The organism is Erythrobacter cryptus DSM 12079 (assembly GCF_000422985.1).
In the GTDB taxonomy this organism is placed as follows: Bacteria; Pseudomonadota; Alphaproteobacteria; order Sphingomonadales; family Sphingomonadaceae; genus Erythrobacter; species Erythrobacter cryptus.
In genome coordinates this window covers 1-54,127 of the sequence record NZ_AUHC01000010.1, presented here as the reverse complement: position 1 = coordinate 54,127, position 54,127 = coordinate 1, and the positions used below count along the sequence as shown (strand labels likewise).

At 67.8% G+C, this 54,127-nt stretch carries 56 protein-coding genes and 1 tRNA gene (1 of these 57 cut by a window edge); 34 read left to right on the top strand and 23 right to left on the bottom strand.

What is annotated here, in order from left to right:
* From G524_RS0107855 to G524_RS0107845, 3 genes are all read left to right on the top strand, one after another.
* Nucleotides 1–289 carry the 3' portion of a glycosyltransferase family 4 protein gene (locus tag G524_RS0107855; RefSeq protein WP_425387210.1) on the top strand. 794 nt of this gene lie to the left of the window's left edge, so only the last 289 of its 1,083 coding nucleotides appear in the window; its start codon lies beyond the left edge, outside the window; the stop codon is at nucleotides 287–289.
* A 136-nt stretch (nucleotides 290–425) separates the two neighbouring features.
* Complete coding sequence (locus G524_RS0107850; protein WP_027443226.1) at nucleotides 426–1,160, top strand: DUF1013 domain-containing protein; 735 nt, start codon at nucleotides 426–428, stop codon at nucleotides 1,158–1,160.
* 124 nt (nucleotides 1,161–1,284) lie between these two features.
* Nucleotides 1,285–2,988, top strand: a complete 1,704-nt coding sequence (locus G524_RS0107845) for a long-chain-fatty-acid--CoA ligase (RefSeq protein WP_027443225.1) — start codon at nucleotides 1,285–1,287, stop codon at nucleotides 2,986–2,988.
* A gap of 4 nt (nucleotides 2,989–2,992) precedes the next feature.
* On the opposite strand, the gene G524_RS15285 is transcribed toward G524_RS0107845, so the two are convergent.
* Both G524_RS15285 and G524_RS0107835 read right to left on the bottom strand, forming a co-directional pair.
* The gene (locus G524_RS15285; RefSeq protein WP_051220986.1) at nucleotides 2,993–3,367 is read right to left on the bottom strand and encodes a bactofilin family protein; all 375 of its coding nucleotides are present in this window, start codon (nucleotides 3,365–3,367) and stop codon (nucleotides 2,993–2,995) included.
* Nucleotides 3,368–3,380: 13 nt separating this feature from the next.
* Nucleotides 3,381–4,487, bottom strand: coding sequence for a M23 family metallopeptidase (locus G524_RS0107835; RefSeq protein WP_036857635.1), 1,107 nt, complete (start codon nucleotides 4,485–4,487; stop codon nucleotides 3,381–3,383).
* Between the two features lie 301 nt (nucleotides 4,488–4,788).
* Between G524_RS0107835 and G524_RS0107830 the strand changes: the two genes are divergently transcribed.
* The 9 genes from G524_RS0107830 (at nucleotide 4,789) to G524_RS0107790 (ending at nucleotide 12,309) form a co-directional block, all read left to right on the top strand.
* Complete coding sequence (locus tag G524_RS0107830) at nucleotides 4,789–6,084, top strand: glutamate-5-semialdehyde dehydrogenase (protein WP_027443223.1); 1,296 nt, start codon at nucleotides 4,789–4,791, stop codon at nucleotides 6,082–6,084.
* Nucleotides 6,085–6,097: 13 nt separating this feature from the next.
* Nucleotides 6,098–6,763: a nicotinate-nucleotide adenylyltransferase gene (locus G524_RS0107825; RefSeq protein ID WP_027443222.1), complete on the top strand. Its 666-nt coding sequence runs from the start codon at nucleotides 6,098–6,100 to the stop codon at nucleotides 6,761–6,763.
* Between the two features lie 97 nt (nucleotides 6,764–6,860).
* Nucleotides 6,861–7,295 (top strand): ribosome silencing factor, encoded by a 435-nt coding sequence (gene rsfS, locus G524_RS0107820; protein WP_084625099.1) that lies wholly within the window; start codon nucleotides 6,861–6,863, stop codon nucleotides 7,293–7,295.
* 114 nt (nucleotides 7,296–7,409) lie between these two features.
* Nucleotides 7,410–7,832: a 23S rRNA (pseudouridine(1915)-N(3))-methyltransferase RlmH gene (locus G524_RS0107815; RefSeq protein ID WP_027443220.1), complete on the top strand. Its 423-nt coding sequence runs from the start codon at nucleotides 7,410–7,412 to the stop codon at nucleotides 7,830–7,832.
* Nucleotides 7,833–7,839: 7 nt separating this feature from the next.
* On the top strand, nucleotides 7,840–9,084 hold the full coding sequence (locus G524_RS0107810; RefSeq protein ID WP_027443219.1) for a murein hydrolase activator EnvC family protein: 1,245 nt from the start codon (nucleotides 7,840–7,842) through the stop codon (nucleotides 9,082–9,084).
* A gap of 132 nt (nucleotides 9,085–9,216) precedes the next feature.
* Nucleotides 9,217–10,578, top strand: coding sequence for a S41 family peptidase (locus tag G524_RS0107805; RefSeq protein ID WP_027443218.1), 1,362 nt, complete (start codon nucleotides 9,217–9,219; stop codon nucleotides 10,576–10,578).
* A gap of 10 nt (nucleotides 10,579–10,588) precedes the next feature.
* The gene (locus G524_RS0107800; RefSeq protein WP_027443217.1) at nucleotides 10,589–11,041 is read left to right on the top strand and encodes a disulfide bond formation protein B; all 453 of its coding nucleotides are present in this window, start codon (nucleotides 10,589–10,591) and stop codon (nucleotides 11,039–11,041) included.
* Nucleotides 11,042–11,067: 26 nt separating this feature from the next.
* Nucleotides 11,068–11,589, top strand: a complete 522-nt coding sequence (locus G524_RS0107795) for a demethoxyubiquinone hydroxylase family protein (protein WP_027443216.1) — start codon at nucleotides 11,068–11,070, stop codon at nucleotides 11,587–11,589.
* Nucleotides 11,590–11,715: 126 nt separating this feature from the next.
* Complete coding sequence (locus G524_RS0107790; protein ID WP_027443215.1) at nucleotides 11,716–12,309, top strand: hypothetical protein; 594 nt, start codon at nucleotides 11,716–11,718, stop codon at nucleotides 12,307–12,309.
* A 21-nt stretch (nucleotides 12,310–12,330) separates the two neighbouring features.
* Here G524_RS0107790 and G524_RS0107785 read toward each other — a convergent pair whose 3' ends face one another.
* From G524_RS0107785 to G524_RS0107770, 4 genes are read right to left on the bottom strand one after another with little or no spacing between them, the layout of a single operon-like run.
* Nucleotides 12,331–13,344, bottom strand: a complete 1,014-nt coding sequence (locus G524_RS0107785) for an SDR family NAD(P)-dependent oxidoreductase (RefSeq protein ID WP_027443214.1) — start codon at nucleotides 13,342–13,344, stop codon at nucleotides 12,331–12,333.
* Between the two features lie 26 nt (nucleotides 13,345–13,370).
* Entirely contained in the window at nucleotides 13,371–14,177 is an 807-nt protein-coding gene (fabI, locus tag G524_RS0107780; protein ID WP_027443213.1) for an enoyl-ACP reductase FabI, read from the bottom strand.
* Nucleotides 14,174–15,049 carry a YihY/virulence factor BrkB family protein gene (locus tag G524_RS15280; protein ID WP_051220984.1) on the bottom strand — a complete coding sequence of 292 codons (876 nt, stop codon included), beginning with the start codon at nucleotides 15,047–15,049 and terminating at the stop codon, nucleotides 14,174–14,176. The genes fabI and G524_RS15280 overlap by 4 nt, the downstream gene beginning before the upstream one ends.
* A gap of 28 nt (nucleotides 15,050–15,077) precedes the next feature.
* Complete coding sequence (locus G524_RS0107770; protein ID WP_027443212.1) at nucleotides 15,078–16,070, bottom strand: DnaJ C-terminal domain-containing protein; 993 nt, start codon at nucleotides 16,068–16,070, stop codon at nucleotides 15,078–15,080.
* Between the two features lie 185 nt (nucleotides 16,071–16,255).
* On the opposite strand from G524_RS0107770, the gene pdxH reads away from it, so the two are divergent.
* Both pdxH and G524_RS0107760 read left to right on the top strand, forming a co-directional pair.
* Nucleotides 16,256–16,912: a pyridoxamine 5'-phosphate oxidase gene (pdxH, locus tag G524_RS0107765; RefSeq protein WP_027443211.1), complete on the top strand. Its 657-nt coding sequence runs from the start codon at nucleotides 16,256–16,258 to the stop codon at nucleotides 16,910–16,912.
* A gap of 8 nt (nucleotides 16,913–16,920) precedes the next feature.
* Nucleotides 16,921–17,715 carry a PhzF family phenazine biosynthesis protein gene (locus G524_RS0107760; RefSeq protein WP_027443210.1) on the top strand — a complete coding sequence of 265 codons (795 nt, stop codon included), beginning with the start codon at nucleotides 16,921–16,923 and terminating at the stop codon, nucleotides 17,713–17,715.
* A 98-nt stretch (nucleotides 17,716–17,813) separates the two neighbouring features.
* Here G524_RS0107760 and G524_RS0107755 read toward each other — a convergent pair whose 3' ends face one another.
* Nucleotides 17,814–18,956, bottom strand: a complete 1,143-nt coding sequence (locus G524_RS0107755) for a serine hydrolase domain-containing protein (protein ID WP_027443209.1) — start codon at nucleotides 18,954–18,956, stop codon at nucleotides 17,814–17,816.
* Nucleotides 18,957–18,992: 36 nt separating this feature from the next.
* Between G524_RS0107755 and G524_RS0107750 the strand changes: the two genes are divergently transcribed.
* A complete protein-coding gene (locus G524_RS0107750) occupies nucleotides 18,993–19,343 on the top strand; it encodes a hypothetical protein (protein WP_027443208.1) in 351 nt (116 codons plus the stop codon).
* A gap of 21 nt (nucleotides 19,344–19,364) precedes the next feature.
* Here the strand turns inward: G524_RS0107750 and mnmA are convergent, their stop codons facing one another.
* Complete coding sequence (mnmA, locus tag G524_RS0107745; protein ID WP_051220982.1) at nucleotides 19,365–20,534, bottom strand: tRNA 2-thiouridine(34) synthase MnmA; 1,170 nt, start codon at nucleotides 20,532–20,534, stop codon at nucleotides 19,365–19,367.
* Between the two features lie 132 nt (nucleotides 20,535–20,666).
* On the opposite strand from mnmA, the gene G524_RS15275 reads away from it, so the two are divergent.
* From G524_RS15275 to G524_RS0107715, 6 genes are all read left to right on the top strand, one after another.
* Nucleotides 20,667–21,044 carry a hypothetical protein gene (locus tag G524_RS15275; protein WP_036857633.1) on the top strand — a complete coding sequence of 126 codons (378 nt, stop codon included), beginning with the start codon at nucleotides 20,667–20,669 and terminating at the stop codon, nucleotides 21,042–21,044.
* On the top strand, nucleotides 21,041–21,340 hold the full coding sequence (gene sciP, locus G524_RS0107735) for a CtrA inhibitor SciP (RefSeq protein WP_027443206.1): 300 nt from the start codon (nucleotides 21,041–21,043) through the stop codon (nucleotides 21,338–21,340). The genes G524_RS15275 and sciP overlap by 4 nt, the downstream gene beginning before the upstream one ends.
* A gap of 153 nt (nucleotides 21,341–21,493) precedes the next feature.
* On the top strand, nucleotides 21,494–21,766 hold the full coding sequence (locus G524_RS0107730; RefSeq protein WP_036857632.1) for a GlsB/YeaQ/YmgE family stress response membrane protein: 273 nt from the start codon (nucleotides 21,494–21,496) through the stop codon (nucleotides 21,764–21,766).
* Nucleotides 21,767–21,966: 200 nt separating this feature from the next.
* The gene (locus tag G524_RS0107725; protein ID WP_027443204.1) at nucleotides 21,967–23,157 is read left to right on the top strand and encodes an efflux RND transporter periplasmic adaptor subunit; all 1,191 of its coding nucleotides are present in this window, start codon (nucleotides 21,967–21,969) and stop codon (nucleotides 23,155–23,157) included.
* Nucleotides 23,158–23,203: 46 nt separating this feature from the next.
* Nucleotides 23,204–26,692 (top strand): efflux RND transporter permease subunit, encoded by a 3,489-nt coding sequence (locus G524_RS0107720; RefSeq protein ID WP_027443203.1) that lies wholly within the window; start codon nucleotides 23,204–23,206, stop codon nucleotides 26,690–26,692.
* 63 nt (nucleotides 26,693–26,755) lie between these two features.
* A complete protein-coding gene (locus G524_RS0107715) occupies nucleotides 26,756–28,048 on the top strand; it encodes a DUF445 domain-containing protein (RefSeq protein WP_027443202.1) in 1,293 nt (430 codons plus the stop codon).
* An 18-nt stretch (nucleotides 28,049–28,066) separates the two neighbouring features.
* Here the strand turns inward: G524_RS0107715 and G524_RS0107710 are convergent, their stop codons facing one another.
* The 4 genes from G524_RS0107710 to sucC form a co-directional block, all read right to left on the bottom strand.
* The gene (locus tag G524_RS0107710; protein WP_027443201.1) at nucleotides 28,067–28,852 is read right to left on the bottom strand and encodes an energy transducer TonB; all 786 of its coding nucleotides are present in this window, start codon (nucleotides 28,850–28,852) and stop codon (nucleotides 28,067–28,069) included.
* Nucleotides 28,853–28,998: 146 nt separating this feature from the next.
* Entirely contained in the window at nucleotides 28,999–29,928 is a 930-nt protein-coding gene (locus G524_RS0107705) for an electron transfer flavoprotein subunit alpha/FixB family protein (protein WP_027443200.1), read from the bottom strand.
* Between the two features lie 32 nt (nucleotides 29,929–29,960).
* Nucleotides 29,961–30,719 (bottom strand): electron transfer flavoprotein subunit beta/FixA family protein, encoded by a 759-nt coding sequence (locus G524_RS0107700; protein WP_027443199.1) that lies wholly within the window; start codon nucleotides 30,717–30,719, stop codon nucleotides 29,961–29,963.
* 174 nt (nucleotides 30,720–30,893) lie between these two features.
* Entirely contained in the window at nucleotides 30,894–32,096 is a 1,203-nt protein-coding gene (gene sucC, locus G524_RS0107695) for an ADP-forming succinate--CoA ligase subunit beta (protein WP_027443198.1), read from the bottom strand.
* A gap of 129 nt (nucleotides 32,097–32,225) precedes the next feature.
* Here sucC and G524_RS0107690 point away from each other — a divergent pair, with 129 nt between their 5' ends.
* A complete protein-coding gene (locus G524_RS0107690) occupies nucleotides 32,226–33,008 on the top strand; it encodes a 3'(2'),5'-bisphosphate nucleotidase CysQ (protein ID WP_027443197.1) in 783 nt (260 codons plus the stop codon).
* Between the two features lie 59 nt (nucleotides 33,009–33,067).
* Here G524_RS0107690 and G524_RS0107685 read toward each other — a convergent pair whose 3' ends face one another.
* Complete coding sequence (locus G524_RS0107685; protein ID WP_027443196.1) at nucleotides 33,068–33,766, bottom strand: YiaD family glycine zipper/OmpA-like lipoprotein; 699 nt, start codon at nucleotides 33,764–33,766, stop codon at nucleotides 33,068–33,070.
* A gap of 191 nt (nucleotides 33,767–33,957) precedes the next feature.
* Between G524_RS0107685 and G524_RS0107680 the strand changes: the two genes are divergently transcribed.
* Nucleotides 33,958–35,259 (top strand): hemolysin family protein, encoded by a 1,302-nt coding sequence (locus tag G524_RS0107680; RefSeq protein ID WP_027443195.1) that lies wholly within the window; start codon nucleotides 33,958–33,960, stop codon nucleotides 35,257–35,259.
* Between the two features lie 10 nt (nucleotides 35,260–35,269).
* Here G524_RS0107680 and G524_RS0107675 read toward each other — a convergent pair whose 3' ends face one another.
* Genes G524_RS0107675 through G524_RS15270 form a run of 9 tightly spaced genes read right to left on the bottom strand, consistent with a single transcriptional unit; the run spans nucleotide 35,270 to nucleotide 43,028 of the window.
* A complete protein-coding gene (locus G524_RS0107675) occupies nucleotides 35,270–35,683 on the bottom strand; it encodes a DUF3035 domain-containing protein (RefSeq protein WP_027443194.1) in 414 nt (137 codons plus the stop codon).
* Complete coding sequence (gene lspA / locus G524_RS0107670) at nucleotides 35,676–36,212, bottom strand: signal peptidase II (protein WP_027443193.1); 537 nt, start codon at nucleotides 36,210–36,212, stop codon at nucleotides 35,676–35,678. The genes G524_RS0107675 and lspA overlap by 8 nt, the downstream gene beginning before the upstream one ends.
* Complete coding sequence (gene ileS, locus G524_RS0107665) at nucleotides 36,209–39,082, bottom strand: isoleucine--tRNA ligase (RefSeq protein WP_027443192.1); 2,874 nt, start codon at nucleotides 39,080–39,082, stop codon at nucleotides 36,209–36,211. The genes lspA and ileS overlap by 4 nt, the downstream gene beginning before the upstream one ends.
* A complete protein-coding gene (locus tag G524_RS0107660; RefSeq protein WP_027443191.1) occupies nucleotides 39,079–40,017 on the bottom strand; it encodes a bifunctional riboflavin kinase/FAD synthetase in 939 nt (312 codons plus the stop codon). Before G524_RS0107660 ends, ileS begins: the two co-directional genes overlap by 4 nt.
* Nucleotides 40,017–40,520: a dihydrofolate reductase gene (locus tag G524_RS0107655; RefSeq protein WP_027443190.1), complete on the bottom strand. Its 504-nt coding sequence runs from the start codon at nucleotides 40,518–40,520 to the stop codon at nucleotides 40,017–40,019. Before G524_RS0107655 ends, G524_RS0107660 begins: the two co-directional genes overlap by 1 nt.
* A complete protein-coding gene (locus G524_RS0107650) occupies nucleotides 40,517–41,584 on the bottom strand; it encodes a 5-(carboxyamino)imidazole ribonucleotide synthase (protein WP_027443189.1) in 1,068 nt (355 codons plus the stop codon). The genes G524_RS0107655 and G524_RS0107650 overlap by 4 nt, the downstream gene beginning before the upstream one ends.
* Nucleotides 41,584–42,087 carry a 5-(carboxyamino)imidazole ribonucleotide mutase gene (gene purE / locus G524_RS0107645; protein ID WP_027443188.1) on the bottom strand — a complete coding sequence of 168 codons (504 nt, stop codon included), beginning with the start codon at nucleotides 42,085–42,087 and terminating at the stop codon, nucleotides 41,584–41,586. Before purE ends, G524_RS0107650 begins: the two co-directional genes overlap by 1 nt.
* Nucleotides 42,087–42,773, bottom strand: a complete 687-nt coding sequence (gene gpmA / locus G524_RS0107640; RefSeq protein ID WP_027443187.1) for a 2,3-diphosphoglycerate-dependent phosphoglycerate mutase — start codon at nucleotides 42,771–42,773, stop codon at nucleotides 42,087–42,089. The genes purE and gpmA overlap by 1 nt, the downstream gene beginning before the upstream one ends.
* A gap of 57 nt (nucleotides 42,774–42,830) precedes the next feature.
* Nucleotides 42,831–43,028: a hypothetical protein gene (locus G524_RS15270; RefSeq protein WP_036857629.1), complete on the bottom strand. Its 198-nt coding sequence runs from the start codon at nucleotides 43,026–43,028 to the stop codon at nucleotides 42,831–42,833.
* Nucleotides 43,029–43,117: 89 nt separating this feature from the next.
* Here G524_RS15270 and G524_RS0107625 point away from each other — a divergent pair.
* Both G524_RS0107625 and G524_RS0107620 read left to right on the top strand, forming a co-directional pair.
* A tRNA-Thr gene (locus tag G524_RS0107625) sits at nucleotides 43,118–43,192 on the top strand.
* 88 nt (nucleotides 43,193–43,280) lie between these two features.
* Nucleotides 43,281–43,775, top strand: a complete 495-nt coding sequence (locus G524_RS0107620) for a hypothetical protein (RefSeq protein WP_027443186.1) — start codon at nucleotides 43,281–43,283, stop codon at nucleotides 43,773–43,775.
* On the opposite strand, the gene G524_RS0107615 is transcribed toward G524_RS0107620, so the two are convergent.
* A complete protein-coding gene (locus tag G524_RS0107615; protein ID WP_051220980.1) occupies nucleotides 43,762–44,976 on the bottom strand; it encodes a DNA methyltransferase in 1,215 nt (404 codons plus the stop codon). The genes G524_RS0107620 and G524_RS0107615 overlap by 14 nt on opposite strands.
* A 338-nt stretch (nucleotides 44,977–45,314) precedes the next feature.
* Here G524_RS0107615 and G524_RS0107610 point away from each other — a divergent pair, with 338 nt between their 5' ends.
* The 9 genes from G524_RS0107610 (at nucleotide 45,315) to G524_RS0107570 (ending at nucleotide 53,958) form a co-directional block, all read left to right on the top strand.
* Nucleotides 45,315–46,553: a hypothetical protein gene (locus G524_RS0107610; RefSeq protein WP_156894043.1), complete on the top strand. Its 1,239-nt coding sequence runs from the start codon at nucleotides 45,315–45,317 to the stop codon at nucleotides 46,551–46,553.
* Nucleotides 46,554–46,681: 128 nt separating this feature from the next.
* On the top strand, nucleotides 46,682–47,446 hold the full coding sequence (locus G524_RS0107605; protein ID WP_027443183.1) for an SDR family NAD(P)-dependent oxidoreductase: 765 nt from the start codon (nucleotides 46,682–46,684) through the stop codon (nucleotides 47,444–47,446).
* Between the two features lie 31 nt (nucleotides 47,447–47,477).
* A complete protein-coding gene (locus tag G524_RS0107600; RefSeq protein WP_027443182.1) occupies nucleotides 47,478–48,446 on the top strand; it encodes a thiamine pyrophosphate-dependent dehydrogenase E1 component subunit alpha in 969 nt (322 codons plus the stop codon).
* On the top strand, nucleotides 48,446–49,432 hold the full coding sequence (locus G524_RS0107595; RefSeq protein WP_027443181.1) for an alpha-ketoacid dehydrogenase subunit beta: 987 nt from the start codon (nucleotides 48,446–48,448) through the stop codon (nucleotides 49,430–49,432). The genes G524_RS0107600 and G524_RS0107595 overlap by 1 nt, the downstream gene beginning before the upstream one ends.
* Nucleotides 49,433–49,672 (top strand): biotin/lipoyl-containing protein, encoded by a 240-nt coding sequence (locus G524_RS0107590; RefSeq protein ID WP_027443180.1) that lies wholly within the window; start codon nucleotides 49,433–49,435, stop codon nucleotides 49,670–49,672. It abuts the gene before it with no gap.
* Complete coding sequence (locus tag G524_RS0107585; RefSeq protein WP_027443179.1) at nucleotides 49,669–50,058, top strand: nuclear transport factor 2 family protein; 390 nt, start codon at nucleotides 49,669–49,671, stop codon at nucleotides 50,056–50,058. Before G524_RS0107590 ends, G524_RS0107585 begins: the two co-directional genes overlap by 4 nt.
* Nucleotides 50,059–50,570: 512 nt before the next feature.
* Nucleotides 50,571–52,598, top strand: coding sequence for a ribonucleoside-diphosphate reductase subunit alpha (locus tag G524_RS0107580; RefSeq protein WP_027443178.1), 2,028 nt, complete (start codon nucleotides 50,571–50,573; stop codon nucleotides 52,596–52,598).
* 53 nt (nucleotides 52,599–52,651) lie between these two features.
* Nucleotides 52,652–52,837 (top strand): hypothetical protein, encoded by a 186-nt coding sequence (locus tag G524_RS0107575; RefSeq protein ID WP_027443177.1) that lies wholly within the window; start codon nucleotides 52,652–52,654, stop codon nucleotides 52,835–52,837.
* Nucleotides 52,838–52,908: 71 nt separating this feature from the next.
* Nucleotides 52,909–53,958: a ribonucleotide-diphosphate reductase subunit beta gene (locus G524_RS0107570; RefSeq protein ID WP_027443176.1), complete on the top strand. Its 1,050-nt coding sequence runs from the start codon at nucleotides 52,909–52,911 to the stop codon at nucleotides 53,956–53,958.
* Nucleotides 53,959–54,127 lie beyond the last annotated feature (169 nt).

The following is a 54,127-nucleotide window of genomic DNA, read 5'->3' as shown; positions in this document are numbered from 1 at the left end:
GAGCCGCACCGACACCTTCGGCCTCGTCATGATCGAGGCGCTGGCCTGCGGCACCCCGGTCGCGGCCTTCCCGGTGCCGGGGCCGCTCGACATCGTCACCGGCGAGGTCGGCGCGCTGTCGGAGGAGCTCACCCGCGCGATCGATGCGGCGCGCTATTGCGACCGGGCCGCCTGCGCGCGCTATGGCGCGAGCTTCAGCTGGGAGGCGGCAACGCGCCAGTTCCTCGCCGGGCTGGTGGCGCTCGAGGAGGAGCAGGCGGTCTCGCTCCAGACTGCCCCGGCCTTCTGATCGCGCGGGCGTGATCGGGCGCCGCGCCCCGGCGCGCAAGGGCGCGCTTGCCGATCGGCGCCCTTCACCCTATAAGAGGCGCCAAGGCGGCCGCTCCGGTAAGGGGCGGCCCTTATCATTTGCACGGAGATTTCCCATGGCCGTCAAGGATCAGCCCAAGCCGCTGATGCCCCATGCCACCGCCACCTGGCTGGTGGACAACACGTCGCTCTCCTTCGAGCAGATCGCCACCTTCTGCGGGCTGCACATTCTCGAGGTGCAGGCCATGGCCGATGACCTTGCGGGCAGCAAATACACCGGGCGCGATCCGGTGCACGCGGGCGAGCTTACCCAGGCCGAGATCGAGCGCGGCCAGGCCGATCCCAATTATGTGCTCAAGATGCACAAGCCCCCGCTCGAGGTGACGCGCACCAAGGGCCCGCGCTACACTCCCGTCTCGAAGCGCCAGGACAAGCCCGATGGCATTGCCTGGCTGCTGCGCAACCATCCCGAACTTTCCGACGCGCAGATCTCCAAGCTGATCGGCACCACCCGCAACACCATCACCGCGATCCGCGAGCGCACCCACTGGAACATCCAGAACATCACCCCCAAGGATCCGGTGACGCTCGGCCTGTGCTCGCAGCGCGAGCTTGACGCGATGGTGGCCAAGGCCGCCAAGCGCGCCGGGATCGCGGAGGGTGAAGGCGAGGCCGCCTCGCGCCGCGATGATCGCGAGAAGCTGATCGAGGAGCTGCGCGCCGAGCGCGAGGCCCAGGCCAAGGCCGCCGCCCAGGCCGCGCAGGAGGCCGAGGCCGAGGCCTGGCTCGCCCGCAAGCGCGAGGCCGAGGCCGCCGGCGAAGGCAGCGAGCCGGAAGGCGGGTTCCTCTGATCGGCTGAACCGCACCTGCCCCCCACCACCCAGAGGGGGCGCCGGGCGTGGGGCCGCCCAAGGCCCCAAGAAAAATCCGCCATTTGGCTTGCGGGCCGGGGCGGCTTGCGCCACAATTACTGACATGACTGTCAGTAGCCTTGCGCCCGCCCCGGCGGCCTATCACCATCCGGTTCCCGCCGACACGCGCTTTGCCCCGGCGAGCTTGCCGGCGCTGCTCGCCGAAACGGTTGCCCGCCGCGGCGATGCGCCCTTCCTGCATTTTCTCGGGCGCAGCTACAGCTACCGGCAGATCTTTGCCGCGGCCAATGCCTTTGCCCACGGCCTCATCAACATGGGCATTGCCAAGGGCGATAGGGTGGGCCTGTTCCTCCCCAATGTCCCGATCTATGCCGCCGCCTATTACGGCGCGATGATGGCAGGCGCGGTGGTGGTCAATTTCTCGCCGCTCTACTCGGTCGAGGAACTGGCCTGGCAGGTGGGCGACAGCGGCACCCGCCTGCTGGTGACGCTCGATGTGCCCGAACTCTATGCCACCGCGCACAAGGTGCTCGATGGCTCGGCGCTCGAGACGCTGGTGGTCGCGAGCCTCGCCGAGCAATTGCCGTGGTACAAGGGCCTTGCGCTCAAGCTCTTGAAGCGCAGCCAGATCGCCGAGGTTGCCCATGGGCCCTCGGTCAAGGCCTGGGCCGAGGTGCAGGCGCCGTGGAGCTGGGCGGAATGGCAGGCAGGCAAGGTGCCGCCGCTGCCCGAGGTGACCGCGGCCGACCTTGCCCTCCTCCAATATACCGGCGGCACCACCGGGCGGCCCAAGGGGGCGATGCTGGGGCATGACCAGCTTTCGGTGAACGCCCAGCAGGTCGCCGCATTGAACCCGTTTGGCGATCCGGCGGGCGAGGTGTTCATGGGGGCGCTGCCCTTCTTCCATGTCTTTGCCAACACCGCGCTGCTCAACCACGCGATGGTGACGGGGGCTTCGATCGCGATGGTGCCGCGCTTCGCGGCGGGGCAGGTGCTCGAGACCATCGCGCGCTATCGCTGCACCGGCTTTCCCGGGGTGCCGACGATGTTCCAGGCGCTGCTCGATCACCCCGATCTTGCGAGGACCGACCTGTCGAGCCTCAAGGTCTGCATCTCCGGCGGGGCGCCAATGCCCGCGCCGGTGCATGTGCGCTTCGAGGAGGTGACGGGGGTGCGCGTGTGCGAGGGCTATGGCCTCACCGAAAGCTCAGGCGTGGTTGCGGCCAATCCCTATGAAGGCCTGCGCAAGCGCGGCACCATCGGCCAGCTGGTGCCGGGAACCGAGGCGATCCTGCTCGACAAGGAAGACCCCTCGCGCCTTGCTCCGGAAGGCGAGCCGGGCGAGCTTGCCATCCACGGCCCGCAGGTGATGCGCGGCTACTGGAACCGGCCCGAGGCCGATGCCGAGACCTTCGTGGTGCGCGAGGGCAAGCGCTACCTGCGCACCGGCGATGTGGCGCGGATCGATGCCGACGGCTTCCTCGAGATCGTTGACCGCATCAAGGACATGATCGCGGTGGGCGGCTTCAAGGTCTTCCCCAGCGTGGTCGAGGACGTGCTGCTCGAACACCCGGCGGTCAAGGAAGCGCTGGTGATCGGCGTTCCCGATGCCTATCGCGGCGAGGCGCCGCGCGCCTATGTCACGCTCAACGAAGGCGCGTCAGCCACCGGCGAGGAATTGGCAAGCTGGCTCAACGCCCGGGTGGGCAAGCACGAGCGGGTCGATCAGGTGGTGGTGCGCGCCAGCCTGCCCAAGACCATGATCGGCAAGCTCGATCGCAAGGCCCTGCGCGCCGAGGTGCTCTAGCCTGTCAGGCCGCTTCCCCGGCACTGAGCGCGCGCACCGGCTCGGCCGGGGCGGCGCTGCGGGCGTTGGGGGCAAAGCGCCCTTCGACCGCGGCGCCCTGCTCGATCGTCAGCGCATCATAATGCACATCGCCCTCGATCTGCGCGGTCTTGAGGATCACCAGCTCGCGCGCGGTGATCGAGCCGGTGACCTTGCCAGCCAGCCGCGCGCTCTGCGCCGTGATCGCGCCGTGGATGGTGCTGGTCTCGCCCTGCACCAGCGCAGCACAGGCAATATCGCCCTCGATCGTGCCATCGACATGCAGATCGGCCGAGGCGGCGATGTTGCCGGTGATGGTCACATCGGCGCCGATCACCGAGAAGGTCGAACCCGAAGCCATGCCCATGCTCCGGCTAGGGACGCTGCGCGCCGCGCGCGCGGGGGCGGGCTGATCCGGTGTCGCGGACTTCCTTGAGAACATCGGGGGCGGCCTCCAGAAACGGGCGGGGGTTGATCGCGCGGTCGTTGACGCGCACTTCGAAATGCAGGTGCGGGCCGGTGGAACGGCCGGTGTTGCCCAGCCCGCCAATGGTCGCCCCGGCGGCGACCGGCTGGCCCGGCTTCACATAGATGCGCGAGAGGTGGGCATAGCGGGTGACGATGCCATTGCCGTGCGAAATCTCGACCGCCTGGCCATAGCCCGCCTTCCACCCGGCAAAGCTGACCCGGCCAGCCGCCGCGGCAAAGATCGGTGAGCCGAGGGGGCCCTTGAAGTCGATCCCCGAATGCATCGCCGCACGCCCGTTGATGGGATCGCGGCGATAGCCGAAGCCCGAGGTGATTGCCTCGGCGCTCGCCGGCACCACCTGGGGGATACCCTGAAGGGCGCGCTCGAGCACCGCCATGCGCGCAAGGCTGAGGCCGAGCCGCTCGAAGCGCGGGTCGATCTCCCCGCGGGCGCCGAGCACCGCCTCGAACGGACCACCCATGGCCTCCTGCGTCTCGCGGCTGATGAGGCGCGGATCGAGATTGAGCTTGCGCATCGCCGCCTCGGCGCGGCGGGCGCGAGCATCGGCAAAGCGGGTGAGCCTTTCGGCAAAGGCGAGCTGGCGCGCCTCGATCTCGGCAAGGCCGCGCGCCTCGGGGATGAGCGCGCCCACCTTCTTCACCGTCTCGCTTGCCGCGGCGCGCGAATCGCTCACCGTGTCGGCCTTGCCCTCAGGAACCACGTCCTCGGGGATCATCCGTGCCATTTCCTCAAGGAAATCCTGGCGTTCGCTGAGCTCATCGACGACCTTGTCGAGATTGCCGCCATAGGCCTTGAGCCGCTCGCTCGCGCTCGCCACCCGGGCCTTCTCGGCGGCAAAGGCGGCAAGATCGGCCTCGGCGCGCCATTGCCCCCAGGCCATCACCCCGAGCGCCACCAGCCAGATGAGCACCAGCGCCAGCGCGCCCGCGGCACAGCGCATCTGCAATTGCGCGGAAATGCGGATGAAGCGCACCTGCCCATCGGCGCGCATGAAGAACTCGCGATCGGGAAACCAACGGCGCAGCCGTTCGCCCCACGTGCGTGCGGAAGATTGGTCAGACAAGCGCGGCCCCGATTATGGTTATGATCGCCCCGGAAGCGCGCGCTACCAAGGCGCGCCCGCCGGGTCGAATCCCGCGTGCATCCGAGCCGATGAAGCGAAGCGGAATCGCGGCGAAATGCGCCCCCGCGCCGCGGGGGCGTCATAAGGGCTTTGTCGGAGGGCCGCAGACACCACCAGAGCACGATTCGCAGCGCCTGACAGCGCCGCACCGCGCTGCTAGGAAGGGGGCATGAATCAGCTTGCCGATGCCCCCAGCGCCCCTGAGACGCGCGCCGCCGATCCTGCCGCGCTCGTGACCGATCTTGCCCGCGCCGCGCGCCGCGCCCAGCGCCAGCTTGCCGCCATGGCAAGCGACAAGCGCGCCGCCGCGCTCCACCGCGCCGCAGAGGCGCTGCGCGCCGCCGCCCCGGCGATCCTTGCCGCCAATGCCGCGGATCTCGCCGCGGGAAAGGCCAATGGCCTTGCCCCCGCCATGCTCGACCGGCTGGCGCTCGACGACAAGCGCCTTGGCGCCATTGCCGATGCCGTGGCGGCGGTGGCTGATCTGCCCGATCCGGTGGGCAGCGTGATCGACACCACGACGCGCCCCAATGGCCTGAAGCTCAGCCGCATCCGCGTGCCGATCGGGGTGATCGGGATCATCTATGAAAGCCGCCCCAATGTGACCGCCGATGCCGCGGCGCTGTGCGTGCGCGCCGGCAATGCCGCGCTGCTGCGCGGGGGGAGCGAGGCGGTCCATTCCAACCGCGCGATCCACGCCGCGCTCATCGAGGGCCTCGTCGCGGGCGGAGTGCCGGCCGAGGCGGTGCAGCTCATCCCCTCGCAGGATCGCGCCTGTGTGGGCGCGATGCTGGCGGCGGCAGGCCTCATCGACATGATCGTGCCGCGCGGGGGCAAGAGCCTCGTTGCCCGGGTGCAGGCCGATGCCCGGGTGCCGGTGCTCGCGCACCTTGATGGCATCTGCCACACCTATGTCCACGCCGCCGCCGATCCCGAGATGGCAAGGTCCATCGCGCTCAACGCCAAGCTGCGCCGCACCGGCATCTGCGGGGCGATGGAGACCCTGCTGATCGACAGCGCCTTTCCCGCGCCCGCGGCGCTGGTGGCGGCGCTCATCGACCAGGGCTGCGAGGTGCGCGGTGATGAGCGCATCATGGCGCTCGATCCGCGGGTGATCCCCGCGTGCGCGCAGGATTGGGACACCGAATATCTCGATGCCATCCTCTCGGTGGCGATGGTCGATGGGCTCGAGGCGGCGCTGGCGCATATCGCGCGGCACTCCTCGGCCCATACCGATGCGATCGTCACGCAAGACGAAGCCGCGGCCGAGCGCTTCCTTGCCGAGGTCGACAGCGCGATCGTGATGCACAATGCCTCGAGCCAATTCGCCGATGGCGGCGAGTTCGGGCTGGGGGCGGAGATCGGCATTGCCACCGGGCGGCTGCACGCGCGTGGGCCGGTCGCGCTCGAGGGGCTTACCACCTACAAGTGGCAGGTGCGCGGGGCCGGCCAGACCCGGCCCTGAGCCTCCAGCGCGCATGAGCCGTCCCTGTCGCACCGGGCTGCTCGGCGGCAGCTTCAACCCCGCGCATGGCGGGCACCGGCGCATCACCCTGTTTGCCGCCGCGGCGCTGGGGCTGGACGAGACCTGGTGGCTGGTTTCCCCCGGCAATCCGCTCAAGCCTAAGGACGATATGGCCCCCCTCAAGGCGCGGCTGCGCGCGGCCATGCGCATGAGCCGGCGCGCCCCGATCGTGCCGAGCGCGATCGAGCTTGATCTGGGCACGCGCTACACCGTCGATACGCTGCGGCGCCTCACCCGGCGCTATCCGCGGCGGCGCTTTGTCTGGCTGATGGGGGCCGACAATCTCGCCCAGTTCCACCGCTGGAAGGGCTGGCGCCAGATCGCCCGGACAATGCCGATTGCGGTGATCGCGCGTCCGGGCTATGATGCCGCTGCCATGACGAGCCCCGCCATGGCCTGGCTCAGGCGCTACCGCGTGTCTGCCGCCAGCTTTCGCCAACGGGGGCAATGGACCGCACCGGCCCTGGTGTTATTGCGTTTCGATCCCGATCACCGCTCGGCCACGGCGATCCGCCGTGCCCATGCCGGGTGGGCCGAGGAGCTTATCGGCAAGGATCGCACCGGCCCGCTGCGCGATCGGCTGACATTCCGCAGCATCCGCGAATGGGAGGAGGCATGAGGCGCCGCTGCGCCGGCAAGGCCCCGCTCCTTGCCGCTGCCGCGCGCTGTGCCTGCCGCCCGCCCTTGCCCCTTACTGTGGAGACCAGACTTTGCCAATGAGTGAGGCAACCATCGCGTCCATCCCGCTCGGCCCGGTGCAGGCCGCCGCCGGGATCGCGCAATCGCTGACTGAGACCGGGGCGGGCGCCGAGGCGCTCCACCGCCTGGTGCTGGCCCAGCTCGACGAGGATCAGGCGCAGGAGATCGTCTCGATCCCGCTGGCGGGCAAGAGCTCGGTGGCCGATTACATGGTGATCGCCAGCGGCCGCTCGACCCGCCAGGTCGCGTCGATCGCGCAGAAGCTTGCCGAGAAGATCAAAGCGGCCGGCTTCGGCCCGGTGCGGATCGAAGGGCTGCCGGCGGCCGATTGGGTGCTGCTCGACGCCGGGGACGTGGTCATCCACCTGTTCCGCCCCGAGGTGCGCAGCTTCTACAACCTTGAACGCATGTGGTCGTTCGACGGCGCCGAGGCCGCCGGCGGGCGCGCCTGATCGCCGCTGCGGCCTGCCGGGCGTTGCCGCAGGCAGGTTGCGCGTGTCGATGCGGGCCTGCGGCGCCTGCGGGCGGCCCGAGAACCTTGTGCTTGGCTTGCGGGGTTTGACGCCATTCTCCTTCATATCATAGCACGCGGAAAGATCGGCCGCTCGCCCGAGGGCGAGCTGGTGGCGCGCTACCTGCAGCGCATCACCTGGCCGACAAGGCTCAGCGAATGGCCCGAGCGCGGGCCGGGCAAGGCGGCCGAACCGCTCAGCCCCTGCCGCCTGGTGCTGCTCGATGAACGCGGCACGGCGCTGTCTTCCGAAGACTTCGCCGCGCTTCTGGCCCGCTGGCGCGATGCCGGGGTGCGCGAGGCGCGCTTCATGATCGGCGCTGCGGATGGCCACAGCGATGCCGAGCGCGCCGGGGCCGACCTGCTGCTCGCCTTCGGCCCGGCAACCTGGCCGCACCTCCTCGCCCGGGCGATGCTGCTGGAACAGCTCTACCGCGCCACCACCATCCTTGCCGGCCATCCCTATCATCGGGCATGACGCCAGCATGTCCTGGCGTCATCTGCTTGCTGCGCTTGCCACGCTCGGCGCCCTTGCGGCGCTGGGGCTGGCGGGGCCGGCCCTGCCCAGCCCCACTGCCACCCCGGCAGCGCTGCTGATGGCGCCCGAGGAGGCGCGCGCCGCGCTCGCCCGGGCGAGCCGCGAGGGGCGCATGGCTGCGGCACGGGCGGCGCGCCTCACCCGCGAGGCCGAGGCCGCGGGCGAGGCGGCAGAGCGCACCGCGCGCGAGGCCGCGGCGCTTGCCGCGCGCATCCAGCAGGCCGAGGCCGAGACCGAGGCTGCCCGCGCCCGCCTCGCGCTCGCCCGCGCGGCGCGTGCGGCGCTCGCCGCCCGCCTCGCCGCGCAGCAGGCCCCGACCGCGCGGCTCGCCGCCGCGCTCCAGACCGCGGCGCGCCGCCCGCTCGCGCTGTCCGCGCTGCAACCCGGCTCGCTCGGTGACGTGGTGCATGTGCGCGCGGTGCTGGCGAGTGTGGTGCCGCAGATCCGCGCGCGCACCGCGGCGCTGCGCGCCGAGCTTGCCAAGGGCCGCGCGCTCGAGTCCCGCGCCGCACGCGCGCTCGCGGAAATCCGCGCCAGCGAGGCGACCTTGCGCCAGCGCCGCAGCGAGCTTGCCGCGCTCGAAAACCGCCAGCGGCTCGCCTCGCGCGCGGCGCGCGGGGCGGCGCTGCGCGAGGCCGAGCGCGCGCTTGCCCTCGCTGAGGAGGCCCGCGATCTTGATAGCCTCGTCGATCGGCTCGGGCAGATGGCGGCGCTCAGGGCGGAACTGGCGGCGCTGCCTGGCCCGATCCTGCGCCCGGCCGATCTTGCCGCGCCGCTGCCGCCCGAGGCCGCCGCGCCGCCCGCGCCCCCCAGCCCCGCCGCCGCCCCGCCGCGCGATTACCAACTGCCGGTGCAGGGCCGCACCCTCATCGGCTTTGGCGCCCGCCGCGCGAGCGGCCTTGTCAGCACCGGGCTCACCCTCGCGCCCGCGCCAGGCGCGCAGGTGGTCGCCCCCGCGCGCGGACGGGTGGCCTTTGCCGGGCCCTATCGCGGCTTCGGGCGAATCGTCATCATCGAGCATGCGGGCGGCTGGACCAGCCTTGTCACCGGGCTGGCCCGGGTCGATGTGACGGTGGGCGCGCAGGTGATCGGCGGCAGCCCGCTGGGGGTGGCGGGCGGGGGTTCTGCCCCGCTCACGGTCGAGCTGCGGCGCCAGGGCACGCCGGTCAACCCACTGCAATTCCTCGGATAATTCCATCGGAATTCGCGGCGGCGCGAGACCGCCTGTGCCATTGGAGCAAGCCTGCCGGGCCGCCCGCGCCTGTCATCTGGCGTTCATCGACTGCAGGCGATACATTCGCGCGCAAAGGAGCCACAATCGCCCATGAACCTTGCCGCTCTCCTGCGCAGCGCCGCGCTGGTCACCGCCGTCGCGCTGATCCCCGCCACCACCGCCACCATGGCTCAGGTCGATGGCCGCGCCGGGCCGGAATTTGCCAAGTTCTTCGCGGTGTTCCAGCGGGTCAAGGCAAGCTATGTCGAGCCGGTCGAGGACGAGGTGCTGATCCGCGGCGCGATCGACGGGATGCTGGCCGCGCTCGATCCCCATTCGGCCTATCTCGATGGCGGCGACCTCCAGCGGCTCGAGACCATGATCAACGGCAAATATTCCGGCCTTGGCCTGTCGGTGGTGATGGAGCAGGGCGCGGTCAAGGTGGTCTCGCCCTTCCGCGGCAGCCCGGCCGAGCAGGCCGGGGTCAAGGCCGGGGACTATATCACCCATCTCGACGGGCGGCTGATCGTCGATACCAAGCTCGATGATGCGGTGGCGCAGATGCGCGGGCCGGCGGGCACCAAGATCCGGCTGACGATCTATCGCCCCGGGCGCGATGACCGCATCGAGGTGGATGTCACCCGCGGGGTGATCAAGCTCGAGCCGGTGACCTGGAAGCTCGAGCCGGGCAATATCGGGGTGATTTCGGTCAACGAGTTCTCCGCCGATGTCGGCGCCGATGTCTTTGCCGCCTGGCAGGCGATCCGCAAGGCCGCGGCCGGCGGGCGGGTCAATGGCCTGGTGCTCGATCTGCGCAACAACCCGGGCGGCAGCCTCGATGAATCGGTGGCCCTGGCGGACCTGTTCCTCAGCGAAGGCCAGATCGTCAGCCAGCGCGGCCGCGCCCGGGGCGAGACCATGCTCTATGATGCCGAGACGGTCTATCGCGGCGATATGGCCGAAGGCGTGCCGATCATTGTGCTGATCAATGCCGGTTCGGCCTCGGCCTCGGAAATCGTCGCCGGGGCGTTGCAGGATCACCGCCGGGCGCTGATCATGGGTGAGCGCAGCTTCGGCAAGGGTTCGGTGCAATCGCTGCTGCCGCTGGGCAAGGATGCCGCGCTCAAGCTCACCACTGCGCGCTATTACACACCTTCGGGCAGATCGGTGCAGGAGGGCGGGATCAAGCCTGATATCGCGGTGCCGCAGATCTCCGATCCCGATTATGCCCTGCGGATGAAATACCAGATGCGCGAGAGCGACCTGCGCGGCCACCTCATCAACGAGGCGGCGCTGAAGGACGAGGAGATGGAGCAGGACAAGCGCGCCGATCCGCGCTTCCAGCTCACCGCCGCTGAGCTTGAGGCGGAAGGCATCAAGGATTTCCAGCTGCACTATGCGCTTGAAACCCTGCGCCGCACCACCCGCAGCAGCATCGCGCTGCGCCCCGATCCGCGGCCGGCCAAGCAATAGGAGCTTGCCGATGGATGCTCTGGGCAAGGCCCGCGCGCTTGCCGTGCTGGTGCCGGCGGCGCTGCTCGGCGGGGCCTATGTCGCGCAATATGGCTTTGGGCTTTACCCCTGCGAGATGTGCTGGTGGCAGCGCTATCCCCATTTCGCCGCGCTCGGGCTGGGGCTTGCCGCGTTCAGGCTTCAGCCGGCGCGGGTGTGGGCGGCGCTCGCCGGCCTTGCCATCCTCACCTCGGGCGTGATCGGCGGCTTTCATGCCGGGGTCGAATATGGCTGGTGGCAGGGGATCACCGCCTGCACCACCCTGCCTGGGCAGATCGATGTGATGAACCCTTCCGCCGCCCCGCTGGTGCGCTGCGATGTCGCGCCCTGGAGCCTGTGGGGCATTTCGCTCGCCGGGTTCAATTTCCTGATCTCGACCGCCGCCGGTGCGGCCGTTCTGGCGCTCGCCGCGTATAAGAGATAGGCGCACAAGGCGCAAAGGAGCACGGCATGGACACCAAGACCCTGCACCGCATGATCCGGGTCGATCAGGCCGGGGAGTTCGGCGCCACCCGCATCTATGAGGGCCAGCTCGCGGTGATGGGCGATCGCGGGCCCCATTCGGCGGAAATCCGCCACATGGCCGCGCAGGAGGCCGAGCACCGCAAAAAGTTCGATGCCCTGCTCGCCCAGCGCGGGGTGCGCCCCACCGCGCTTCAGCCCTTCTGGTCGGCCGCCGGCTATGCGCTTGGCGCGGGCACGGCGCTGATCGGGCCCGAGGCGGCGATGGCCTGCACCGCGGCGATCGAGACCGAGATCGACCGCCACTATTCCGAGCAGCTCGAGGCGCTCGAGGCGAGCGGGGCCGATCCCGAACTCGCTGAGATGATCGCCGCCTTCCGCGAGGATGAGCGCGAACACCGCGATGCCGCGCTTGCCCACGGGGCCGAGCGCGCGCCCGCCTATCCGCTGCTTTCGGCGGCGATCAGGCTTGGCTGCCGCCTTGCCATTCGCCTGAGCGAGCGGGTCTGAGCAAGGCTTGCTGCGCGCCTTGCGCCACTTCACCCGCCATTCAGCCCGGCAAGGCTAGACAAGCCCCCCGGATGAGGGGCATGGGGCGCTGGTGCTGCCTGCTCCTTCGACAAGGAACCCCAAGCGATGACGCGCATCTTCGCCCCCGCCCTGCTTGCCGCCAGCGCTGCTGCGGCGCTGCCAATGGCCACCCCCGCTGCGGCCCAGAGCGCCGATGAAAAGATCAACATGGTGATTGCCTTCAGCGCCGAGGAATGCCCGGTGGCCCAGCCGGGTGAGCTGGTGGTGTGCGAGATCCTCGTCGAGGAGGAGCGTTACCGCATCCCTTCGGCGCTGCGCTACAGCACCGATCCGGCCAACAAGGCCTGGGCGCGCCAGGTGGAAGAGATCAAATATGTGGGCGATTTCGGGGCGATGAGCTGCTCGCCCGCCGGGCTTGGCGGCTTTACCGGCTGCACCCAGAAGTTCATCGAGGCCGCCTACAAGGACCGCGCCGAGGCCGATAAGGTGCGCTTCGGCCAGTTGATCGAGAAGGCGCGGGCCGAGCGCCTCGCCACCATCGATGCCGAAGCCGCCGCCGAGCAGGAGCGGGTGGAGATGATCGAGCGCGAATATATGCAGCGGCTCGAGCGCGAGCGCGATGCCGAACTGCCGGGCGAAACCGCGCCGCCAGCCGATTCCGTGCCGCAGGAAGAACCGGCGCCGCCGCAAGGTGACTGAGCCAGCCGCGCCAATCCCTTATCAGACCCCGTAATAATCCCGATACCAGGCGACGAAGCGCGCCACCCCTTCGCGCAAGGGGGTTTGCGGCGCATAGCCGGTGAGCGCCTTGAGCAGGCGATTATCGGCCCAGGTTGCCGGCACATCGCCCGGCTGCATCGGCAGCAGGCGCCGATCGGCCTTGCGCCCGCATTCGGCCTCGATCGCATCGACGAAATCGGCAAGGCGCACCTTCTGGCCATTGCCGATATTGACCACCCGGTAGGGCGCAACCGGCGAGAGCGTGTCGCCCGGAACGCCCGGCCCGGCGTTGGAGGGGTGGGGCGGCACCGCATCGATCAGCAGGCGAATGGCGCGCACCAGATCGCCGACATAGGTGAAATCGCGGTACATCTCGCCGCCGTTGTAGATCTCGATCGGGGTGCCCTCGAGAATCCCGCGGGTGAACTTGAACAGCGCCATGTCGGGCCGGCCCCAGGGGCCATAGACGGTGAAGAAGCGAAAGCAGGTGGTGGGAAGGCCGTGGAGATGGGCATAGGCATGGGCCATCACCTCGCCCGCCTTCTTGGTCGCGGCGTAGAGCGTGAGCGGGGTATCGGCCTTGTCGCCCTCGGCAAAGGGCATGGCGGTGTTGGCGCCATAGACCGAGCTGGTCGAGGCGATCAGCAGGTGGCGCGCGCCTACCTCGCGCGCGCATTCGATGAGGTTGAAGGTGCCGACCAGATTGGCATCGACATAGGCGCGCGGGTTTTCGAGGCTGTAACGCACCCCGGCCTGGGCGGCGAGGTGGACGATGATCTCGGGCCGTGCGGCCAGCACCACCTCGCGCAGGCGGGCAAAATCCTCGAGCAGCGCCTCGGTGGCGGTGAACTGCGGATGGGCGCTGAGGAGGGCGTGGCGCTGCTGCTTGAGCGCGACGTCGTAATAGTCGGTCATCCCGTCATAGCCGACCACGGAAAAGCCTTGCCTGAGCAGGCATTCGCTGAGGTGATAGCCGATGAACCCGGCCGATCCGGTGACAAGAACGGTTTGCATTACCGCGCCCCTTAGCCGCCCGGGCGTTAAGAAAGCGCGATGTCGGGCGCGTCTTCCTGCTTCATGCCGATGATGTGATAGCCCGCATCGACATGGTGCACCTCGCCGGTGACGCCGGAGGCGAGATCGGAGAGCAGATAGAGCCCGGCCCCGCCGACATCCTCGATCGTGACATTGCGCCGCAGCGGCGCATTGAGCTCGTTCCACTTGAGGATATAGCGGAAATCGCCGATCCCGCTGGCGGCCAGGGTCTTGATCGGCCCGGCGCTGATGGCGTTGACGCGGATGCCGCGCGGGCCAAGGTCATTGGCCAGATAGCGCACGCTGGTCTCGAGCGCGGCCTTGGCCACGCCCATCACGTTGTAATGCGGCACCACCTTTTCCGCGCCGTAATAGGACAGGGTGAGGATCGCCCCGCCGCTTTCGGGCATCATCGCCGCGGCGCGCTGGGCCACCGCCACCAGCGAATAGGCCGAGACGTTCATGGTGAGGAGGAAATTGTCGAGGCTGGTGTCGATGAACTTGCCGCGCAGCTCGTTCTTGTCGGAAAAGCCGATCGCATGGACGACGAAATCGATCGTCTCCCAGCGCGCCTTGAGCGCGGCGAAGGCGGCATCGAGCGATTCCATCCGCGCAACATCACATTCAAAGGTGAAATCGCTGCCCAGCTGCGCGGCCAGCGGGATCACCCGCTTGGCCAGCGCCTCGCCCTGGTAGGAAAAGGCAAGCTCGGCCCCCTGTTCCTTAAGCTTGCGGGCAATCCCCCAGGCCAGCGACTTGTCATTGGCCAGCCCCATGATGAGGCCGCGCTTTCCTGCCATCAATCCGCTCATTCCTGCGTCTCCTCGCCCGCCCCGGCGGGCTTGCCAAGCGGCGGTGCGAGCGCCGCGTTCAACTCCGCGCCGATAACCAGACCGAGCCCGACAAGCCAGAAAAACAGCAGCGTCACCATGCTCCCGGCAAGGCTGCCATAGGTGAGATCATAGGTGAAGAAGGTGCCGAGCACGATTGGCAGGGCCGCGGCGACCGCCAGCCACCAGACCATGGTGAACAGCGCGCCCGGCCAGCGCGGCACCTCGCGCCGGCGGTAGGGCGCGGGGGTGAGCACCAGGAACAGGGTGTAGAGCGAGCCTGCCAGCCCCAGCGCCGGGACGATGCGCGAGAGGCTCAGGGTGGCGATCGCCTCGGCGAGTTCGGGAAAGGCCCTGGCGATCACCACCTGCGCCGCGCCGATCGCCACCTGGGCAAAGAGCGAGAGCATCAGCACCACCACCGCGCCGAGGATCAGCCCGAAAGCGCCGAGCCGGGTCTTCCAGAAGGCCTGGCCGGTCGGCGGGGCACCATAGGCGCGGCGCAGGATATCCCGGATGGTCTCGATCAGGCTCGAGACCGTCCACAGCCCCACCGCCGCGCCCAGCCACAAGAGCCAGCCCGATCGGGCATAGATCACGTCCTCGGCCACCGGCACGATCACCGCGGCCACCGATTGCGGCAGCGCCGCGCCCACGGCTTCGACCATCGCCCGGGCATTGGCGCGCCCGCCGATGAGATCGAACAGCGCCGCGCCGATGATGAAGAAGGGAAAGATCGCCAGCATCGCCAGATAGGCGAGGTTGCCGGCGTGGATGAAACCATCGTTGAAGGTGCCCACCGCCACCCGGCGGACGATCCCGAGCGCGCGGGTGGGGGTGTTGGCACCGGCCACGGCTGCAAGGCCCCGCGCGCCCGGCCCCTTAAAGGCCGAACTTCTCCCGCGGGCGGGCCGGATCGATCCAGCCTTCAAGCCGCCGCTCGAGCTCGGCGAGGTCTGAAGGAAGCTGGATCTCGAGCGTCACCAGCTGATCGCCGCGTTCCATCTTGCCATCAATGAGCTTGCCGTTCTTCTTGGTCCAGCCCTTGCCGGCCAGGCGCAGCACCGTGCCGCTCGAGCTGCCGGGCTTGATCGTCAGCATCACCGCGCCATCGACCGTGGGGCACTTGACCTTGGCCCCGCGCACCGCCTCGTCGAGCGTGATCGGCAGGTCCATGCGGATATTGTCGCCATCGCGCTTGAAGAACGGGTGCGGGCCGATCTCGACCATCACCAGCCCATCGCCATTGCCGCCCGGGCCGGGCTGGCCCTTGCCCTTGAGCCGCATCACCGTGCCGTCCTCCACCCCGGCGGGCAGTTTCAGGCTGATCGCCTTGCCATCAGCCAGGGTGATGCGCTGGTCACGCCCGGCGGCGGCCTCGACGAAGGGCACGGCGAGGCGGTAGTGGATATCGGCGCCGCGCTTCGGCGGCGGCGGCGGGGGCTGGCGGCCAAAGCCGCGGCGGGTGCCATTGCTCCCCGGCTGGGCGCGCGCGCGAGTGCCGAACAGGCCCTCGAAAAGCTCGCTCAGATCAATCTCCTCCCCGCCAAAACCGCCGAACTCGGGGCCGCCCGCGCCGCCGGGCCCGGCGCCATAGGTGCCGCCGCGGCCATAGGCGCCGCGCGCGCCCATGCCGGCGAAGGGATTGGCGGGGTTGCCCTCGGCATCGATCTCGCCGCGGTCATACTGAGCGCGCTTGTTCTTGTCCGAAAGCAGATCATAGGCGCGGGTGGCCTCGGCAAACTTTTCGGCCGCCTGGGGATTGTCCTTGTTGCGATCGGGGTGCAGCTCCTTGGCGAGCTTGCGATAGGCGCTCTTGATGTCCGCCTCGGAGGCGGTGCGGGGAACGCCGAGGATGGTATAGGGATCGCGCATGGCGTGTTAGCTAGGTGATACAGCGCCCGGGTGCAAGCGGGCCCTGAATGGTGATCGGGCACGTCGGGTCGTTCGCCCCAATCGACGAGCCGCCGATCGGCTCCGCCAAAGGCGCGCGCTTGCGGCTTTCCCCTGCCTGGCGGCGTCGCTATGGCCGCAGCCGGCCACCAGGGAGACTTGCGCCGATGACTGATCCCGTCCCGCTTGACGATGCCGCGCTTGCCGACAGCGTGATCCCGGAAGGGGCCGATCCCTTCGCGCTGTTCGAGGAATGGTTCGCCGCAGCCCACGTGGGCGAACCCAACGATCCCAACGCCATGGCGCTCGCCACCGCCACGCCCACGGGCGCGCCCTCGGTGCGCATGGTGCTTCTCAAAGGCCACGGGGCGGGCGAGATCGCCGGGGGCGGCTTCACCTTCTTCACCAATGCCCAAAGCCGCAAGGGCGCGGAAATCCGCGCCAACATGCAGGCCGCCTTGCTGTTCCACTGGAAGAGCCTGCGCCGCCAGATCCGCATCGAAGGCCCCTTGAGCGAGGTCTCGCCGCAGCGCGCCGATGCCTATTTCCACTCGCGCCCCTACAAGAGCCAGGTCGGCAGCGCCGCGTCCGACCAGTCGCGCCCGCTCGCCGATCGGGGCACCTATCTTGCCCGGGTGCAGGAGATCTGGGCCGCGCACGAGGCCGAAGGCAAGGTGCCGCGCCCGCCGCACTGGACCGGCTTTACCCTCTCGCCGCGGCGGATCGAGTTCTGGATCGACCGGCCCAACCGCCTGCATGATCGCCGGCTCTTCACCCGCGAGGGCCCCGATGCGCCCTGGCACGACACCCTGCTCTATCCGTGAGGCCCATCATGGCGCAGACCATCCCCTATTGGCACGTCGATGCCTTCGCCGCGCGGCCCTTTGGCGGCAATCAGGCGGCGGTGATGGTGCTCGAGGCATGGCTCCCCGATGCCGAGCTGATCGCCATCGCCGCAGAAAACCTCTTTGCCGAAACCGCCTTCGTGGTGCGCGATTGCAGCGGCGCGGCGGATTGGGAGCTGCGCTGGTGCACCCCGGCCTGCGAGGTGGCGCTGTGCGGCCATGCGACGCTGGCCGCGGGGCATGTCCTGCTCACGCAAGGCGGGGGCGCGCGCGTCACCTTCCGCACCCGCCAGGCGGGCATTCTCGAGGTGGTGCGCGCCGGCGCTGCTTATGAACTGGCGCTCCCGGCGATCCCGACCGCGCCGGGCGAATACCCCGAGGCAATCGCGCTCCTCGGTGCAGCGCCGCTGGAGGTGTGGCGCAATACCGATCGCTACAACATCTTCCTGTTCGAAAGCGAAGCGGCGGTGCGCGCCCTCGCGCCCGATCTGCGCGCGCTCGGTGCCCTGGGGCCAGACCAGTTCATCTGCACCGCGCCTGGGGAGAAGACCGATATCGTCAGCCGGGTGTTCGTGCCCGGCGCGGGGGTGGACGAGGATGCGGTCACCGGCTCGGCCCATGCCGTGCTCGCGCCCTTCTGGGGCAAGCGGCTGGGGCGTGATCGGATGAGCGCGCACCAGGCCTCGGCGCGCGGCGGCGATCTCACGCTCAGGCGCGATGGCGCGCGGGTGTGGCTTGGCGGGCCCTGCGTCACCGTGGTCGCGGGCAGCTTCTATCTCTGATCGGTCGCGCAGCGACCGCAAGGGCAACCGCCCGCCCGCAGCGGGCGCAGCTTGCTGCGCGCCTAGCGAGGACCGGGCGCCGGATGGCGCCCGGAACCTCAGGAATCCGGATAGAGCGCGAGCACGTCGGCGGCCTGCTGGAGCATCGGTGGGCGCTCTTTGTCATCCGAATGGCCGAGCCGCACCAGCGTGACGCGCTGCTGGGGCGAGACCAGCACATATTGGCCCATGTGGCCGATCATCGCAAACAGGCTGCGGGGCGCGCGGTCGGGGAACAGCGGCTGCTCCTCGCCTTCGGGCAGCGGGCGGTTGAGCCAGATCTGAAACCCATAATTGGCGCGCACCGGGCTGGGGGTGACCATCGCCTCGATCCAGCGCTGTGGCACCAGCTGCTCGCCGCTCGGGGCGCGGCCCTTGCGCCGCAGGAACTCCCCGAACTTCGCCCAATCGCGCGCGCTGGCGTGCATCAGGCTGCCGCCGATCAGCGTGCCTGAAGCATCGAACTCGGGCACCATGCTGGTCATGCCCAAGGGGCCGAACAGGCGCAGCTGGAGATAGTCGGCCACGGCCTTGCGCCGCGCCTCGGGGCTGGTGCTGGGGGTGAGCGCACGCGCGGCGATATCGGCAAGGATCACGCTGGTGTTCGAGGAATATTCGAACTTGGCACCCGGCTCGGCCTCGAGCGGCTGTTCTTCGGCCCATTTGGCCATGTTATCGCGCCCGTCGAGGAACAGCATCCTCACCTCGCTCGATTCATAGGGCGGATCGCCGCTTTCGGTGTGGCGCAGCCCGCTGCGCATCTGCAGCAGGTGGCGCAGGGTGATCTCGGCGCGCGGATCGCCGGGGCGCTGCCACAGCGGCACCGGGGCGGGGGCATCGAGGCTGAGCTTGCCATCGGCCACGAGCAGGCCGATGAGCACCGCGGTCACCGTCTTTGCCATCGACCAGCTGACAAAGCGCGTCTGCGGACCATAGCCGGGGGCATAGCGTTCGGCGGCAAGCTTGCCATCGGCGATCACCACCACCGCGCGGGTTTCGCCAAGGCCAGGCAGGGTGAAAAGATCGTCGATCTCGCGTGCCAATTGCTCGCGCGGGGCCCCGGCATTGGCGCTCACCGCGGCGCGGGCGGCCTCGGTGAGCGGGGGCCTTTCCGCCGGGGTTCCAGCGCTGCACCCCGCCATCACGAGCAGGGCTGGCGCGAGCGCGGCGGCGCGGTTAAGGACGGGGCTTGGGCGGGGCATCGCCCCCCCCCATTCCCCAACCGGAAAGGCTTGGCAATGGCGAATTTTCCTGCGGCAACGGCGCGCCCCTCGCGGCGCTGGGGCCTGTGGCTGGCGGCTGCCGGGCTGATCGCGCTCGCGCTTGCCGCCTTCGTCTATCGCGCCCCGATCACCGGCTATGGCACGATTGCCGCGGCCTATTCCGCCCGGGTCGCCTGCTCGTGCCGCTTCGTTGCCGGGCGCAGCCTTGAAGACTGCGCCAAGGACAAGCTCGCCGGCATGGAACTGGTGACGCTGCGCGAGGATGCGGCGGACAAAAGCGTCACCGCGCGCTTCCCGCTGGTGGCCGAGGAAACCGCGCGCCTCAAGCCGGGCTATGGCTGCGTGCTCGATCCCTGGGAGGATTGAGGCGCGCGCGGCAGCGGCGGCTCAGCCTTCCGCCGGATCGGTTCCGGCGATCCAGCCGCCGCCCACCACCCGCTCGCCGGCATAGAGCACCGCCGCCTGCCCTGGGGCGACGCCATATTCGGGCGCGGCAAAGCGGATGGTGGTGGCCCTGCCCTCACCCAGCGGGCCATCGAGCGTGACCGGCACGGGCTTGGCCAGGCTCCTCACCTTGGCGGTGAGCGGCGCATCGGGCAGCGCCCCGATGCGGTTGGTCTCGACCAGATGGGCGGCGCTCACCCCCAGCATCCGCCGCGGCCCCACCCGCACCTCGCGCGTCTCGGCATCGATCCCGATGACATAGAGCGGCTCGGCCTGCCCACCGATGGCCAGGCCCTTCCTCTGGCCCACGGTGAAATGGATGATCCCCTGATGCGTGCCCAGCGTCTCGCCGGTGGCGGCGTGGACGATCCGCCCCGGCGCGGCGGCCTCGGGGCGCAGGCGTGTCACCACCCGGGCATAATCGCCATCGGGCACGAAGCAGATATCCTGCGAATCGGGCTTGGCGGCGTTCCTGAGGCCCGCCGCCTCGGCCAGCGCGCGCACCGCGCGCTTGTCCATCCCGCCCAGCGGAAAGCGCAGGAAGGACAGCTGCGCTTCGGTGGTGGCATAGAGGAAATAGGACTGGTCGCGCGCCGGATCGCAGGCGCGGTGCAGCTCGGGGCCGTGCCCGCCCATCACCCGGCGCACATAGTGCCCGGTGGCCAGGCAATCGGCCCTGAGCTCGCGCGCCATGGCGAAAAGATCGGTGAACTTGGGCCCCATGTTGCAGCGGATGCAGGGGACAGGGGTGCGCCCGGCGAGATATTCGTCGGCGAAGGCCTCGACCACCTCCTCGCGAAAGGCGCTTTCGTGATCGAAGACATAATGCGCGATCCCCAGCCGATCGGCCACGGCGCGGGCATCGCGGATGTCATCGCCGGCGCAGCAGGCGCCCTTGCGCCCGGTGGCGGCGCCATAATCGTAAAGCTGGAGCGTGATCCCGATCACCTCGGCGCCGCTCGCCTGGGCAAGGGCTGCGACCACCGAGGAATCGACCCCGCCGCTCATCGCCACCACGATCCGGCAATCGGCGGCGGGGCGCGGCAGATCGAACAGCGCGGCGGCCTCGGCGCGGGGCATCAGGTCAGGCTCAAGGCGAAGGGGGGCGCTCATGCGCGAGCGCCATAGCTTTTGGCCGCGCCGCGCGCCAGTGCCGCCGCACGCCGGCGCGGGCGGCGGATTGCTAAGCCCGGGTAAACGGCGCCTTTACCCGATCTTGACTCTGGCGCTCTAGGCAGGGGGGTGATGTTCGAGAAAGCGAGTCCCCTTGCAGCTGCCCGCAGCCCAGGCCACCGCCCGCCTCCGGCGCGGCGCGCGGGCGAGGCGCTGCGCGCGCTCGCCTGGAGCGAACTCACCGCCCGGCTCAACGCCGCGCGCGATCTGCGCCTGCTGCTGCGCAGCGAGCGCCAGGCCCCGATCGAGCCGGTCGCCGCCAGCTTCGCCGATGCCGCGGCGCGCTATTTCGCCCTCATCGCGGATGGTGAAAGGGCAATTAACCCTGATGCTTTAGGACAATCTAAAATCTTGGACGCCATGATCGCGGCCAGTGATGCAAACCGCCCCGGCCCGGAGGCAGGCGCCATGCCCGACGCCGCCGGCGGCGATGCGAGAGACGTGCAATGATTGAGAACCAGGACATCCGCCCTGCCCAGGTGATCGGCCCGCTCGGTGAGCCGCTGACCCTGGCCGACCTGCCGCCGCCCGACACCAAGCGCTGGGTGGTGCGGCGCAAGGCCGAGGTCGTGGCCGCGGTCAATGGCGGGCTTTTGAGCCTCGATGAGGCCTTGGCGCGCTATCGCCTGACGCTCGAGGAATTCGCCTCGTGGCAGCGCGCGGTCGATCGTTCGGGCATGCACGGCCTGCGCGTGACCAAGCTTCAGCACTACCGCGAACTCTACCAGCGCCAGCAGAAATATTGAGGCGCCCGCCGCCGCGGCGCGCCCGCCCCGCCTCGCAATCCCCGCAAACCCCGCTCCGGAAAGGGCCAAGCCATTGCCCTTGCTGGCTTTGCCGGGCATACCCCCCCTGGCCCCGGCCACCCCGGTCGCGGGCCGAGGAGGGAGATTGTCACAATGCTGGGATTCATCTGGTTCATCATCATGGGCGGGGTGATCGGCTGGCTTGCCAGCCTGATCATGAAGCGTGACGAATCGATGGGCATGGTGCTCAACGTGATCGTGGGGATCGTCGGCTCGTTCATCGGCAACAGCCTGCTCTCGTTCCTGCTGGGAGGGGGCACCATCGGCGCCTGGCCGCCGGACTGGTCGGGCGTGCTCGGCGCGCTGGTGGGCGCGGTGGTGCTGCTCGGCATCCTCAACCTGATGCAGCGCGGCAAGCTGCGCTGAGCGCGGCGCCGCCCCGGTTGCGCGCGCTTGCGGGAACCGGGGCGGCTTGCCCTTCGTCTAGATGGGAAGTCGCCGGTCGATGCGCGCATTGCCGCAGGCGCCGGCGGCGCCTATCAGTTGCGCATAGTGACTTACAGGGGTAATACACTTGGGAAGCTGCGTCCTGCCAGTGGGCGGGCGGCCCGGGTGAGGGAATGGCGATGAATTACGAGACCAGCATCACGGCCGATCTTGCCGAGGGGGTGAGCAGCGAGCTTGCCGGGGCGCGCCTGCGCGAAGGCCCGGCCTTTCCGCGCTGGCTGATCTATGCCGGGCTCGGCCTCATCGGCCTGTTGCTGGCGATCGCGGCGTGGTTCGCGCTCGCCGGGGGCGAGCCCGTGCCCGCCGGGGATGACCGTTCGCAGGCCCCTTCGGTCACCGTCATCATTCCCGGCACCACCACCGTCACCGGCGAGATCGAGGCGCCCGGCACGCTCGCCGCGCGCCGCCCGATGCCGGTGGGCGTCGTGGGCGAGGGCGGGCAAGTGGTGCGCGTCACCGTCGATGCAGGCGAGTGGGTCGAAGCCGGCGAGGTGCTCGCGGTGATCGACCGTTCGGTGCAGACCCAGCAGGCCGAGGCCCAGGCCGCGCAGATCGAGGTGGCCCGCGCCGATGCCAATCTGGCCCAGGCCAATCTTGACCGCGCCCTGCAGCTGGTGGCGCGCGGCTTTGTTTCCAAGGCCGATGTCGATCGCCTGACCGCGACCCGCGATGCCGCGGTGGCCCGGGTCAAGGTGGCCGAGGCGCAGCTGCGCGAGCTGCGCGCCCGCAACCAGCGGCTCAACATCTATGCCCCGGCAGCGGGCTATGTGCTGACCCGCAATGTCGAGCCGGGCCAGACCGTGGGGCCGGGCTCGGGGGCGCTGTTCACCATTGCCCGCGGCGGCGAGATGGAGCTGCTCGCGCGCCTCAGCGAAGATCAGCTCGCGCGCCTGCCCAAGGGTGCCAGCGTCACCGTGATCCCGACCGGATCGGACAAGCAGTTCACCGGGCAGATCTGGCAGCTTTCTCCGGTGATCGATCAGACCACGCGCCAGGGCACCGCGCGCATCGCGCTTGCCTGGGCGCCCGAGCTGCGCCCCGGCGGCTTTGCCACGGCGCGCATCAGCAGCGGCACTCTGACCGCCACGATCCTGCCCGAAAGCGCGGTGCTGGCCGATGCCCAGGGCAGCTTCGTCTATGTGGTGGACAAGGACAACAAGGCCGAGCGCCGGCCGGTCAAGACCGGGATGGTCACCCCGCGCGGGGTGGTGGTGACCGAGGGCCTGACCGGGCGCGAGCGCGTGGTGCTGCGCGCCGGCGGCTTCCTCACCCCGGGAGAAAGCGTCAATCCGCAGCCGGCCAAGTCATGATCCTGCCGGGTCACCCTGTCACCCGCGTCAACCGGGGCGTTCAGCCATGAGCCTTCGCAACATCTCCGCCTGGTCGATTCGCAACCCGGTGATCCCGCTGGTGTTCTTCACCGCGCTCCTGCTCGCCGGGGTGGTCAGCTTCCTGCGCATGGACGTGACCAACAACCCGGATGTCGAGTTCCCGGCGGTGATCGTCAACATCTCGCAGCCCGGCGCCTCGCCGACCGAGATCGAGAACCAGATCACCCAGCGGGTGGAAAGCGCGGTGCGCTCGATCAACGGGGTGGTCTCGATCCAGTCGACCGCGCGCGAAGGCAATTCGATCACCTTCGTCGAATTCGAGATCGGCACCGATGTCACCGATGCGCTGAGCGAGGTGACCACCGCGATCGGCTCGGTGCGCGGCAGCCTGCCCGAGGGCATCCTCGAGCCGCGGATCAACAAGGTAAACGCGGTGGGCGAGCCGATCGGCTATGTCGCGGTCGAAGCGAAGGACATGACGATCGAGCAATTGAGCTGGTTCATCGACGACACCGTCGCCAAGCGCCTGCTCAAGATCCCGGGGCTCGCCGAGGTCGGCCGCTTCGGCGGGGTCGATCGCGAGATCGAGGTGATCCTCGATCCGGCGCGGATGCAGGCGCTCGGGGTGACCGCGGCGCAGATCAACAATGTCCTGCGGCAGGTCAATCTCGATGCCGCCGGCGGCCTTGCCGAAGTCGGCGGCACGCGCCAGTCGCTGCGCGTGCTCGGCAACAGCAAGAGCGCCTACGAGCTGTCGCAATTGCAGATCCAGCTCGGCGGCGGACGCGCGGTGCGCCTCGGCGATGTCGCCGAGGTGCGCGATGGCTATTCCGAGCGCACCTCGATCAGCGAGGTGAATGGCCAGGAAGTGGTCAATTTCTACATGAACCGCGCTCGCGGCGCGTCTGACCTTGCCGTCTATGATGCGGCGGTGGCGGAGATGGACAAGATCGAGGCCGAGACCCCGGGGGTCAAGTTCATCAAGCTGTCCACCTCCACCAACTACACCCGCGGGCAGTACAAGTCCTCGATCTGGGCGCTGGTCGAAGGCGCGGTGCTGGCGGTGGTGGTGGTGTTCCTGTTCCTGCGCGACTGGCGGGCGACCTTCATCAGCGCGGTGGCGATCCCGCTCTCGGCGATCCCGACCTTCTGGTTCATGGATCTGCTCGGCTTCAACCTCAACTTCCTCTCGCTGCTCGCGCTCGCGCTGGTCGCGGGCGTGCTGGTCGACGATGCGATCGTCGAGATCGAGAACATCGTGCGCCACATGCGCATGGGCAAGACCGCCTATCAGGCCGCGATCGATGCGGCTGACGAGATCGGCCTGCCGGTGGTGGCCACCAGCTTCTGCATCGTTGCGGTGTTCCTGCCGGTGGGCCTGATGCCGGGGATTTCCGGGCAGTTCTTCCAGAACTTCGGGCTTACCGTGGTGGTCGCGGTGCTGATGAGCCTTGCGGTGGCGCGCATGGTGACCCCGCTGATGGCGGCCTATTTCCTCGCCGCGCACGGCCCTGCTGAACATGGCGGCGGCAAGTGGATGGACCGCTACCTGAAGGTGCTGGCCTGGACGCTCGATACCGGCAAGATGCGCGCGATGCGCGCCGGGATCGCCCCGCCGCGGCGGCGCGCGGCCTATGTCATCGGGCTGCTCCTTGCCGTGCTGGCGCTGCTCGGCGCCACCGCGGCGGCGTTCTTCATCGGCTTTGATCTGGTCTGGTCGCTCAATCTGCCCAAGCAGATCGCCGCGGCGGTCTCGCACGATTCCTATGGCCTTGCCCACAAGGTGGTGCTCAAGCTGTTCGAGGTGGTGCAGCTGCTGGTGGTCTCGGTGCTCGCCTTTGGCGCGGGGCTTGCCACCTTCAAGCTGATCGAATGGCCGGCGCGCGGGGCCGGGCGGCTGGCCGGGGCGATGCGCTATCTGGCCGCGCGCTTCTATGATCACCGGGTGTGGATGCTCGCCGTTGGCTGGTTCTCGCTGCTGCTGGCGATCAAGCTGTTCGGCCAGCTGCCGCCGCAGTTCCAGCCCACCATCGATGACGAGAACAGCCGGGTGGAGATCGAGATGGTGCCCGGGACCACGCTGGCTGAGGCCAAGCGGCTGGTCAACGGGGTGGCCGCGCGCCTGCGCCAGGACCCGGATGTCGAGCGCCTGCTCGAGCGCATCCGCCTGGGCGAAAGCTCGACCATCTTCATCAAGCTGCGCGATGACCGCAGCCGCACATCCTATGATTTCGAGCGCGAACTCGCGCCGGAACTCGCGCGTATCCCCGATGCCCGGGTGCGCTTCCAGTCGCAGAGCGCCGGCTTCGGCTCGGGCCGTGACATCACGGTGATGCTGGCCGGCTCCGATCCGGTGCTGCTCGAGAAGACCGCGGCCGAACTGGTCGAGCAGATGAAAGGGCTCGACACCATCATCGCCCCGCGCATCAGCGCCGATCTCAACCGGCCCGAGATCGTCATCATCCCGCGCAAGGAGATCGCCGCCGAACTCGGCGTCACCACCGCGGCGCTCTCGCAGGCGATCCGCATCGCCACCCTGGGCGAGATCGAGCAGAACGCCGCGCGCTTCTCGCTCTCCGATCGGCAGATTCCGATCAAGGTGCGCCTCTCGACCGAGGCGCGCAGCGACTTCAGCACGATCGAGAACCTGCCGGTGCCGACCATCAACGGCGGCTCGGTGCCCTTGAGCCGGGTGGCGGAGATCCGCTTCGGCTCCGGCCCCACCGCGATCCAGCGCTACAACCAGAACCGCCGGGTGCTGGTGGGCGCCGACCTTGCCGCGGGCGTGCTCAAGGGCGAGGCCCAGGCCCAGATCGATGCCCTGCCGATCCTCAAGAACCTGCCCGTGGGCGTGATCCGCGACGTGGTGGGCGAGGACAAGTGGCAGCAGGAACTGATCGTCAGCCTCCTCATCGCCATCATCTCGGGCGTGCTGCTGGTGTTTGCGGTGCTGGTGCTGCTCTACAAGCGGTTGATGAGCCCGCTCGTCAACATGACCTCGCTGGCGCTGGCGCCGCTGGGCGGGGTGCTGCTGATCTGGCTGCTCGGCCAGCCGCAATCGATGCCCGTCTATATCGGCATCCTGCTGCTGCTCGGGATCGTCTCGAAGAACTCGATCCTGCTGATCGACTTTGCCATCGAGGAGATGAACAAGGGCATTCCCAAGCTCGAGGCGATCATGGATGCCGGGCACAAGCGCGCCCAGCCGATCGTGATGACCACCGTGGCGATGACCGCAGGCATGGTGCCGGTGGCGCTGTCGCTTTCGGGCGACGGAGCCTGGCGCCAGCCCATGGGGATCGTGGTGATCGGCGGGCTGACGCTTTCGACCCTGCTGACGCTGCTGATCGTGCCGGCGGGCTTCAGCCTTGCTGATGGCTTTGAGAAGCGCGTCGGCCCGTGGCTGCGCACGCGCTTTCTCACCTACCGGCCGGGTGACGAGGCGCGCGCCCCGACCGCCGGCACTGCCGGGGTGGGCGCTGCGGGCGAAGCCGGGGCCGAGCCGGCCGAATAGGCGCGGCTGGCGCGGGCGAGCGGGTGATTCCCCCCGCCGGCAAAAGTCTCTAAGGCAAGGCCCATGGCACGCCGATCCCTGCCGCCGCTGACCTTGCGCGGCCAGCCGATTTCCCAAGACCGCGCGCGGCGGATGCGCTGGACCGCGACCGCAATGCTCGCCGCCATGGCCGCCCTGTTCATCGCCACCCATGGGTTGGCGACCAGCGGGCATCCGGCCTGGGGCTATGTCAACGCCTTTGCCGAGGCGGCGATGGTGGGCGGGCTCGCCGACTGGTTCGCCGTGACCGCGCTGTTCCGCCATCCGCTGGGCCTGCCGATCCCGCACACCGCGATCATCCCGGAGAACAAGAACCGCATCGCCGACACCATGGCCGCCTTCCTGCGCGAGAACTTCCTCACCCCGGCGGTGGTGGCGCGGCGCATGGCGGGGATGAACATTGCCCGGGCGGCGGGGGAGTTTCTCGCCGCCTCACCCGCACGCGGCGGCGCGGACGCGCGTTCGCGCATCACCAGCGGCGCGGCGGAACTGCTCGCCGAGGTGCTCGAGAGCCTCGATCCCGACCGGCTCGGCCAGCAGGTGCGCGCCGGGCTGGCGGGGCAGCTTGCCCGGCTCGACATCGCCCCGCTCGCCGGGCGGATGATCGAGATGGCGATGGCCGATCGCCGCCACCAGCCGCTGATCGACGGCTTCGTGCGCTGGGCGGGCCTCACGATCGAGGACAATGAGGAGACGCTGCGCGAGATCATCCACCAGCGCGTCGCGGGGGTGCTGCGCTGGGCGGGGCTGGACAAGACCATCTCCGCAAGCGTGCTCGACGGGCTCTACAAGCTGCTCGCTGAGGTGCTGGTGCACCCTGACCATCCCTTGCGCGCCAAGATCGAGGAGGGGCTGGCCAAGCTCGGCCACGACCTCCAGCACGATCCCGAGACCCGCGCCCGGGTGGAGGCGATGAAGCGCGATCTCATCGCCAACCCGGCGGTGGCCGAATGGTGGACGGGGGTGTGGGAACGCATCCGCCAGTCGCTGATCCGCCGCGCGCGCGATCCGGAAAGCCAGATGGGGGCGGAGATGCGCCAGATGCTCGCCGAACTGGGCGAGGCGCTGGCCACCGATGCGCGGCTGCAGGAGCAGATCAACCGCTTTGCCCGGCGCACCGTGGTGGGCGTGGCCACCCGCTATGGCGACCAGATCGTGCGGCTGGTGTCAGAGACGGTCAAGCGCTGGGACACCACCACCATCACCGCGCGGGTGGAAGGCGCGGTGGGCCGCGACCTGCAATTCATCCGCATCAACGGCACGCTGGTGGGCGGCCTCGTCGGGATGCTGCTCCACGCGCTGACGGGGGTGTTGTAGCCGCCTGTCGCCGCGGCCCTATCCCGAGAAGGCCACCCGCAGACGCGTGCGCAGCCGCCAAAAGGAAGCCGTCGCCTGACCGTCGGCGCCGAGCGCCGGAGTGAAGCCTTCGTTCATCGCCGCGGCGCACATCGCCTTGTCGAGCGCTTCATAGCCGGTCGCGACCAGCAACCGGCAATCGCGGGCCTTGCCAAGCGCATCGGTGAACACCACCAAGTCGATGGTGCCCTGCTGCAAGGCGCGCAGCGCCGGGCGCGCATAGGCCTTGCGCAGCCGCTTCATCATCCGATCGGCGTCGACAGGGGCGGCAGAGCGTTGCAGGCGGTATTGCACCTCGGGATCGAGGCCCCAGCCCCGCATGATCTGCGCGGTGCAGGCATTGAGGGCCCTGGCGGCATCGCCCAGCGCGCCGGTGGCGAAGCCTACCTCGCCGCTCCCCTGCGCCACCGCGATCCGATCAACGTGCTCTGCCAGCGCCACATCAATGTGGCTGCGGTTGCCGTCGCGCTGCGGCAGGGTGTTGCCGAGCCATACGCCCTCGATCACAACGACCTGGCCGAACTGGCTGTTGGGTTCGATCCGCGCCCTTGTCTCGAACCCGGCGCGATCCGCGGCAAAGCGCACCCGCAGCGGCGTCTCGGGGCGAAAGCTCGCCAGCGATGGCCCGGCGAGCGCGATTCCAACCGCCCGGTCCGGCGCGTTCTGCTCGAGGATCAGGAGGTGCGCTCGCCCATCCGCCGCGAAGGCGCGCTGCACCCGGCACAGCCCGCCTTCGGAGGAACTTACCCAACCGCCGGTGGGCATCGCGACAGTGGCGGGTGCGGCGCACAGAGGCGTCGCACAGGCAAGAGCGGCAAAGGCAGCAAGGAAATGGCGCACAAAAAACCTCCGACAGTCAGGCCAGACTGCCGGAGGTTTCTTGCATTTCAAAGTCTTTTGCGTTCAAGCGCTTACAGCGCCGCCGTCAGCTCGGGCACGGCCTGGTAGAGATCGGCCACAAGGCCGATGTCCGCCACCTGGAAGATCGGTGCGTCCTCGTCCTTGTTGATGGCGATGATGACCTTGGAATCCTTCATGCCCGCAAGGTGCTGGATCGCGCCCGAGATGCCGATGGCGAAATAGACTTCCGGGGCGACGATCTTGCCGGTCTGGCCGACCTGGTAGTCATTGGGCACATAGCCCGCATCCACTGCCGCGCGGCTCGCGCCGATCGCGGCGCCGAGCTTGTCGGCGAGCGGGGTGATGACCGCGGCGAAGGTCTCGGCATCCTTGAGCGCGCGCCCGCCCGAAACGATCACCTTGGCGCTGGTGAGCTCGGGCCGCTCACTCTTGGCGATCTCCGAACCGACAAAGCTCGAGGTGCCGGCATCGCCGGGGCCGGTGACGGCTTCGATCGGGGCCGAACCACCCTCGGCCGCGGCCTTCTCGAAGGCGGTGCCGCGCACGGTGATCACCAGCTTGGGATCGGACGATTCGACCGTGGCGATGGCATTGCCGGCATAAATCGGGCGGGTGAAGGTCTTGGGGCCTTCAACCGAGAGGATTTCCGAAATCTGCATCACGTCAAGCTGCGCGGCAACGCGCGGGGCGATGTTCTTGCCGCTGGTGGTGGCGGGCGCAAGGAAGGCGTCGTAATCGCCCATCAGCTGGGCCACCAGCGGGGCGACGTTCTCGGCAAGGCCGTGGGCATAGGCCGCATCGTCGGCCACCAGCACCTTGGCCACGCCCGCGATCTTCGCCGCCGCCTCGGCCACCGCACCGCAATTGTGCCCGGCCACGAGCAGGTGCACCTCGCCCAGCTTGCCCGCCGCCGTCACCACGGGCAGCGTGGCGTCGCTCAGCTTGGCATTGTCATGTTCGACCAGAACCAGAGTCTTCATGGGGAATGTCCTCTCAACTTGCGCGGGGCCGCTCAGGCGATGCCGAGCGCCTTGACCTTCTCGACCAGCTCGGCAACGTCGGCGACCTTGATGCCGGCCTGGCGCACCGGGGGTTCGCTGACTTTGAGGGTGGTCAGCCGCGGGGTGATATCGACGCCGTAATCGGCCGGGGTCTTGGTGGCGAGCGGCTTCTGCTTGGCCTTCATGATGTTGGGCAGCGAGGCATAGCGCGGCTCGTTCAAACGCAGGTCGGTGGTGACAATCGCGGGCAGGGCGAGCTTGACGGTCTGGAGGCCGCCATCGACCTCGCGCTTGACGATCACGTGATCGCCCTCGACCTCGACGGTGTTGGCAAAGGTGCCCTGCGGACGGCCCATCAGCGCGGCGAGCATCTGCCCGGTCTGGTTGGAATCGTCGCTGATCGACTGCTTGCCAAGGATGATGAGGCCGGGCTGTTCCTCATCGGCGATCGCCTTGAGGATCTTGGCCACGGCGAGCGGCTCGACCTCGGCGCCGACCTCATCGGGGGTCTGGACGAGGATCGCCCGGTCCGCCCCCATGGCGAGCGCGGTGCGCAGCGTTTCCTGCGCCTTGGCCGGGCCGATGGAAACGGCGACGATCTCGCTCGCCTTGCCCTTTTCCTTGAGGCGGATGGCTTCCTCGACCGCGATCTCGTCGAAGGGGTTCATGCTCATCTTGACATTGGCAAGGTCAACGCCGCTGCCGTCGGCCTTGACCCGCGGCTTGACGTTGTAATCGATCACCCGCTTGACGGGGACGAGGATCTTCATGGGGCTTGTCCTTCCTCTCAACAGAATCACGGCGGCGCAGGGGCCTCGGCCGCCCGCCTAGCTTGCGTTTACGTAAACGTCAAGCCGCGGCGGGGCGGCGACGCCCTCGCGCAAAACCGATACGTACGCCGCGCCCGTTTGTATGAGCGCGGGCGCGGCCCTGGCCGCTCCGGTTCAGGCGGCCTTCTTGCGCACTTCCGCGACGATCTTCTGCGCCGCATCGCCAAGGTTGTCAGCCGGCACAATCGCCAGGCCCGAATTGGCGAGGATCGCCTTGCCCTGTTCGACATTGGTGCCCTCGAGCCGCACCACCAGCGGCACCTGCAGGTTCACCTCCTTGGCCGCCTGCACGATCCCGTTGGCGATCACGTCGCACTTCATGATCCCCCCGAAGATGTTGACGAGGATGCCCTCGACCGCCGGGTCCTTGAGGATGATCTTGAACGCCGCGGTCACCTTCTCGGTGGTGGCGCCGCCGCCGACATCGAGGAAGTTGGCCGGGAAGGCGCCGTTCAACTTGATGATGTCCATGGTCGCCATGGCAAGGCCGGCGCCATTGACCATGCAGCCGATATTGCCATCGAGCTTGATATAGGCGAGGTCATACTTGCTGGCCTCGATCTCGGCCGGGTCTTCCTCGGTCTCGTCGCGCAGCGCCTCGATCTCGGGGTGGCGGTAGAGCGCGTTCGAATCGAAGCTCATCTTGGCATCGAGCACGGTGAGCTTGCCATCGGCAGTCTCGACCAGCGGGTTGATCTCGAGCATCGAACAGTCATTGGCGATGAAGGCCTCGTAAAGCTGGCGCGCGAGCGACTGGGCCTGCTTGTTGAGATCGCCCTTGAGCTTGAGCGCATAGGCCACCGCCCGGCCATGGTGCGGCATGAAGCCCTGGGCCGGATCAATGGTGAAGGTGGTGATCTTCTCCGGCGTCTCGTGCGCCACCGCCTCGATATCCATGCCCCCTTCGGTCGAGACCACGAAGGCCACCCGCCCGCTCGCGCGATCGACCAGCAGCGAGAGGTAATATTCCCTGGCGATATCGACCCCGTCGGTGATGTAGAGGCGATTGACCTGCTTGCCCGCCTCGCCGGTCTGCACCGTCACCAGGGTGTTGCCCAGCATCTCGCGGGCATGGGCCTCGACCTCCTCGAGGCTCTTGGCGAGGCGCACCCCGCCCTTGGCATCGGGGCCAAGCTCCTTGAACTTGCCCTTGCCGCGCCCGCCGGCGTGGATCTGCGCCTTGACCACATAGAGCGGCCCGGGGAGCTTCTTCGCGGCTTCGACCGCCTCGGCAACGCTGAGCGCCGGATAGCCCGCGGGAACCGCGATCCCGGCTTTGGCGAGCAGCTCCTTGGCCTGGTATTCGTGGATGTTCATGGCGTGTCGATCCCTTTCATGCGTGGCTGTGCGGGAGAGGTGGTTGCGGGCGCGGCCTAAGCACGGATCGCCCCACTTGAAAAGTGCCCTTGGCAGGGCCAACAGCAGGGCCTCTCAAGATTGCCAGCCATGATCGACCGCGAGCGCTTTCACTCCATTGTCCGCGAGGCGGGCCGCATCGCCGCGGCGCGCTGGCCGGGCGCGGGCCATGCCCTTTCAAGCTGGGACAAGAGCCCCGGCAACCCGGTGAGCGAGGCCGATCTTGAGGTTGATCGCTTCTTGAAGCGCGAGCTTGGCCGGCTGCTGCCCTCGGCAGCCTGGCTTTCGGAAGAAACCGCCGATGACAAGACCCGCACCCAGAGCGGCCTCATCTGGCTGGTCGATCCGATCGATGGCACCCGCGATTATGTGCGCGGGCGCGATGGCTGGGCGGTGTCGGTGGCGCTGGTGAGCGCGGGCCGTCCGCTGATCGGGATGCTGGTGGCCCCGGCGCGGGGCGAGGAATGGGTGGCGGTGGCAGGCCAGGGGGCGCGGCGCAACAACCTGCCGATCCGGGCGAGCACGCGCACATGCTTTGCCGGGGCGCGGGTGCCGGCGCACAGCCTGCCGCGCGAGGATGCCGATCTCGTCGCGGTCGAACAGCCCAATTCGATCGCGCTGCGCATCGCCATGGTCGCCGATGACCGCGCCGATCTCGTCGCCACGCTGCGCTGGGGCTATGAGTGGGACATCGCCGCGGCGGCGCTGATCGCGCGCGAGGCCGGGGCCGAGGTGACCGATGCCTTCGGCCGCCCGCTCGCCTACAACAAGCACGATCCGCGCGATTTCGGGGTGCTGGTGTGCTCGCCCGCGATCCATGCCGCAGCGGTCGCGCGCCTCGCCGCCAGGGCCGCGGCGCTCAGGCACGGCTGAGCGGGGCGAGGGCGCCCGGCCCCCGCCCCGCTCCCGCCCCGCTCCCGCGCCTCGCGTCCTCAGCGCCCGGCCCGGGCGCGGTTCACGTCGTCCTGGCTGACGGGAATGATCTTGATCTCGACCCGGCGGTTGAGCGGTTCGTTGACATTGTCGCCGGTCTTGATGCGCAGATATTCATACTGCTCGCCGTAGCCGCGGGTCGCCATCCGCGCCCGCGCCACCCCGCGCGCGGCGAGGTAATCGGCCACCGCCTGGGCGCGCTGTTCGGACAGGCGCTGGTTGAAATCGGGCGAGCCGGTGGTGTCGGTGAAGCCATAGACGTCGATCAGGCTGTTGGGATACTTGATCAGCGTCTCGGCGACCGCGTTGAGCGTGTCGTAAAAGCCCGGGTTGATGCTGGCCGAGCCGGTGGCGAAGGTGACGCCATCGGGCAGGCGCACGAGGATCGCATCCTGGTTGCCGATCTCCTCGACATCGACCCCGCTGCCCGCGGTCTGTTCCTTCAGTTCGCGGATCTGGTCGTCATACTGCTTGCCGATCACTGCCCCGGCCGAGCCGCCGATCCCCGCACCGATGATGCGCCCGGTATCGCCGCCGATCGCCCCGCCGAGCAGATAGCCGAGCGTGCCGCCCAGCCCGGCGCCGATCGCGGTGCGCGAGACCTTCTTCTCGCCGGTGTTGGGATCGGTGACGCAGGCGCTGGTGCCGAGCAGCGCCAGCGCTGCCGTGCCCGAGAGCAAAATCCTTGAAATTGTCATATTTCTCCTCCCTCACTCGCGGGGCCACGATGCCATGGCGCCGTGCCGGCGGCAATCGCTTCAAGGCCCCTGGGGTGACCTCGTCCTGCCCCGGCTAACCTTGACCGGGCTTGAACGGCGCCTGCGCCGCGCCGCCCGGCGCCGCGAATGCCCGGCTGGCAAGCGCGCGCGATTGTGCTAGCGCTTGCGGAGTGACATCCTTTCCGTGGTCCGACCTTGTCCTCATCCTTGCCCTGGTGGTGCTCAACGGGGTCTTCGCCATGTCCGAACTGGCGATCGTCTCGGCCAAGACCAGCGCGCTCGAGGCCAGGGCCGAGGCCGGATCGGCAAGCGCGCGGGTGGCGCTTGGCCTCGCCGCCGACCCCGGCAAGTTCCTCTCGACCGTGCAGATCGGCATCACCCTCATCGGCATTCTTGCCGGGGCCTATTCGGGTGCGAGCCTCGGCGCGCCGGTGGGCGAGCGACTGGCGCTTCTCGGCGTGCCCCAGCCCTATGCCGAAAGCCTCGGCTTTGCCCTGGTGATCACGCTCACCACCTATGCCAGCCTCATCATCGGCGAGCTGGTGCCCAAGCAGCTGGCGCTGCGCGCCGCGGTGCCGGTGTCGTTGGTGATGGCGCGCCCGATGGCCTTTCTCGCCCGGGCGGCGGCGCCGCTCGTCTGGCTGCTCGATCGCAGCTCGGCCGCGGTGCTGCGGCTGCTCGGCGTGCGCGGGCGCAACGAGCCTTCGGTCACCGCCGAGGAATTGCAGATGATCTTTGCCGAGGCGACGCGCTCGGGCGTGATCGAGGCCGAGCAGCGCCAGCTCCTCACGGGCGTGGTGCGGCTTGCCGAACGCCCGGTGCGCGAGCTGATGACCCCGCGCACCGAGGTTGACTGGATCGATGCCGATGCCGACTTGGCCGAGATCCGCAAGACCATCGCCGCAAGCTCGCATTCGCTGCTGCCGGTGGCCGAAGGCTCGCCCGATACGATCCTCGGCGTGGTCAAGGTGCGCGACGTGCTTGCCCGGCTGGTGGCGGGCGAGGTGGTGGCGATCCGGGAGATGATGCGCCGGCTCGAGGTGGTGCCCGACCAGCTCGATGCCATGGACGCGCTGCGGGTGCTCCAGGCCGCCGAGGTGGCGATGGCGGCGGTGACCGACGAATACGGCCATTTCGAGGGCATCGTCACCCCGGTTGACCTGCTCACCGCGATCGTCGGCAATTTCGCCAGCGACAGCGATGATGGCGACCTGCCCAGCGTGGTCGAGCGCGAGGATGGCTCGCTTCTGGTTTCAGGATCGCTTTCGGCCGATGCGCTGGCGGACCGGCTGGGACTCGAATATGGCGAGGACCGCGAGTTCGGCACCGCGGCGGGCTATGCCCTCTCGGTGCTGCGCAAGCTGCCGAGCGAGGGCGAGCACTTCACCGATCAGGGCTGGCGCTTCGAGGTCGTGGACATGGACGGGCGCCGCATCGACAAGCTGCTGGTCAGCCGCGTGCGCGAGGATTGATCGGGCGCGCTCAGGCGCCCGGGATCACCGTCGAGGCCGAGGCACCGTCCCCTTCCGGCGCGGCGATGATGTCGCGCGTCACCCGGCCCTTGGCGACGGTGGGGGTATTGGCATCGCCCACCTGCGAGCGGATGCCCGGGGCGGCGCTGCCCGCGCGGTCGAGCACGCTGGCTTCCACCCGGCTGCGCGGGGCCGGGCCGCCGAACAGCGCATCGAGCGCCTGCTCGGCGGCGGTGCCCTCGTTCGGGCGCGCGGTGCCGGGGGCGGGCGGACGCAAGGTGAAATCGGGCGGCACCACCAGCGGCGCCTGGCGCTGCACCGCAAATTCATCCGGGCGCTCGCGGTTGAAGATCCCGCTGCTGCCGCAGCCCGCCAGCAGGCTGGCAGCACCGGTGAGCACGATCAGGGGGGCAAACTTACGCATCATCAGGCTCTCCACGCCGGCCGTCCCCGGCTTCGATCTCGGGCTTGTCGCGCAGCAGCAGGCTGCGGGCAAGGATTATCACCACCCCGATGGTAATCGCCGCATCGGCGATGTTGAAGACCAGAAAGGGGCGAAAGCTGCCGATGTGGAAATCGGCATAGTCGATCACATAGCCCAGCTCATAGCGATCGCGGATATTGCCGAGCGCCCCGCCGAGGATCAGCGCCAGCCCGGCAATGTCCCACCCCCGCGTCTCGCGCAGCATCCACACCAGCACCCCGAGCGCGATGGCCGCGGTGAGCAGCACCAGCAGCCAGCGCATCTCCATGTTCGAGGCCTGGAGCATCCCGAGCGAGATGCCGCGGTTTTCGGTATAGGTGAGGTCGAAGAAGGGCAGAAGGTCGATCCGCCCCACCTGGTGCAGCGCCAGCGGGCCGGTGATGTAGGACTTGACCGCCTGATCGACCAGCGCGACCAGCGCGGCCAGCGCGAGGCCCATGAGGCGGGCGCGGGTGACAAGCCCGCTCACGCCGCTGTCTCGCCCAGCACTGCGAGTGCATCCGTGCAGCGCCGGCACAGCGCGCCGTCTTCCGCCACCTCGGGCAGGTGGCGCCAGCAGCGCGCGCATTTGTGGTCGCTCGTGGGCCTAACCTTCACCTCGTCGCCATGGCCGCGGGTGACTGTCGCGGTGATGAACAGCTCGGCGAGTTCGGCCTCGCTCACCCCCTCGGGCACAGCGGCGGCGGGCACCTCGACCGCGGCGGCAAGGCTCGATCCGATCACCTTGTCGCGGCGCAGCGGCTCGATCGCCTCGTTGACCGCATCGCGCAGCGCCCGCAGCGCCTGCCAGCGCGCCGCCGGGGCCTCAACCGCGGGCACTTCGGGCCATTCGAGCAGGTGGACGCTCTCGCCTTCAGGATAGCGCGACAGCCAGACCTCCTCGGCGGTGAACACCAGCACCGGGGCGGCATAGCGCACCAGGGCATGGAACAGGATGTCGAGCACACTGCGATAGGCCCGGCGCTTGGGATCGCCGGGCGCGTCGCAATAGAGGCAATCCTTGCGGATATCGAAGAAGAAGGCCGAAAGATCCTCGTTGCAGAAATCGATCAAAAGCCTGGTGTAGGTGTTGAAATCATAGGCGATCGCCGCGGCCCTGAGCTTGCCGTCAAGCTCCCCAAGCAGCGCGAGGATGTAGCGCTCGAGCGCGGGCATGGTCTCCACCGCCACGCGCTCGGCCTCGGCAAAGCCATCGAGCGCGCCCAGAAGATAGCGGAAGGTGTTCCTGAGCTTGCGATACTGGTCGGCCACGCCCTTGAGGATTTCCTCGCCGATGCGGTGATCCTCGGTGAAATCGACGCTCAAGGCCCACAGGCGGATGATGTCGGCGCCATAGGTCTCCATCACCTTGATCGGATCGACCGTGTTGCCGAGCGACTTCGACATCTTCTTGCCCTGGGCATCCATGGTGAAGCCGTGGGTGAGGATCTGGTCATAGGGCGCGCGGCCGCGGGTGGCGCAGGATTGCAGCAGCGAGGACTGGAACCAGCCACGGTGCTGGTCGGAGCCTTCGAGATAAAGATCGGCGGGCCAGCGCAGATCGCTCCAGCGCCCGCTTTCGAGCACGAAGGCATGGGTGCAGCCCGAATCGAACCAGACATCGAGAATGTCGGTGACCATCTCGAACTCTGCCGGGTCGTAGTCCGGGCCGAGGAAGGCGGCCTTGTTGGCGCTGTTCCACGCATCCATGCCCCCTTCGCGCACGGCGGCGATGATGCGGGCGTTGACGGCGGAATCGTTGAGATAGGTGCCGTCAGGCCGCACGAACAGGGTGATCGGCACGCCCCAGGCGCGCTGGCGGGAGAGCACCCAATCGGGCCGGCCTTCGACCATGCTGCCGATGCGGTTGCGGCCCTTTTCGGGGGTGAAGTGGACGCGCGCGATTTCGCCAAGCGCGCGGCTGCGCAGCGTGGTGCCATCGCCAAGATCGCGGTCCATCGGCACGAACCACTGGGGGGTGCAGCGGAAGATCACCTTGGCCTTGGAGCGCCACGAATGCGGGTAGGAGTGCTGGTAATCCGCGCTCGCGGCGAGCAGCGCGCCCGCTTCCCGGAGATCGGTGCAGATCGGGCCATCGGGCGCGTTGAATTTCGGGTTGATCACGCTCATGCGCCGCGCGTCGGCAGCGCCGAGCCAGGGCCAATCGTCGCGATAGCGCCCGTCGTCCATCACCGCGAAGACGGGGTTGATCCCGTTCGCCTTGCACAGGTCGAAGTCGTCCTCGCCATGATCGGGCGCCATGTGGACGAGGCCGGTGCCCGAATCGGTGGTGACGAAATCGCCGGGGAGCAGCGGTCGCTTCGTGGCGAAAAAGCCGCCCAGATGGTGCATCGGGTGGCGGACGAAGGTGCCGGCGAGGTCCTTGCCTTTGATACGTTTGCCGTGCGGTTCCCACTTCGGGGGCTGCTTCTGATCCTGAATGACACCGTCAACCTTTTGGTAGGCGATCCGAAGCCAGACTTGTTGCAATAACCGTTCTGCAAAGATCAGCGTTTTGCCATTCCAAGTAAACGCTAAGTAGTCGACGTCCGGCCCATAGGCGATCGCCTGATTGACCGGGATCGTCCAGGGCGTGGTCGTCCAGATCACCGCGTGGGCGCCGACCAGTTCGGGGATCGGCGATTCCACGATCTCGAAGGCGACATCGATCTGCGTGGAGACAATGTCCTCGTATTCGACCTCCGCCTCGGCCAGCGCGGTCTGTTCGACCGGCGACCACATCACCGGCTTGGCGCCGCGGTAGAGGTTCCCCGCCTCGGCCAGCTTCAACAGCTCGGCGACGATCACCGCCTCGCTTTCCTTCTGCATGGTGAGATAGGGATTGTCCCAATCGGCCATGATGCCAAGGCGCTTCAATTGCCTGCGCTGCACGTCCACCCAGTGCTGCGCGTAGGCGCGGCATTCATCGCGGAAGGCCTTGACCGCCGCCTCATCGCGCCCCGCGCCAGCAAGCACGGGCTTGGGCCGCTTGTCCTTGCGATATTGCTCCTCGACCTTCCATTCGATGGGAAGGCCGTGGCAATCCCAGCCCGGCACGTAAGGCGCATCGCGGCCCAGCAGGTTCTGGGTGCGGCACACCATGTCCTTGAGGATGTGGTTGAGCGCATGGCCGATATGCATGTCGCCATTGGCGTAGGGCGGGCCATCGTGGAAGATGAACTTCTCGCGCCCGCGGCGGGCCTCGCGCAGCTTGCGGTAAAGCCCGATCTCCTCCCAGCGCGCGGCAATGCCCGGCTCCTTCTGGGGGAGGCCGGCCTTCATCGGAAAATCGGTCTTCGGCAGGAAAACCGTGCCGCGATAGTCCTTGGCTTGTTTGGCGTGCTGGGGTTCTTCGGTCATAGCGGCTGCGCGCTTAGAAGCCGCCGCGCCTCGGCGCAATCCTTGTCCATCTGGGCGATCAGCGCCTCGAGGCTGTCAAACCGCGCCTCGCCGCGCAGGTAGTGATGGAAGGCGACCTCGATCTCCTGCCCGTAAAGATCGCCCGAAAAGTCGAAGAAATGGGGCTCGAGCAATTCGCGCGGCGGAGTGAATTGCGGGCGGATGCCGATATTGGCCGCGCCCTTGAGCACCTCGCCCGTCGCCAGGATGCGCCCGGTCACGGCATAGATGCCGTATCTGGGGCGCAGATAGTGCTCGAGGCTGAGATTGGCGGTGGGATAGCCGATCGTCCGCCCGCGCTTGTCCCCGTGCTCGACGATCCCGCGGATGGCAAAGGGCCGGGTGAGGAGCCGCGCGGCAAGCTGCGGATCGCCGGCGCGCAGGGCCTCGCGGATGCGGCTCGAGGAGACCACCTCGTCCCCATCGGCCACCGCCTCCACCACCCGCGATTGCAGTCCCAGCTCGCCGCCGAAGCCGCGCAGCAGAGCGACATTGCCCTTGGCTTGCCTACCGAAGGTGAAATCGGCGCCCGTCACCACCCCGTGCGCGCCGAGCCGCTGGATGAGGATGCGCGCGATGAAATCCTCGGCGCTGGTGCCCGCAAGCTCGGCATCGAAGTGGAACACCAGCATCGCCGTGGCCCCGGCGGCAAGATAAAGCTCGTGGCGCTGCTCGAGCGTGGTCAGGCGAAAGGGCGGAACATCGGGCTTGAAGAAGCGCACCGGATGGGGATCGAAGGTGGCGATGATCGAGGGGCGCCCTTCGGCCTTGGCCCAGGCGATCGCCGCGCCCGCCACGGCCTGGTGCCCGCGGTGAAAGCCATCGAAATTGCCCAGTGCGATCACCGCGCCGCGCAGCGCCTCGGGCATGGGATCGCGGTGATCGAGCCAGCGCATCAGGCGGCCCCCGCGCGGCGGTAGGTGAGAAAGGAGAAGGCTGGATGCCCCCCTTGCGCGGCGTGATCCTCGCGCGCCGCGAGCACCCAGCCCCGGCCCGGCTCGGCCATGAAGGTATCGCCCGGATAATCCGCGTGGATTTGCGTCAGTTCGATCCGCTGGGCGAGCGGCAGGAACACGTCATAGATCGCCGCCCCGCCGATCACCGCGATCTCACTGCCAGGATCCTCGCGCCGCGCCAGCGCCAGCGCCTCGCTGATGGTGCCGGCAAGCTCCACCCCCGGCGGGGCAAAGCCGTCGCGGCGCGAGAGCACGATGTGGCGCCGCCCGGGCAAGAGGCCGGGCAGGCTCTCGAAGGTCTTGCGCCCCATGATCATCGGCTTGCCCATGGTCAGCGCCTTGAAGCGCCTGAGATCGGCCGGCAGGCGCCAGGGCAGGGTGCCCTCGTTGCCGATCGCGCCATTGGCGGCGCGGGCATAGATGATGACGATCTCGCCGCTCATGCCGGCCCATGCCCCACCCGGGTGACATGGCCCATCTTGCGCCCGGCGCGCGCCTCGCGCTTGCCATAGAGGTGCAGGTGCGGCTCGCCCGGCTCGGCGAGGATCTGATGGGCAGCGAGCGCTTCTTCGCCGATGATGTTGCGCATCTCGATGCTAGCAAAGCGGGTCTTGGTGCCGCCGAGCGGCAGGCCGCAGATCGCGCGGATGTGGTTTTCAAACTGGCTGGTGGCTGCCCCCTCGATCGTCCAGTGGCCCGAATTGTGCACCCGCGGCGCCATTTCGTTGAACACCGGCCCGGCGCGGGTGGCGAAGAACTCGAGGCACAGGACCCCGACATAGCCGAGCGCCGCCGCCACCTTTTCGGCCAGCGCGCGGGCCGCGCCCACCTGTTCCTCGACCAGCGCGCCGGCGGGCAGGATCGAGCGGGCGAGCATCCCGCCCTCGTGGTGGTTGGCGGGCGAATCCCAGAAGCGCACCTCACCGCTCGCCGCGCGCACCAGGATCACTGAGAACTCGGTTTCGTAGGTGACGAAGCCCTCATAGACGCAATGGACGCCCGGCAGGCGCAGGGCGGCACCCTCGAGCCGCGAGCCGATCCGCCACTGGCCCTTGCCGTCATAGCCCTCGCGCACCGTCTTGAGGATGCCCGGCGTGCCGATGGCATCGAGCGCGCGGGCGAGGTCTTCCTCGCTTGCCACCCGGGCATGGGGCGCAGGGGTGCCGCCCAGCTCGGTGATGAAGCGCTTTTCCGCGAGCCGGTCCTGCGCCACCTCGAGCGCGCGCGCCGGGCAGGCCAGCCGTTCGGGCGGGAGCGCCGCCACGGTGGCGAGCGGGACGTTCTCGAACTCCCAGGTGATCACATCGCACTTGGCGGCAAAGGCAGCGAGCGCGCGGGCATCGTCCCAGCGGTTGGCGAAGAAATCGGCGCAGACATCCGCCGCGACATTGTCGCCCGGCGGGGCATAGGCGATGCAGCGATAGCCGAGCTGCAGCGCCGCCATGGCGAGCATCCGCCCGAGCTGGCCGCCGCCGAGGATGCCGATGGTGGAGCCGGGCGGCAGCATCAGGCGCCGGCATCCTCGTGCGGCACCTCGGCCACTGCGGCGCTGTTGGCGGCGCGCCAGTCCTGCAGGCGCTCGGACAGGGCCTCGTCCGACAGAGCAAGGATCGCCGCGGCGAGCAGCGCGGCGTTGCGCGCCCCGGCCTCGCCGATCGCCAGCGTGCCCACCGGCACCCCGGCGGGCATCTGCACGATCGACAACAGGCTGTCCATGCCGGCGAGCGCGCGGCTGGGCACCGGCACCCCGAGCACCGGCAGATGGGTCATGCTGGCGACCATCCCCGGCAGGTGCGCCGCGCCCCCGGCCCCGGCGATGATCACCGAGAAGCCCTCGCCCTCGGCCCCCTTGGCAAAGGCCACCATCCGGTCAGGCGTGCGATGGGCCGAGGTGATGCGCGCCTCATAGGGCACCTCAAGCTCGTCGAGCACCTCGGCAGCGCAGCGCATGATAGGCCAGTCGGACTGGCTGCCCATCACGATCGCGACCTTGCCCCCGGCCTCGTCCATCACGCATCCTTCAGATAGTAGCGCTCGCCCTGTGGCGCCCCGTCGGCAAAGTCATAGATGATCGGCGCGCCGGTGGGAATCTCGAGCGCGGTGATCTCGGCATCGGAAATGCCCGAAAGGTGCTTGACCAGCGCGCGCAGGCTGTTGCCGTGGGCGGCGATGATCACCGTCTCGCCGCGCGCCAGCGCCGGCTGGATGGCGCTGTCCCAGAACGGCAGCACCCGCGCGATGGTGAGCTTGAGGCTCTCGGTTGCGGGCACCGCGATCCCGGCATAGCGCGGATCGGCGGACAGATCATAGGCGCTGCCCGGCTCGAGCGGCGGGGGCGGCACGTCGAAGGAGCGGCGCCAGATCCTCACCTGCTCCTCGCCGTGGCGCGCGGCGGTCTCGGCCTTGTTGAGGCCGGTAAGCCCGCCATAGTGGCGCTCGTTGAGGCGCCAGTCCTTGACTTCGGGGATCCACAGGCGCCCGGCCTCCTCGAGCGCGAGATGCAGGGTCTTGATCGCCCGGGTCTGGAGCGAGGTGAAGGCACAGGTGGGCAGCACCCCCTTGTCCTTGAGCAGCCCGCCCGCGGCGCGCGCCTCGGCCACGCCCTTTTCGGTCAGATCGACATCCCACCAGCCGGTGAAGCGGTTTTCGAGGTTCCACTGGCTCTGGCCGTGGCGCAAGAGGATGAGCTTGGGCATCGTGACTCCGGTTGCCGGATGGTGGGGTGCGGTGCGTGCTGTGTTGCGGGCGGCGGGTTAGCCTTCGCGCGGCGGCTTGCAAAGCCCCTGCGGCGCGGCTTCATGGGCTCGCGCCGAATCGCCGAGCGCGCGGGCCTGGGCCTTGCGGCGCCGCAGGTTTTCGCGCAGCTTGGCGGCGAGGCGCTGCTCGCGCGACATATTCTTGCCGGTTTTCGTCTCCATGTGAAATCCCTTGGCGCCAAGGCGCGGCGGCATCAAGCCCGCGCGTGCTTGGTGCCGGTGGCAGGCAAGAAGAGCGTTGACATTGCGCAGCCGCGCGACAATAGCGCCCGCCTGCCCGCGGCGCTGCTGTAGCTCAGTGGTAGAGCGCACCCTTGGTAAGGGTGAGGTCGGGAGTTCAATCCTCCCCAGCAGCACCATTCTCGCTCTTACGGGGCAGTGGTTAGTCATCTCACAATACGATGCAGGTCGGCTGGGCGCTACAGTGCGCAAAGACAAGGCATTTGTATGGCAAATTCACTGATTCTCGAATGGGACTTGGACGAACTCGCGGCTGCGATGCACCTAGAGAAGGACGAGGTGCTTGTGTATTTCCGCGACGGGCGGCGCATCTCTTTCATACTTGAGCGTCGCATTCGTGACGCTTTTCCCTCGTGGAAGCTAGCGCCCTCCGAAGGATCGGGCTTTGACCTGATTGATGATAAAGGTGGCCGTTGGGAGGCGCGTTCCATCAGTTCCGGGATTTACTTCTGCCCGAGTTACATGGTCGGCAGTGGGCGCGTCTTTGAGGAACAGGGCTTTTTGCAAAAGCTGGAGAACATTGAGGGCTATGTCTGTTCCGACATTAAGAAGTTTCCGCAGGTGCCGGTCTTCGTGGTCCCATCTGACCTGATATTTGACCTCTACCGCAAAGGGCAGCTTGGCGCGGGCACGCGTATCAGCAGCGCCCGGTTCTACTCGACCATTGTGCCGCTCTTGTCGTCTGTCGTTATCGACGACTGAATATGACGATCCTGTTGGTGTTAGTGCCCTTCGAGTTGTTGGACACGCCCCAGCAGTTTGCCGTCTTCGTAAACTCCTGAACATTAACGAGGACGCCAATTGGATCGAGCGGCAGGCCGACTGCGGCCTCCAGAACAAGACTGTCTAATTCGACCTTGCCGTTGCGGACCTCGCCCACCTCATAGGCGATGTGACCGCCGCGTCGCGTGACACGGGCGAGGTCGGCAAGCACCCGGTGAGTGAACGAGGTCCAGTCCTCCACCTTCTTATGCATGGCGATATCGACCTCGGCAGCCTCGATGCCAGCAAACCAGCAGCGAAGCCAATTGTCAGCGGCATACTGCACAATGTCGAGAAACGGGGGAGAGGTAACGACGAGGTCAACTGTCGCGTCGCCTAGCCCGCAGTTTGTTGCGTCGCCCGTTAGTAATATCGCTTTGCCACTCTGGGGAACGCGATCACGGAGCAGGGTGCGTGATTTCTTAAAGATGATGTCCTTCACCGATCGACGCGGCGGAACCTGCCCCCGCTTCTCATTGATCCTGCGTTGCCCCTCAACTGAGACGGCTTGATTCGGCGGCAGGCTATAGACTGAAAAGAATCCGCTGCTGTGACCGGTCAACCTATTGATTGCGACCATGCGTATCCAGTCATCAACATGGTCGAATTTCCCACTGGCCTCGCGTCTAAAGAAATAGGAGCGAAGCATTTCAATCTCTGCAAGTGTTTCGGGATGAAAGAAAACCTCAAGCTCCTCATGCTGAACCTTTCCGAAGCGAAGGTCGAGCATATCCAGCCGATCCTTGATCGCAGACAGTGATGGTGGATTAATTCTCGGACGCGTCAGCAGTATGCTGAGTGGATTGATGTCATTTCCCGTCCCGACGCGTCCCGTCAAGACTGCCTGGATCGGTGTTGTCCCGCGCCCCATGAACGGGTCGTAGATGATGTCACCGGGCTTGGTCAGCCGCTGAATGAAGAAATCGGGCAATTGCGGCTTGAAGCACGCCCGATAGCTGATCTCGTGGATCGAATGCGCCTGACGTTGGCGCGCGGTCCAAAACTCATTGAAGAAATATGCTACGCCATTTCGATGTTCGACAACAGTTCTGTCTCCGTTGAAGCTGAACGCCTCAAGCTCTGACGCAAGGTCATGGATATAGGGCGCATCAAAAAGCGATGGTTGAGCGAGTGTGGCCATGATTCGGACAACCGGACTATGCCGAAGCGGGAATGCCGATTAATTGGCCTGCAAAGAACGAAAAGGCAACGAGCAGTGCCTCCAAAGCGGTGGATTGATCCCTACGTTAACACGGATCAGGCTGGCTGGCATTTCCTCTGCGGTCACAGCACATGTCGCAAAGTCGGTTGCCTAATCCTAAGCTGTTGAATGGTCGGCGGCATATCAGAAACACGAATAATGCGCCATGGCCTCACCACTGGTTCGAACCCGGTCATGGGAACCCCTTGCGACTGCCCTTTCGCCTTTGCGGGGTGGCTGTGCTATGGCTTTGCCGCGTTGTTGGGGGGAGAATCGCAATGGCAAGAAAGATTCTTGGCGCGGCGCTGATGGGTCTGGCGGCGGCCTCGGCGCTGGTTTCGGCAAGCGCGCTGTCGCAGGCGGGCAGCGCCGGGCCGGTGCGCTATGCCATGGACGCGGCGACCATGAGCGGGCTTGGCGCCATGGGCAGCGGCGGCGGCTTGGGCGCGGTGCTGGGGATGATGCGCGGGGGGCGCCCGCAGGCGGTGCGGATGCTCAGCCTCCACCACGGGGCGCCCACCACCGCCCCGCCGCCCCAGGCCGATCACTTCATGCCCGCCACCGCGGGGCTGGGCACCTCGGTGCGCCTGCTCCCGCCGCAGCGCAGCAAGGGCGGGGCGCGTGAGCCGGAGGCGCCGCCGCGCTTCGAGCGGCCGAGCGGGCGGCTGCTGCTGTTCTGGGGCTGCGGCGCGCGCGCCCCTGCGGGCCAGCCGGTGGTGATCGATTTCTCGCGGCTTGCCGCGGGCGAGGTGCCGCCCGGGCTGTTTGTCGCGCCGATCGATCTGCCCGATGACTGGCAGGTGACCAGCGCCAACAGCCGCACCTATACCACCTGGCCCAATCGCGAGGACATGAAGCAGCTGCCCGCCAATGCCTCGCTCGTGGGTGCGCACCGGATCGCCGCCAATTATGCGCGCGAGATCAACTTCACCCTCGCCGATGATTTCATGCCCCCGCTCGAGGCGACGGCGAGCCCGCTGGCGAGCGGCGCGAGCATGCTGGCGTGGAAGGGGCTGGACAAGGCCACCGGGTATTATGCCTGGGCGATCGGCGCCAAGGACGGCGGGCGCCGCGGTGCGCCGAGCGAGATGGTGTGGTGGGCCTCGTCCAAACAGCAGGCCTTCGGCGGCCCGCTGTGGGACTGGATCTCGCCCGCCGGGGTGAGAAAGCTCATCGCCGCGGGCACGGTGATGCCGCCCGAGCAGCGCGATTGCACCATCCCGGCCGAGGTCATCAAGGCCGCGGGCGAGGCGCTGATGGTCAACCTTCAGGCCTATGGCCCGCAGGCCGATTTTGCCTATCCGCCGCGCCCGGCCGATGCGCGTAAAGCCTGGAAGCCCGAATGGATCGCGCGGGTGCGCTTCCGCTCCTCGACCATGCTGCTGCCCGGGATGGCAGGGATGGGCGGCCTTGGTGCGGCAGAGGATGACGAGCCTGTGCCCGAGGCGCGCCCGCGCAAGCCCAAGTGCAAGGGCTTGAAGGGCCTGGCCGAGCGCGCCGCGGGCCTGTGCGAATAGGTGGATGAAGCGCCGGCCCGGGCCTTGCCCGCCGGCCCATCCCCCCATCCCCCCAAAAGTGCCAATCCGCCCGGCTGGCGCCCTCGGCTATCCCCTTTTCCAGCACGCAATGGCCGGGGAGAGGCGCGATGGATCTGGGACTTCAGGGCAAGAAGGTGATCATGAACGGCGGGGCGCACGGCCTCGGCCTTGAATCGTTGAAGCTCTTCGCCGCCGAGGGCGCCGATGTCGCCTTCTTCTCGCGCAAGGAAGACAAGATCGAGGCCGCCAAAGCCGCGATCGATGCCGCCGGGCCGGGCAAGGTGTTTGCCGAAGTGTTCGACATGGCGAGCGGCGCCGAGGCCTATCAGGCCTGGCTCGAGAAGGCCGCGGGCGAGCTGGGCGGGTGCGACATCTTCGTCCACACCGCCTCTGCCTCGGGCACCGGGGGCACGGGCGACTGGCAGGCCTGCCTTGACATGGACATCAAGGGCGCCGCGCTCGCGGTCGAAACCCTCACCCCGCATCTCGAGAAGTCGGGTTCGGGTTCGATCGTGATGCTCTCCTCCACCGCCGCGCTCGAAACCTTCATCGCCCCCAATCCCTTCAACGCGATCAAGGCGGCGCTCATCACCTATGCCTCGCAATTGAGCCAGGCGCTCGCGCCCAAGGGCATCCGCGTCAACACCGTCAGCCCCGGGGCGATCTATTACAAGGGCGGCAACTGGGAGGTGATCGAGCAGCACATGAAGCCGCTCTTCGATGCGACGCTCGCCAAGATGCCGATGGGCCGTTTCGGCGAGCCGGTCGAGGTCGCCAAGGCGATCGTCTTCGTCGCCAGCCCCGCGGTGCCTTACATGACCGGGGCCAATGTGGTGGTCGATGGCGGCTTCACGCAGCGCGTCCAGTTCTGAGCTTCACCCGAAACAGGAAGGGCCTCTTTCCATGCCTGCCATCGACCGCGACAAGCTGCGCGACATCTACACCCGCACGATGAAGGTCAACCGCACCGACGAGAAGTTCCGCGCGCTGCTGATGCAGGGCAAGGTGGCGGTGATGTATTACTGCGTGCGCGGCCAGGAGCTGGTCTCGGCCGCGGCCATGGCCGCGCTCGAGCCGCAGGACTATGTGGTGTGCACCTATCGCGGCCAGGGCGAACAGACCGCCAAGGGCATCCCGATGGAAAAGTGGTGGGGCGAATGCCTCGGCAAGGCCACCGGCACCTGCAAGGGCAAGGGCGGCACCATGCACATCACCGATCCGGCCACCGGGATCATGGTCACCACCGGGGTGGTGGGCAGCGGGTTGCCGATCGCCAATGGCCTTGCCATGGCCAGCCAGAACAATGGCGATGGGCGGGTGACGCTGGTGAGCTTTGGCGACGGGGCGGCCAATATCGGCGCCTTTCACGAGGCGCTCAACATGGCCCAGCTTTACAAGCTCCCGGTGATCTTCCTGTGCCAGAACAACCGCTATGGCGAGCACACGGCCTATGCCGATCACACCGCCAGCCCCTCGATCGCGATGCGCGCCGAAGGCTACGGCATGAAGGGCGTGAGGGTCGATGGCAATGACGTCTTCCAGATCTATCCGGCGGTGAAGGAGGCGGTCGAGCGCGCCCGGGCGGGCGAGGGGCCGACACTGATCGAGGCCATGTGCTACCGCATGATGGGTCATTTCTTTGGCTCGGACTTCAGCTACATGCCGCCCGAGCATCTCGAGGAGATGAAGCGCGAGGACCCGCTGCCCAAGCTCAGGAAGGTGATGCTGGAACACCAGTTCACCGAGGAGGAGCTCGACGCCATCGTCGCCGAGATCGATGCCCAGATCGATGCCGCGGTGGCGCACGCGCTGGCCGCGCCACTGCCCGATGTCGATGAAATCTATCGTGACGTGCTCGAGGAGACCGCGTGATGGCGCAGATCACCATGACCCAGGCGCTCAACCTCGCGATTGACGAGGCCATGGCCGAAGACCCGGGAGTGTTCTGCCTCGGCGAGGATGTTTCGGCCAAGCAGGGCGGCGGGGTGTTCAAGGTCACGCAAGGCCTCACCGAGAAATATGGCGCGCACCGGGTGCGGGCCACCCCGATCTCGGAAACCGCGATCGTCGGCGCGGCGGTGGGCGCGGCGCTTGCCGGGCAGCGCCCGATCGCCGAGATCATGCTGATGAACTTCGTCGCCGTGTGCATGGACCAGATCGTCAACCATGCCGCCAAATTGAGGTTCATGAGCGGCGGGCAGACCCCCTGCCCGATCGTGATCCGCACCACCACCGGGGTGGGCGTGGGCTTTGGCGGGCAGCATTCGGACATGCTCGAGGCCTGGTTTGCCCACGTGGCGGGCATCCACGTCGTCACGCCTTCGAACCCGGCTGATGCGCGCGGGCTGCTGCGGGCGAGCATCGATGCCAATGATCCGGTGATCTTCATCGAGAACATCCTGTGCTATGGCCTCAAGGGTGAAGACCCCGGCCCGGGCTACCGCGTGCCGCTGGGCAAGGCGGCGGTGGCGCGCGAGGGCAGCGACATCTCGCTCATCACCTATGGCCGCACCGTGCTCGATGCGCTCGATGTCGCCAGCGACCTCGCCAAGGAAGGCATCAGCGTCGAGGTGATCGATCTCAGAACCATCGCCCCCTATGACGAGGCGACGGTGCTGGCGAGCGTGCGCAAGACCGGGCGCGCGCTGACCTTGCACGAGGCGGTGCGCCCCTTCGGCACCGGGGCCGAGATCGCCGCCAATATCCAGGAAAAGTGCTGGGACAGCCTCAAGGGTCCGGTGCGGCGGGTGGGCGGCACCTTCTCGGCCGTGCCCTTTGCCAGCCACCTCGAACAGGCGTGGATCCCGACCAAGCCCAAGATCGTCGAACAGATCAAACTTGCCATGGGTAGGCTCTAGATGGCTGTCGAAATCCGCATTCCCAAGCTCGGCATGAGCGCGCTCGAGATGACCCTCGTCGAATGGATGTTCGGCCCCGGCGAGCGGGTCGAGAAGGGCGAGGTGATCTACACCGTCGAGACCGACAAGAGCACCACCGAGATCGAGGCTCCGGCGAGCGGGATCATCCATCCCACCGGCGAGGAGGGCGCGACCTACAAGGTCGGTGATCTCATCGGCACCATCGACGAGGACGGATGACCAGCCCCAGGGACATGCTCGCCCGGGTCTATAGCGCCGCCGCCACGCGCGACTGGGCGGCGGTGGAAGCGCTGATCCACCCTGATTTCGTGCTCTACGAGGCCGCCTCGCTGCCCTTTGGCGGCGAATGGCGCGGCAGGGACGCGCTGCAGCGCTGCGCCGCGGCGATGTATGGCACCTGGGCCGACACCCGGCTCGAGATCCTCGATTGCACCGGGGGTGATAGCCACGCGGTGATGGTGATTCGCCTCACCATGCACCCCAGGGACGGCTCGGCCCCCTTCACCCAGACGATCTGCGAGCTTGGTACCTTTGCGGACGGGCTGCTGAAGAGCCTGCACATCCACTATTTCGACGCCGCCGAAGTCGCCGCCCGGGCGGGCTAGACGCGGCGCGCGCCATCCGCGCGTTTCGCTTCAGCGCAAGATTCATGCCCGCTCGCGTGCAAAAGATTCACGGCTGGATTCCAAAGATTCACTCCCCATATTTTTCTTCACAGATTCAATTTGGGGCTTGCGCGCGCCGCGACTCAAGCTTGTTCCATGCGTCGCGGGGCAAGCGGGGCAAGCTGGCACCGGCCTTGCGGTTAATCCGGGCTTAATCGGGCGTTGACGCGATTCCCGCCCTGATTCATCATCTAGTGGTTCGGCTCGCATCGAACCCCCAAGCCTTGGTGATCGTCCCGCCCCCCCCGGGGGGGCAACGGTGGGAAGGATCGGCCGGCAGGGGGCGCGCTGTGGGCCGAGGCCAGGCGGCATGACAGGCCAGCGAGGCGCCTCTCTCGGGACAGGGCGGTTGGCAAGCCTGTGGACGCAAGGGTATGGAACAGAATCAGAACATGGGGCCACTGGCCTATGCTCGATTCGGGGGGACATTTCGGGGGGATATGGGGCAGGACATGGAATTCAGGCTGAGCGAGAACGTGCCGGGCGAGGCGGAGATTGCGGGCGAGGGCGCTGGAGCGGCCGGCGCTGCGCGCGGAGATGAAAAGGCAGTGAGCATGACAAGGGATGATGCCGGATCGCAGGCGTTGATTGCGGCCAAGGCGGGCGAGGCGCTGGCCGGGGCGCTGGCCGAGGCGGCCAAGGCCTCCGCCCAGGCTGACAGCAAGAAGGTCAATGCCCGGCGCTTTGCCATCCGCACCGATGCGCAGCGCGATGCCAACCTGACCGATTTCGGCAAGGAGACGCTCAAGGACCGCTATCTGCTCCCGGGCGAGAGCTTCCAGGATCTCTTCGCTCGCGTCGCCGATGCCTATGCCGATGACGAGGCCCATGCCCAGCGGCTCTATGACTACATCTCGAACCTGTGGTTCATGCCCGCCACCCCGGTGCTCTCGAACGGCGGCACCAGCCGCGGCCTGCCGATCTCGTGCTATCTCAATTCGGTCGAGGACAGCCTCGAGGGCATCGTTGGCACCTGGAACGAGAACGTCTGGCTCGCGGCCAAGGGCGGCGGGATCGGCACCTATTGGGGCAATGTGCGCGGCATTGGCGAGCCGGTCGGGCTCAACGGCAAGACCAGCGGGATCATCCCCTTCGTGCGGGTGATGGATTCGCTTACCCTCGCGATCAGCCAGGGCAGCCTCAGGCGCGGCTCGGCAGCCTGCTATCTCGACATCTCGCACCCCGAGATCGAGGAGTTTCTCGAGATCCGCAAGCCCAGCGGCGATTTCAACCGCAAGGCGCTCAACCTCCATCACGGCGTGCTCGTCACCGACGAGTTCATGATTGCAGTGCGCGATGGCAAGGAGTTCCACCTGCGCTCGCCGCGCGATGGCTCGGTGCGCGGCACGGTCGATGCCCGCTCGCTGTTCCAGAAGCTGGTCGAGACCCGCCTTGCCACGGGCGAGCCCTACATCGTCTTTTCCGACACGGTGAACCGGATGATGCCCAAGCATCACCGCGACCTGGGGCTCAAGGTTTCCACCTCCAACCTGTGCAGCGAGATCACCCTGCCCACCGGCATCGACCACCTCGGCAATGACCGCACGGCGGTGTGCTGCCTCTCCTCGCTGAACCTTGAAAAGTGGGACGAGTGGAAGGGCGACAGGCAGTTCATCGAGGACGTGATGCGCTTCCTCGACAATGTCCTGCAGGACTATATCGACCGCGCGCCGCCGGAAATGGCCCGGGCCAAGTATTCGGCCAGCCGCGAACGCTCGGTCGGGCTCGGGGTGATGGGCTTCCACTCCTACCTGCAATCCAAGGGCGTCGCCTTTGAAAGCGCGGCGGCCAAGGCGCTCAACCTGCAGATGTTCCGCCACATCAGCGCCAAGGCCTCCGAAGCCTCGATGCTGCTGGCGCAGGAGCGCGGGCCTTGCCCCGATGCCGCCGAGATGGGGGCGATGGAGCGTTTCTCGTGCAAGATGGCGATCGCGCCCACCGCCTCGATCAGCATCATCTGCGGCGGCACCAGCGCCTGCATCGAGCCGATCCCGGCCAATATCTACACCCACAAGACCCTTTCGGGCAGCTTCATCGTCAAGAACCCCTATCTTGAAAAGCTGCTCGAGAAGAAGGCCAAGAACTCGACCAACGTGTGGAACGCGATCCTCGAGCGCGGCGGCAGCGTGCAGCACCTCGATTTCCTGACGCCGGAGGAAAAGGCGGTGTTCAAGACCAGCTTCGAGATCGACCAGCGCTGGCTGCTCGAATTCGCCGCCGACCGCACCCCCTATATCGACCAGGCCCAGTCCCTGAACCTGTTCATCCCGGCCGATGTCGACAAGTGGGATCTGATGATGCTGCACTACCAGGCGTGGGAAAAGGGCATCAAGTCGCTCTATTACCTGCGTTCCAAGAGCGTGCAGCGCGCCGGCTTCGTCGGCGGGGTCGAGGCCGACAACACCACCGAGCCGCCGCGGATCGAGCTTTCGGCAAGCGGCGAGAAGACCGATTACGAGGAGTGCCTGAGCTGCCAGTAGGGGCGATCTGCCCACGGCGCTGCGCGCCGGAGTGAAGGAAGGGAGAGGTCAACATGAACCTGCCGATTGCAGCGGCCATCTTCGGCCTCGTGGTCTGCCTTGTCTTTGCCTTCACTGCGGTGCGCGAACTCAAGCGCAACCAGCCCGGCCATGCCCGCAACGCGGCGGTGATCCACATCGCCATGGTGTCGATGTTCGTGCCCTTCTGCCTCTACATCCTCATCGCTTACGCCCCGTGATGCCACCTGTGAATCCGCGCGCCGCCGCGCCGCGTATCTGCTAGACTGACCGCCTTCAGGAGAACCCGCCCATGTCGCTGCTCGAAGCCCGCTCGACCTACAAGCCCTTCCAGTATCCCTGGGCCTACGAGTTCTGGAAGCGCCAGCAGCAGATCCACTGGATGCCCGAGGAAGTGCCGCTGGGTGAGGATTGCCGCGACTGGGCGCAGAAGATCACCGATCACGAGCGCAACCTGCTCACGCAGATCTTCCGCTTCTTCACCCAGGCCGATGTCGAGGTGCAGAACTGCTATCACGAGCACTATGGCCGGGTGTTCAAGCCCACCGAGGTGAAGATGATGCTCGCCGCCTTCTCCAACATGGAGACGGTGCATATCGCCGCCTATTCACACCTGCTCGACACGATCGGCATGCCCGAGACCGAATATTCGGCCTTCCTCGAATATGAGGAGATGAAGGACAAGCACGATTTCCTCGGCCAGTTCGGGGTCGAGACCGACGAGGACATCGCCCGCACGCTCGCGGCCTTCGGCGGCTTTACCGAGGGGCTGCAGCTGTTCGCCAGCTTTGCCATGCTGATGAACTTCCCGCGCTTCAACAAGATGAAGGGCATGGGCCAGATCGTCAGCTGGTCGGTGCGCGATGAAAGCCTGCATTGCGAGGGCATCATCAAGCTGTTCCACACCTTCTGCGAGGAACGCCAGTGCCTGACCAAGGCGGTCAAGGAAGACCTTGTCGACATCTGCCAGAAGACCGTGCGGCTCGAGGATGCCTTCATCGACCTTGCCTTCGAGATGGGCCCGGTCGACGGCATGAGCGCGAAGGAAATCAAGAAATATATCCGCTACATCGCCGACTGGCGGTTGAAGCAGCTGGGGCTGCAGCCGATCTACCTGATCGAGGAACACCCGCTGCCCTGGCTCCAGCCGCTGCTCAACGGGGTGGAGCACGCCAACTTCTTCGAGACCCGCGCAACCGAATATTCCAAGGGCGCCACCCGCGGCAACTGGAACGACGTATGGGCAAGCTTCGACAAGCGCCAGAAGGCCAAGGCGGCGAATGAGAGCGGCGCCGGCGAGGAGGCCGAGGCGGGCTTGTTCGGGGCCGAGGCGGCGGAGTAGTTTTGAGTGGCAATTTACTCGCCCGAACCGTTTTTGACATCTTTCGACAAAGAATTGCTGCGCCTGCTATCGGAGTTAGGCCGTAAACTCATAAACTGGCTTGCGTGGACGGCAAGTGATTGATTCAAGGTTCGGGAAAGGAGCCTTGGATATGCGCCGTCGTTTTGAC

What these genes read in the sequence shown, in the direction of transcription:
- G524_RS0107850 (WP_027443226.1), top strand. Translation starts at nt 426, where the DNA reads ATGGCCGTCAAGGATCAGCCCAAGCCGCTGATGCCCCATGCCACCGCC.
- G524_RS0107845 (WP_027443225.1), top strand. Translation starts at nt 1,285, where the DNA reads ATGACTGTCAGTAGCCTTGCGCCCGCCCCGGCGGCCTATCACCATCCG.
- G524_RS15285 (WP_051220986.1), bottom strand. Translation starts at nt 3,367, where the DNA reads ATGGCTTCGGGTTCGACCTTCTCGGTGATCGGCGCCGATGTGACCATC.
- G524_RS0107835 (WP_036857635.1), bottom strand. Translation starts at nt 4,487, where the DNA reads ATGCGCGCCGATGGGCAGGTGCGCTTCATCCGCATTTCCGCGCAATTG.
- G524_RS0107830 (WP_027443223.1), top strand. Translation starts at nt 4,789, where the DNA reads ATGAATCAGCTTGCCGATGCCCCCAGCGCCCCTGAGACGCGCGCCGCC.
- G524_RS0107825 (WP_027443222.1), top strand. Translation starts at nt 6,098, where the DNA reads ATGAGCCGTCCCTGTCGCACCGGGCTGCTCGGCGGCAGCTTCAACCCC.
- rsfS (WP_084625099.1), top strand. Translation starts at nt 6,861, where the DNA reads ATGAGTGAGGCAACCATCGCGTCCATCCCGCTCGGCCCGGTGCAGGCC.
- G524_RS0107810 (WP_027443219.1), top strand. Translation starts at nt 7,840, where the DNA reads ATGTCCTGGCGTCATCTGCTTGCTGCGCTTGCCACGCTCGGCGCCCTT.
- G524_RS0107805 (WP_027443218.1), top strand. Translation starts at nt 9,217, where the DNA reads ATGAACCTTGCCGCTCTCCTGCGCAGCGCCGCGCTGGTCACCGCCGTC.
- G524_RS0107800 (WP_027443217.1), top strand. Translation starts at nt 10,589, where the DNA reads ATGGATGCTCTGGGCAAGGCCCGCGCGCTTGCCGTGCTGGTGCCGGCG.
- G524_RS0107795 (WP_027443216.1), top strand. Translation starts at nt 11,068, where the DNA reads ATGGACACCAAGACCCTGCACCGCATGATCCGGGTCGATCAGGCCGGG.
- G524_RS0107790 (WP_027443215.1), top strand. Translation starts at nt 11,716, where the DNA reads ATGACGCGCATCTTCGCCCCCGCCCTGCTTGCCGCCAGCGCTGCTGCG.
- G524_RS0107785 (WP_027443214.1), bottom strand. Translation starts at nt 13,344, where the DNA reads ATGCAAACCGTTCTTGTCACCGGATCGGCCGGGTTCATCGGCTATCAC.
- fabI (WP_027443213.1), bottom strand. Translation starts at nt 14,177, where the DNA reads ATGAGCGGATTGATGGCAGGAAAGCGCGGCCTCATCATGGGGCTGGCC.
- G524_RS0107770 (WP_027443212.1), bottom strand. Translation starts at nt 16,070, where the DNA reads ATGCGCGATCCCTATACCATCCTCGGCGTTCCCCGCACCGCCTCCGAG.
- pdxH (WP_027443211.1), top strand. Translation starts at nt 16,256, where the DNA reads ATGACTGATCCCGTCCCGCTTGACGATGCCGCGCTTGCCGACAGCGTG.
- G524_RS0107760 (WP_027443210.1), top strand. Translation starts at nt 16,921, where the DNA reads ATGGCGCAGACCATCCCCTATTGGCACGTCGATGCCTTCGCCGCGCGG.
- G524_RS0107755 (WP_027443209.1), bottom strand. Translation starts at nt 18,956, where the DNA reads ATGCCCCGCCCAAGCCCCGTCCTTAACCGCGCCGCCGCGCTCGCGCCA.
- G524_RS0107750 (WP_027443208.1), top strand. Translation starts at nt 18,993, where the DNA reads ATGGCGAATTTTCCTGCGGCAACGGCGCGCCCCTCGCGGCGCTGGGGC.
- mnmA (WP_051220982.1), bottom strand. Translation starts at nt 20,534, where the DNA reads ATGAGCGCCCCCCTTCGCCTTGAGCCTGACCTGATGCCCCGCGCCGAG.
- G524_RS15275 (WP_036857633.1), top strand. Translation starts at nt 20,667, where the DNA reads ATGTTCGAGAAAGCGAGTCCCCTTGCAGCTGCCCGCAGCCCAGGCCAC.
- sciP (WP_027443206.1), top strand. Translation starts at nt 21,041, where the DNA reads ATGATTGAGAACCAGGACATCCGCCCTGCCCAGGTGATCGGCCCGCTC.
- G524_RS0107730 (WP_036857632.1), top strand. Translation starts at nt 21,494, where the DNA reads ATGCTGGGATTCATCTGGTTCATCATCATGGGCGGGGTGATCGGCTGG.
- G524_RS0107725 (WP_027443204.1), top strand. Translation starts at nt 21,967, where the DNA reads ATGAATTACGAGACCAGCATCACGGCCGATCTTGCCGAGGGGGTGAGC.
- G524_RS0107720 (WP_027443203.1), top strand. Translation starts at nt 23,204, where the DNA reads ATGAGCCTTCGCAACATCTCCGCCTGGTCGATTCGCAACCCGGTGATC.
- G524_RS0107715 (WP_027443202.1), top strand. Translation starts at nt 26,756, where the DNA reads ATGGCACGCCGATCCCTGCCGCCGCTGACCTTGCGCGGCCAGCCGATT.
- G524_RS0107710 (WP_027443201.1), bottom strand. Translation starts at nt 28,852, where the DNA reads ATGCCCACCGGCGGTTGGGTAAGTTCCTCCGAAGGCGGGCTGTGCCGG.
- G524_RS0107705 (WP_027443200.1), bottom strand. Translation starts at nt 29,928, where the DNA reads ATGAAGACTCTGGTTCTGGTCGAACATGACAATGCCAAGCTGAGCGAC.
- G524_RS0107700 (WP_027443199.1), bottom strand. Translation starts at nt 30,719, where the DNA reads ATGAAGATCCTCGTCCCCGTCAAGCGGGTGATCGATTACAACGTCAAG.
- sucC (WP_027443198.1), bottom strand. Translation starts at nt 32,096, where the DNA reads ATGAACATCCACGAATACCAGGCCAAGGAGCTGCTCGCCAAAGCCGGG.
- G524_RS0107690 (WP_027443197.1), top strand. Translation starts at nt 32,226, where the DNA reads ATGATCGACCGCGAGCGCTTTCACTCCATTGTCCGCGAGGCGGGCCGC.
- G524_RS0107685 (WP_027443196.1), bottom strand. Translation starts at nt 33,766, where the DNA reads ATGACAATTTCAAGGATTTTGCTCTCGGGCACGGCAGCGCTGGCGCTG.
- G524_RS0107675 (WP_027443194.1), bottom strand. Translation starts at nt 35,683, where the DNA reads ATGCGTAAGTTTGCCCCCCTGATCGTGCTCACCGGTGCTGCCAGCCTG.
- ileS (WP_027443192.1), bottom strand. Translation starts at nt 39,082, where the DNA reads ATGACCGAAGAACCCCAGCACGCCAAACAAGCCAAGGACTATCGCGGC.
- G524_RS0107660 (WP_027443191.1), bottom strand. Translation starts at nt 40,017, where the DNA reads ATGCGCTGGCTCGATCACCGCGATCCCATGCCCGAGGCGCTGCGCGGC.
- G524_RS0107655 (WP_027443190.1), bottom strand. Translation starts at nt 40,520, where the DNA reads ATGAGCGGCGAGATCGTCATCATCTATGCCCGCGCCGCCAATGGCGCG.
- G524_RS0107650 (WP_027443189.1), bottom strand. Translation starts at nt 41,584, where the DNA reads ATGCTGCCGCCCGGCTCCACCATCGGCATCCTCGGCGGCGGCCAGCTC.
- purE (WP_027443188.1), bottom strand. Translation starts at nt 42,087, where the DNA reads ATGGACGAGGCCGGGGGCAAGGTCGCGATCGTGATGGGCAGCCAGTCC.
- gpmA (WP_027443187.1), bottom strand. Translation starts at nt 42,773, where the DNA reads ATGCCCAAGCTCATCCTCTTGCGCCACGGCCAGAGCCAGTGGAACCTC.
- G524_RS15270 (WP_036857629.1), bottom strand. Translation starts at nt 43,028, where the DNA reads ATGCCGCCGCGCCTTGGCGCCAAGGGATTTCACATGGAGACGAAAACC.
- G524_RS0107620 (WP_027443186.1), top strand. Translation starts at nt 43,281, where the DNA reads ATGGCAAATTCACTGATTCTCGAATGGGACTTGGACGAACTCGCGGCT.
- G524_RS0107615 (WP_051220980.1), bottom strand. Translation starts at nt 44,976, where the DNA reads ATGGCCACACTCGCTCAACCATCGCTTTTTGATGCGCCCTATATCCAT.
- G524_RS0107610 (WP_156894043.1), top strand. Translation starts at nt 45,315, where the DNA reads ATGGCAAGAAAGATTCTTGGCGCGGCGCTGATGGGTCTGGCGGCGGCC.
- G524_RS0107605 (WP_027443183.1), top strand. Translation starts at nt 46,682, where the DNA reads ATGGATCTGGGACTTCAGGGCAAGAAGGTGATCATGAACGGCGGGGCG.
- G524_RS0107600 (WP_027443182.1), top strand. Translation starts at nt 47,478, where the DNA reads ATGCCTGCCATCGACCGCGACAAGCTGCGCGACATCTACACCCGCACG.
- G524_RS0107595 (WP_027443181.1), top strand. Translation starts at nt 48,446, where the DNA reads ATGGCGCAGATCACCATGACCCAGGCGCTCAACCTCGCGATTGACGAG.
- G524_RS0107590 (WP_027443180.1), top strand. Translation starts at nt 49,433, where the DNA reads ATGGCTGTCGAAATCCGCATTCCCAAGCTCGGCATGAGCGCGCTCGAG.
- G524_RS0107585 (WP_027443179.1), top strand. Translation starts at nt 49,669, where the DNA reads ATGACCAGCCCCAGGGACATGCTCGCCCGGGTCTATAGCGCCGCCGCC.
- G524_RS0107580 (WP_027443178.1), top strand. Translation starts at nt 50,571, where the DNA reads ATGGAATTCAGGCTGAGCGAGAACGTGCCGGGCGAGGCGGAGATTGCG.
- G524_RS0107575 (WP_027443177.1), top strand. Translation starts at nt 52,652, where the DNA reads ATGAACCTGCCGATTGCAGCGGCCATCTTCGGCCTCGTGGTCTGCCTT.
- G524_RS0107570 (WP_027443176.1), top strand. Translation starts at nt 52,909, where the DNA reads ATGTCGCTGCTCGAAGCCCGCTCGACCTACAAGCCCTTCCAGTATCCC.